Below are 55,055 nucleotides of genomic sequence, written 5' to 3' on the forward strand. Positions count from 1 at the left end.
TGTTCTTCGCCTTCATCGGCTTCGACGCGGTCTCCACCGCCGCGCAGGAGGCGAAATCGCCCCAGCGCGACATGCCGATCGGCATCCTCGGCTCGCTCGCGATCTGCACAGTGCTCTACGTGCTGGTCGCCGCGGTGCTCACCGGCGTGGTGCCCTACAAGGACCTCAACGTCCCCGACCCGATCGCTAAGGGCGTCGACGTGATCGGCATCGCCTGGTTCTCGGCGCTGATCAAGCTCGGGGCGCTCACCGGGCTCACCACCGTGATCCTGGTGCTGCTCTACGGCCAGAGCCGGATCTTCTACACCATGGCCAACGACGGGCTTCTGCCGCGCCTGTTCGCCCACGTGCACCCGACCTACCAGACGCCCTATCGCAGCCAGATCCTGATCGGCGCGGCGGTGGCGATCGTGGCGGCGCTGGTGCCGATCGGGATCCTCGGCGAGATGGTCAGCATCGGCACGCTCGCCGCCTTCATCCTGGTCTGCGGCTCGGTGATCTACCTGCGCCGCTCGGACAAGGAGATGTACCGGCCGTTCCGCGTGCCGGGCGTGCCGACGGTGCCGATCCTCGGCATCCTGTCCTGCCTGTTCCTGATGGCCGGCCTGCCCCTCGACACCTGGCTGCGGCTCGTCGTGTGGATGGCGATCGGCTTCGCGATCTACTTCTTCTACAGCCGCAAGCATTCGGTGCTCCGCCGCCGGGACGGGACCACGGCGTGAGGGGCGGCCGTGCCGCTCCGATCGCGCGATGTCGGACGCCTCGGGGCAAGCGGTTCGCTGAGATCGCATCGATCTGCCGACCGATCGCCGCCGTGCACGGATCGTCGGAGGCGCAAGCGCGGGCAATGAGGCGGGAATTCGATCACTTGTTCGCGACAGGGGCCAGGCGCCGCTTCCGACGAGCTATCCGGTACCGTCAGGCAGAGATGCGTGAGCCTGGCACCCTCGTAGAGGAAGCTTACCCGAACACGTACCCCCCGTTGATCCGCAGGCCGACCTCGCGGCCGGCGGCGTAGCGCTCGCCGTCGGAATCCTCGACGATCAGCAGGCCGCCGTCGGGGCGGCCGACCTCGATGCGCTGGCGGCCCTGGCTGCGGTAGGACGAGCGGACGGTGCCGGTGAGGTGGGCGGTGGCGGGCTCCACCAGCTGGAGCTGCCAGGGCCGCACGAACAGCTTCACCGGGCCGATGAGGCCGGCGGGCGCGGCGACCGGGGTCGGCTTGCCGTCGACGCGGACCCGGCCGCCCTCGGCGATCGCCTCGACCTCGATGGCGTCGCCGAGGAAGCGCAGCACGGTGGCCGAGGCCGGGTTCTCCTGGACCTCGTCCGGGGTGCCGACCTGCTCGAGCCGCCCCTTGTCGAGCACGGCGACGCGGTCGGAGAGCTCCAGCGCCTCGTCCTGGTCGTGGGTGACGAAGATCGTGGTCTGGCCGGTGCGGTCGTGGATCTCGCGCAGCCAGCGGCGCAGGTCCTTGCGGACCTGCGCGTCGAGCGCGCCGAACGGCTCGTCGAGGAGCAGGACGCGCGGCTCGACGGCGAGCGCGCGGGCGAGCGCGATGCGCTGGCGCTGGCCGCCGGAGAGCTGCGAGGGATAGCGGTCGGCGAAGCCCGACAGCCGGATCAGGTCGAGCAGCTCGCCGACGCGGCGCTTGATCTCCGGCGCCGGCGGCCGCTCCGCGCGCTTTCGCGCGTTCAGCCCGTAGGCGATGTTGTCGGCCACGCTCATGTGCTTGAACAGCGCGTAGTGCTGGAACACGAACCCGACCGCGCGCTGCTGCACCGGCAGGAAGGTGGCGTCGTCGCCGCCGAACAGGATGCGGCCGCGGTCCGGCGTGTCGAGCCCGGCGATGATGCGCAGCAGCGTCGTCTTGCCCGAGCCCGAGGGGCCGAGCAGGCCGAGCAGCTCGCCCGCGCGCACGTCGAGGTTGAAGTCGTGCAGCACGGCGGCCGTGTCGAAGGTCTTCGACAGGCCCTCGACGCGGATCGCGGTCGAGTTCGCGTTAATGCCGTGCCCGCGACCCGAGCTCCGCCCCGTAGCGCCATTCGAGGAGGGATTTGAGGGCGAGGGTGACAAGGGCGAGTCCGGCAAGGAGCGAAGCGACGGCGAAGGCGGCGACGAAATTGTACTCATTGTAGAGGATCTCCACGTGGAGCGGGATGGTGTTGGTCAGGCCGCGGATATGCCCGGACACCACCGAGACCGCGCCGAACTCGCCCATGGCGCGGGCGTTGCAGAGAAGCACGCTGTAGAGCAGGCCCCAGCGGATGTTGGGGAGCGTCACCGTGCGGAAGGTGTGGAGGCCGGTGGCGCCGAGCGTCAGCGCCGCCTCCTCCTCGGCGTTGCCCTGCTCCTGCATCAGCGGGATCAGCTCGCGGGCGACGAACGGGAAGGTGACGAACACCGTCGCCAGCACGATGCCGGGCAGCGCGAACAGGATCTGGATGCCGTGGTCCTGCAGCCAGCCGCCGAACAGGCCGCGGCTCCCGAACAGCAGCACGTAGATCAGCCCCGAGACCACCGGCGAGACCGAGAACGGCAGGTCGATCAGCGTGATCAGCAGGCTCTTGCCGGGAAACTCGAACTTGGCGATGGCCCAGGCGGCCGCGACCCCGAAGACGAGGTTGAACGGCACGGCGATCGCCGCCACCGTCAGCGTCAGGCGGATCGCGGTCCAGGCGTCGGGCTCGGAGAAGGCCTCGAGATAGGCGCCCACGCCGCGGGAGAGCGCCTGGGCGAACACCGTGAACAGCGGCAGCACCAGGAACAGCGCCAGGAACACCACCGCGGTGCCGATCAGCAGCCCGCGCACGAGGCGGCCCTCGCTGGCGGCCTCCTCCTGCGCCGGCGCGGCCGTCAGGCTCAGATCAGACATAACCGAACCTCCGGCGGCTCCAGGCCTGGATCAGGTTGATCGCCAGCAGGGTCAGGAACGAGATCCCGAGCATGATCGTGGCGATGGCGGCCGCGCCCCCGTAATCGAACTCCGAGAGCTTGATGACGATCAGCAGCGGCGCGATCTCGGAGACGTAGGGCAGGTTGCCGGCGATGAAGATGATCGAGCCGTACTCGCCGACGCCGCGGGCGAAGGCCAGCGCGAAGCCGGTGAGTACCGCCGGGATCAGCGGCGGCAGCACCACCTTGATCAGCGTCGTCCACCGGGTGGCGCCCAGCGTCGCGGAGGCCTCCTCGACCTCCTTGTCGATCTCGGCGATCAGCGGCTGCACGGTGCGCACGGCGAACGGCAGGCCGATGAACACCATGGCGATGAAGATGCCGACCGGCGTGTAGGCCGCCTGGATGCCGAGCCGCGCCAGCTGCGCGCCGACGAGGCCGTTCGGGGCATAGAGCGAGGCCAGCGCGATGCCCGCCACCGCGGTCGGCAGGGCGAAGGGCAGGTCGACCACGGCGTCGACGAGCTTGCGGCCCGGGAAGCGGTAGCGGGTCAGCACCCAGGCGACGAGGAAGCCGAACACCGAGGCGGTGAGCGCGGCGAGCAGCGACACGCCGAAGCTGATCCTGAGGGCGCTGGCCACGCGCGGGTCGGTGGCGACGTACCAGATCCCCGAGAGGCCGAGGCCCGAGGCCTTGGCGACGAGGGCGGCCAGCGGCAGCAGAACCACCAGCCCGAGGCAGGTCAGCGTGTAGCCGAAGGTGAGCCCGAAGCCGGGGATCACGCTGGCTTGTCGGAAGCGCCGCTTCGGGCGGGGTGGGGCGACCATGGGAAGTCTCTCGAGAAACGTTCGGATCGGTCGACGCGGCCGGCCCGATCGCGGGTCCCTTCTCCCGGCGACCTCGGGCCTGCCCGGGATCGGCTGCCCGGATAGGGAGAGGGGGTCGGTCGGCGCTACCGCCCCTGGCGGCTCAGCTGGTCGAACAGGCCGCCGGTGTCGAAGTTCCGCTTCTGGATCTCGTCCCAGTTGCCCTGGAGATCCTCGATCTTGAACAGCTTGATGTCCGGCAGCTGCTTGAGGTCGGCCTCGGCCGCCGCGGCGGGCTTGAACGGGCGGTAATGGTGCTTGGCGAAGATCGCCTGCGCCTTGTCGGTGTAGAGGAAGGCCAGGTAGGCCTCGGCCTGCTTGCGGGTGCCCTTGCGGTCGACGTTGGCGTCGACCAGCGCCACCGGCGGCTCGGCGTAGATCGAGGTCGGCGGCACGACGATGTCGAACTTGTCGGCGCCGAACTCCTGGAGCACGAGGTAGGCCTCGTTCTCCCAGGTCGGCAGCACGTCGCCCAGGCCCCGCTGGGCGAAGGTGACGGTGGAGCCGCGGGCGCCGGTGTCGAGCACCGGCACGTTCTTGTAGACGGTGCCGACGAAGGCGTCGGCCTTGGCCGCGTCCTTGTCCTGGTTGTAGGCGTAGCCCCAGGCGGCGAGGAAGTTCCAGCGCCCGCCGGCCGAGGTCTTGGGGTTCGGGGTGATGACCTTGATGTCGGGCTTGGCGAGGTCGCCCCAGTCCTTGACGCCCTTCGGGTTGCCCTTGCGCACGAGGAACACCACCGTCGAGGTGTAGGGCAGGCCGGCATTCGGCTGCTTGCCGCGCCAATCCTCGGGGATGCGCTTGGTGAGCTTGGCGATTGCGTCGATGTCGGAGGGGATGCCGAGCGTCACCACGTCGGCGTCGACCCCGTCGATCACCGTGCGGGCCTGCGAGCCCGAGCCGCCATGCGAGGCGCGCACCGTCACGGTCTCGCCGGTCCTGGCCTTCCAGTCCTCGGCGAAGGCCGCGTTGATGTCGCGGTAGAGCTCGCGCGTCGGATCGTATGAGACGTTGAGCAGGGCCGTCTCGGCGTGCGCGCCGACCATCGTGAGCAGGCCGCCGGCCAGGCACAGCCCCGCCAAGGCCGCCCGCCGCCCGATCCGCCCCGTCCGCCGTGTTCCGTGCCGCTCGCTCACGCCGATCCTCCGATCATCACCGCGGGATGCGCGCCGGCCTCGGCCCGTATCCCTTACGAAGAGACCGGGTTTTCGTTCTTTTTACAGAACGTTGTCAACTGGTCGAGCGGCGCCGCACGACCGGAACACGGCGCTTCGACGCGCCATCGCTTGCCGAACCCGCTGGTATTTTACACACGAAAAACCGGATCTTCTCCGAACCGTCGTATCCGAAGAAGATATTTGCGGCGACCAGCCCGTTTCTTAGAACGAACGTTTTAGCGTCTCGGGCCGAACGGTGCCGCGCCTGCGAGGCGATGACGGACAGGCGACGGCGCAGCCGCGATCCCATCCAGGCATGCATGGACGCGGAGGAACCGCGGGGCCGCGGACGCCCTAGCTGTCGAGGTATCCCGCCTCGGCCAGCGCTTCGGCCACGGCCTCGAACCAGGGATCGCCGGGGGCGGGGCCGTCGGCCTGCGGGGCGAAGGCGTCGTCGGCCGCCGGGCGGGCCGCGGGCGCGTCGGCGCGCAGGCGGCCGCCGAGGCCGAAGAAGCTGGACGCCGCCGTCAGGGCCCCGCCGATCGCTGTCATCGTCATGCCGCACCCCGTTCGCGAACCGATCGTTAACGATGGTGTGGGGAAAGCGCTGCACACGCAAGGTGTGCACGTTCGAACGCGCCGTCGGCGCTTGCCTGCGGCTCAGCGGTGACGTGGCCGGCCTGCATCGCCGGCGGGACTTTTCGCGCTTCGCCGGCGGCCCCGCGGACAGCGCCCGGGCGCCCGGGCTATGGACGGCGGCGCGCCGGACCGGCCGCCCCAACCGACAAGATGTCCATGACCGTCATCGCCCTCGTGCTCGTCGCCAACCTGCTGCTCGCCGGGCTGTTCTCCCTCGTCGCCATCGCGGTCGACTGAGGAGGGCCCCGCGCCGGGCGTCAGCGGCCGAGCGGGCGATCGAGGGGGCCGTCCAAGGGGCCGTTCAAGGGGCCGTCGAGCGGATGGAGCCGGTCGGCCGCGACCGGGCCCGCGCCCCGCAGGCGGACGGGGCGCGACAGCCGGCGGGCGAGCGCCCGGAGGTCCGGCGCCGCGGCACCGCCCGGCGCGTAGAGCGCGCGGTCGAGGCCCGCGAGGCCGGCGGTGGTATCGGGGTCGGCGCGCCAGGCCCGGGCGAGATCGGGCTCGGCCGAGAGCGTCGCGGCGCGGAAGGCGGCGGCGTCGTTCGCGGCCGCCGCGCGGCGCAGGGCCGCCCGGGCGCCGCGCCGCAGCCGCAGGCGCCCGGCGCCCGTCCCGAACCCGATCAGCGCCAGCCCGAGGCCGAAGGCGGCGAGCCCGGCGGCGGCCGCGACCCACGGCGCGGTGGCGAGCGGGGGGGCGAGGTCGCCTTCCCGGTCGGGCAGGCCGCCGCCGATCTGGCGGGCGGGGATCTCGGCCTCGCGCATCGTGCGCGACACCGTGTCGAACCACGGGATAACGATCGCGTCGAGGGGGATGATCTCGGGCACGCCGGCCTTCACGTCCCACTGGTAGGTGGCGCGCGCCACCGGGCCGGCGGGGGTGATCAGGGTCTCGCGGGTGACCGGGCCGGCGAAGGTGAGGATGCCGCGGGTGCGCATCACCGGGCGCGGCGGCAGCCCCTCGGCGACCATGCCCTGCGCCTCCACCGTCACGATGCGCCGGGTGGTGTCGCCGAGCTTCACCGTCTCCGGGTCGGGCGACCAGGAATCGGTGATCGTCACGTCCTTGGCCGGCAGCCACCACGGCTCCTTGGCGTCCGGGCCGCCGCCCTCCTTGGTCCAGGTCGCGACCGGCAGCGCGACTGGGCCGGAGCGCACGTCGATCACCCGGCGCTGGCCGTCGTCGTTGATCGTCAGGCGGTGGTCGAACGGCTCGATCGTGAAGTCGCCGGCATGGTGCGGGAACACCGCGATCACCCGGTCGAAGGCGATGGCGCTCTGGCCGTCCTTCAGCTTGGTCCTGCTCCAGCGGTCGCGGCCGAGCTGGCTCCAGCTGAAGTTGGCCAGCGTCGGCTGGATCACCTCCTCGAGCAGGATCTGCTGCTTGTAGACCCCGTGGATGCGCAGCAGCACCATCTCGCGCACGAACGGCGCGGCGTTGCCGTTCAATTCGGGCGTGACCGTGAGGGTGAGGTCGCCCGGCTCGACCTCGGCGCGGGCGGGCTGGGCCAGGAGGAGGGCGGCGAACAGGACGGTCCATCGCATGCGACCCGCCCTTTCCTCCCCCCTTTGCGGGCCACGGTGTTCATGCCTCGCATCGGAGCCGTATCGATCGCGCTTGGATCCGCGCCACCCCGTCATCCCGGGGCTGCGCAGCAGAGCCCGGGATCCAGAGCCGCCGACGGCGCATGACGACCAACGCCCTGCGGTTCTGGATCCCGGGCTCGCCTCCGGCGCCCCGGGATGACGGGGAGGGCCTGAGAACCGCGTTTGCGAAGGCCATGAACCCGAAAGTGTCTGCTCGTGAGGGACGCGGCGCGGCGCATTCCAAAGCCTCACCATGGGTTGCTCCCGGCGGGCATGCTGGTGCCGGCTTCGATGCGGCGGGCCTGCTCGGCCTTGAGGCGGAGCTTGAGGTAGCGGCCGGGGTCGTCCGGCAGGGTCTGGAGCCAGAGGCGGTCGGGGCGGATCTCGTGCGCCTCGAAGCTCTTGGTGACGCGGCGCACCTCCTTCTCGGGGGCCTCGGCCACCATCGCCGAGCCGCCGCCGGTGCGGCCGCGCCCGGCGGCGTCGCCGGCCGAGCCCCGAGCCTCGCCGCGGCCCGATTCTACGGTCTGCTGCTCGGCCTGGCCGCGGCGCGCGACCTTGCTGTTGCCGGGGATCGAGGCCGAGGAGCTCGCCTCCTTGTTGCCCGCCAGGCCCTCGCCGCTGGAATTGGCCTGGAGGGTGTTGTCCTTCTCCTGGTTGGCCGTGTTGTTGTAGCGGGCGCCGTACTGCGCCGAGCCGTTGGCGGTGCCGCCGCCCTTGCGGTCGATCGCCTCGGCGACGAGCTGGGCGATCAGCGAGCGGTTGGCCTGCGCGTCGGCGTCGCGCGGGTTGAACTGCAGCGCCGCGTCGTAGGCCTCGATCGCGCCGGCATAGTCACCCGTCCGGGCGAGCGCGTTGCCGAGGTTGTAGGCGTTGCGCCGGCCGCCGTTGCGGAACACGGCCGCCGCCTCGTCGTAGCGGCCGGCCTCGTACAGGGCCGGCCCGCGCCAGGCCGGATCGTCGAGCACCGCGAGCGCCGCCGAGGGCAGCCCGACCCCGATCAGCAGGCGGCCGAGGCCGGTGCGCGGCTGCGAGACCAGCATCAGCGCGAGGATGCCGGCCCCGGTCGCGGCGAGCCCGAAGGTCCGGGCCCAGCGCCGCCAGCGGCGCAAGAGCGCGGCCGAGACGGCGGGGGAGAGCGGCCGGCGGCCGAGCGCGAAGGCGGCCATCACGCGCTCCTCCGGAACAGGATCAGCGCCGGCCCCAGCGCGAGCAGCAGCAGCCAGCGCCCGAGATCGGCGAAGGCGAGCACGGCGTAGCCGCCCGCCGCCAGGTGCTGCGCGGTGCCGGCGCCGACCGCGTCGAGCACCGGGGCGGGTGCCGACAGGTCGGCCGCGACCCCGCCGCCGGCGGCGGCGAGCCGGTCGAGGGCGGCCCGGTCGGTCTTCGGCGCGCCGGGCGGCAGGGTCTTCTGCGCCGGCACGAACACCCCCTGGAGCCGCCAGCCCTTGGCCCGCATCGCCTCGGCCTCGCGCAGGGCCGCGTCGCCGATGCCGTCGCCGTCGGTGATCAGCACCACGTCGGCGGCGAGCGCGCCGGCCTCCTCCAGGGTGCGGCGGGCCAGCGCCAGCCCGCGCTCGGGGTGGCTGCCGCGGTCGGGCACCGTGTCGGCATCGAGCGCGAACAGGGTGGTGCCGAAGCTGTCGCGGTCGGTGGTCGGCCCGGTCGCGACGTAGGCGTCGCCGGCATAGACCACCAGCGCCACCGCGCGGGTGCCGGCGGCCTCGGCCACGCCCTGCGCGATCTGGCGCAGGTCCTTCAGCCCGCCGCCCTCGGCGACCGAGCGCGACAGGTCGGCGACGATCACCGTCGCGTCGAGGTTGCGGAAGGTCGTCGCGTCCTTGCGCTCGACCGCGGGCCCGGTGAGCGCCAGCGCCACGAAGCCGGCGGCGAGGGCGGCCGCGAGGTTCGCCTGCCGCCGCCCGCCGAGCACCGCCCCGCGCCGGACCATCAGCGCCATCAGCGCCGGATCGACCGCCCGCGCCCAGTCGCCGAGGGGCGCGGCGCGGGCGGCGGCGCGGAAGGCCAGCACGGCGACCAGGGGAATCGCCAGCAGCCACCACGGCCGCAGCAGCGCGTAGGCGTCGAGGACGGTCATCGCGGGATGCCCCGGCAGTGGGGAGGGCCCCCCTCTCCCCGCACGCGGGGAGAGGCCCGGCCGCACCTCGTCGTGCGGCCGGGAAGCGGAGGCGAAGCCGAGGCGGCGGTGAGGGGACGGTGCCCTGGGAGGCTCGCCGGTCGAAGCCCCCTCACCGTCGGCTGCCGCCTCGCCGCGACGACGACGGGGTCGTCGCGGCCCTCTCCCCGCGTGCGGGGAGAGGGGATGCGCGAAACGGTCGGCGGCAAGGCGGGCACGAGCCCGCGCGCTGGCATCATCCCCGCCTCCGGGAAGCCAGGAGCAGCCCGGCGCAGGCGAAGGCGAGCGCCGCCGGCCAGGGCCAGAGGTCGCGGCGCAGGGGCACCGGGGGGGCCTTGGCGCGGCCGCCCTCCAGGGTGTCGATGGCGTCGGCCACCGCGACGAGGTCGTCGGTGGTCCGCACCCGGAACGCCTTGCCGCCGGTGATCTCGGCCATCTCGCGCAGCGTCTCGGTGTCGACCACGTCCTGCTCGCCGTCGGCGTCGGCCATGTCGCGGGGGCCGAGGGCGATGGTGTAGACCTTGATGCCGAGCTCCTTCGCCAGCGCCGCCACGTCCCGCGGCGTGGTCTGGCCGGCGTTGTTGGCGCCGTCGGAGAGCAGGATCACCGCCTTCGAGGACGCGACCGGCTGGCCGTCGATGCCGGAATCCTTCGGATCGAGCCGGCGCAGCGCCAGCCCGAGGCCGTCGCCGATGCCGGTGGAGCGGCCGACGAGGCCGATCGTCGCCTCCTCCAGGGCCCGCGCCACGCTCGCCGTGTCGAAGGTGAGCCCGGCCGCGACGAAGGCCTGGTCGGCGAAGATCACCAGGCCGATGCGGTCGCCGGCGCGGCGGCGGATGAAGTCGGCGCCCACGCGCTTGACCGCGACGAGGCGGTTCACGGTCTCGCCGTCGAGCGAGAAGTCGCGCCGCTCCATCGAGCCGGACAGGTCCATCGCCAGCATGATCTCGCGGCCCGAGGCCGGCAGGGCGGTGGCCGGCAGGACGAGGCGGGGCCCGGCGAGCGCGACGACGAGGGCCGCCCACAAGGTCCAGATCAGCCAGGTCCGGCGGCGGCCGCGGGCGGCGACGTCGGCGCCGGCCTCGGCGCGCGCCACCAGCGAGGCCGGCACGCGGAGCGCACCGCTGCCGCCCGCGGCCTCGGCCGGGACGAAGCGCTGGACCAGCAGCGGCAGCGGCAGCAGCAGCAGCGCCAGCGGTGTCGCCCAATCGAACGCGGAACCGAGCGCCGTGACCCAGGCCGGGAGCAGGCTCATCCGCGCATCCGCCCGATCAGGCGCCCGAGCTCGGCATCGAGGACGGCCGGGTCCGGCCGGTCGCTGCGGCGATAGAGCCCCTCGGCGAGGACGCGCCCGGCGCCTTCGGTGAAGAAGGTGGTGGCGAACAGCCCGTCGAGCCTGTGCGCCCAGGCCGTCCCTTGCGCGCTCGCCGCATCCTCGCCCTGCACGGTGCGGGCGACGCGGCGCAGCAGCCGGGCCTGCGCCACGAGCCGGGCCTCCGGGTCGAGGTTTCGCGCGGCGGCGAGATCGCGCAACGCCGCGCGGCGGACCGTGGCGCGGGCGCGGACCCGGAGATAGCGCACCAGACCGACGAGCAGCGCGGCGGCGAAGCCCGCCAGGATCGCGACCACGACCTCGCCGGAGATCGCCCCCGCCGCCTGGTTCGGCAGGTGCAGCCCGCGCAGGGCCTCGAGGGTGGGAGGAGCGTCGGCGGGGGTCATCGTTTTCCGCCTGCGGGCATACGCACCCCCTCCCCCCGACGGATCTCGGGCAAGCCCGAGATCCGCGCCTCGTGTGCCCAAGTCGGGCAGGCCCGACTTGGGTGCGGGGGAGGGTACCCTGCGGAGCAGGGGGGGAGGGAAACGGCGGCGGCTTCACAACACCGCATCGAGCCGCTCCATCAGCGGGGCGTAGGCCTCCGGGCCGGCCTCGACGTCGAGGCGCAGGCCCGCGATGCCGCGGCGGGCGTAGTCGGCCAGGCGCTCGTCGGCGGCGAGGCGCGCGGGCGCCGGCTCGCGGGCGGGCTGGCGTGCGGATTGGCGGGCGGACTGGACAGTGCCGCGGCGGCCGTCGGGCAGGGCGAAGGGATAGAAGCCCGGCGGCCGGGACCGCTCGAAGGCGTCGCTCACCAGGATCAGGCGGATCGACAGGCTCTCGGCGAGCAGCGTCAGCAGGCGGTCGAAGTCGGGGCCGGGGCTGTCGAGCGCCGAGGCGAGGACGAGGTGGCCGCCGGACGGCAGCAGGCTGCGGGCGAGCGTCAGCAGCGCGTCGAGCGGCGGATCGGCGGCGGCGGGTTGCGCGAGGGCGCGGGCATGGGCCGACGCGAGCGCGCCGGTGACGGCCGTCATCGCGCGCTCGCCGCCGGCCGGGCGCAAAGCCGTCGGCTCGTCCGCGCCCGCGACCACGAGGCCGACGCGGCCGCCGTCGCCGACGACGCGCCAGCCAAGCAGCGCCAGCGCCTCGGCCGCCGCCACCGAGCGCAGCGCCCGGCGGGTGCCGAACAGCATCGAGGGGCGGAAATCGGCGAGCAGCACCACCGCGCGGTCGCGCTCGTCGTGGTGGGTGCGCACGTGCAGGATGCCGGTGCGCGCGGTGGCGTTGCGGTCGATGTGGCGCCGGTCGTCGCCCTCCGACCACAGCCGCACGTCGTCGGGCTCCGAGCCGCGCCCGCGGCGCTTGGTGACGATGCCGCCGGGCAGGCCCGCCAGCGTCCGCGTCGCCGGCGTGACGCCGCGGCGCGCGAGGTGGCGCAGGCCCATCAGCGCCTCGCCGGAAAGGTGGAAGGCCGGGTTCGTCTCGGGGGCGGCGGTGGCGGTCATGCCGGAATCCGGCCAGCGCGGCGCGGCCGCCTCTCCCCATGGGAGAGGGGGCCCGCGCAGGGCGTGGTCGCGCGGGGCCTTCTCGCGGTTGCCGGGACCACCCTCAGAGCGCCCGCACCCGCTGGACCAATCCGCCGACGATGCCGCGGGTGGTGAGCCCTTCCGCGGCCGCGCGCCAGGTCAGGCCGATGCGGTGGGAGAGCGCGTCGGCGGCGAGGTCCGCCACGTCCTCGGGGACGACGTGGTCGCGGCCGTGGAGGTAGGCCCGCGCCTTGCCGGCGACCATCAGCGCCAGCGTGCCGCGCGGCGAGGCCGGATGCTCGATCGCGGCGCGCAGGTCCGGCGCCGCGGAATCGGTGCGGGTCGCGGCGACGATGCGCACGAGATAATCCTTCAGCGCCGGCGAGACGTAGGTCTTCAGCGCGGCCTCGCGCGCGGCCAGCACCTCGGCGACCGAGAGCTTCACCGGCATCGCCTCGCCGTGATGGTTGAGCTCGCCCTCGACGAGGTCGAGGATCTTCCGCTCGGAGGCCTCGTCCGGCATCCCGACCACGACGTGGAGCAGGAAGCGGTCGAGCTGCGCCTCGGGCAGCGGGAAGGTGCCGGCATGCTCGATCGGGTTCTGGGTCGCCACCACCATGAACGGGTCGGCGAGCGGATGGGTCGCGCCGGAGACGGTGATCTGGCCTTCCGCCATCGCCTCGAGCAGGGCCGACTGCACCTTCGGCGGCGCGCGGTTGACCTCGTCGACGAGGATCAGCGAGTGGAACAGCGGGCCGGGCAGGAACTCGAAGGTGCCGGCATCCTGGCGCCACACGGTGGTGCCGGTGAGGTCGGCGGGCATCAGGTCGGGCGTGCACTGGATGCGGGCGAAGGAGCCGTCGAGCCCGTCGGCGAGGCGCTTGACGGCGCGGGTCTTGGCCAGCCCCGGCGCGCCCTCGATCAGCAGGTGGCCGCCGGTGAGCAGCCCGATCATCAGGCGCTCGACCAGGCCCTCGCAGCCGATCAGCCCGTGCTCCAGGCCGGCGCGGAGCTCGAGGATGCGGGCCCGCAACGGATCGGCGGCGGCAGCCGGACGCTCGGCAAGCGCAGCGCCGCTCATGCGCGCGCGGACCCTGCGCGACACGGCCGGGCCGGCTGGAAGGAAGCCTTCATCCTGCACGTCTCCTCGTCGAAACCGGCGGGCTGAACCCGCCGCACTTGGATTCTTGATCGATCCATAGTCGAGCCGGTGTGCCCGCTGCCCGGGGCACCCGTCAATCCCGCTGCGACCTCGGGTTGGGACCGGCTCCCGTCACGGAACCGTCATGCGCGCCCGTCTAGGAGACCGGATGGTCCTTCTACCCACGCCCCTCCCCGAGCCGGTCAATTCGGCGATCAGCCTGATCGTGGCCTTCGTGCTCGGCACCCTGATCGGCGCCGAGCGGCAGTACCGCCAGCGCACCGCCGGCCTGCGCACGGCGGTGCTGGTGGCGGTGGGGGCGGCCGCCTTCGTCGATCTCGGCATGCGGCTGACGGGGGCCGAGGGCGCGACCCGCACCGTCGCCTACGTGATCTCCGGCATCGGCTTCCTCGGCGCCGGCGTGATCATGAAGGAGGGCATGAACGTGCGCGGCCTCAACACGGCTGCGACCCTGTGGTGCTCGGCCGCAGTCGGCGCCTTCGCCGGCGCCGACCTGCCGCTGGAGGCTTTGTTCGTGGCGGTCGCGGTCCTGGCCTGCAACACCCTGCTGCGCCCGCTCGTCAACGCGATCAACCGCGCGCCGATCGACGAGCGCGCGACGGAGGCGACCTACGAGGTCCAGGTCACCACCGCCCCCGGCACCGCGGGCCCCGCCCAGGACATGCTGGTCGAGCGGCTGGAGGCGGCGGGCTACCCGGTCGGCGGCGTCGAGGTCGAGGAGCGCGGCGACGCGGCGGTGGACGTGGTCGCGACCCTCATCGCCAGCGCGGTGGCGGCCAAGGAGCTCGACGCGGTGGTCGCCGCCCTGCAGGCGCAACCGGGCATCCGCCACGCCACCTGGGCGGTGCAGACGGGGGATTGAGGGAACGGGGCAAGGCGCCGAACCCGTACGTTTCGCGCGCAAGGCGCCCACGTCGCCTTCCCCTCCCCCGCACCCAAGTCGGGCCTGCCCGACTTGGGCACACAGCGTGCGGATCGCGGGCAAGCCCGAGATCGTCGGGGGAGGGAAGGGGGGCGTGTCGAAGCTGCGTCCGAGGGTGGAGGTACCGAACGTGCGGCGGCACACCGGGCGATCCCCAACGGCGCTTTCCCGCTATTATGGCGCTGACGCCACAAGCGCTCCGCCCGAACGAAAATGGCCGCCGGGGGCGTTAACCCTCGACGGCCAGGACGGTCACATCGTCGTTTCATTCAACTCGCGGGCGGCTCTCAGTAGAAAGAGAACGAACCCTGCCCGCAGCAGCGGGTATGAGTACGGACGACTTCCTGTCGCCCAAAGCGGATGCGCCGGTACGTCCGAACGCGGTGACAGGCACGGTTGCTCTTGCACTTCGTCATCGGGCTTTCTCCGATGGCCCGTTGAAAGGGCAGCGCGCAGGTGCTATAAAAACTCCGGTTGTTAGGCACCCATACGCCTAGAACCGGACAGCGGGGGGCCACCCGCCGTCCGGCTACCATCCCGAAAGGTCCGTCTCAGGGTTGCACCCCTGATTCGGGCCTTTCCTCGTTCAGGCCCTGCATCGTAACCGCGATCAACCGGATCCACAAGCGCTCCCAAGCCCCAAGGAATGTACTATCGCGTTCCTTGGCAATCCGTGGCAATCTGTTCTCGGATGTTCCCGGGAGGCGACCGTGGCCCAGGATTTGGTGTCGGCGCTTGAGGCCGAAATCGAAAGCTTAGAGGTGGAGCTGCGCGAAGATTTGCGCTTCGTTCGACTGCAAACTCTACGGCATGCGCTCGCTTTGTATACCGATCCCGACAGTGCCATGGGGCAAATCCGCCAGGGCGTGCCAACGATGATGCATTCAGGCAATGTAGTTCGCGGCGGAACTGCTGCACGTCAATTCAAACATGACCTGTCTTCAATCAGCGCCGCGCATCGTGCGGCCGGACGCCGCACGTCTGTTGAAAAGTCACAGGCGCTTGATGCAACCGTTATGTTGCTTAGAAATAGAAATGGTCCAGTCCCCACACGTGAAATCCTAGACCATCTTCTAGATCTTGGTATTGAAATCGGCGGGGCGTCTCCACTCAACAATCTAAGCGCGACTCTGTCGAATTCAGACAGATTTAAATCAATGGGCCGCCTAGGATGGCTGCTTAACGAAGTTGAAGCATCGGCACACTCGGGCGCAAAGGATACAGATCCAAATATTTACAAAAAAATATCTATGGAGTTCATTGATGAGCAAACAGAAGATGGGCTTTCGCAATTAGCAAGCTACGTCGAGTTTAACAGCGATCTTCCCGACAGCGTCAAAGATGAACTGTATGCCCGGTTCAAATGGAAGACTGATTATGATTACGACTCTGGTTCAGGCAAGTTTTATGAGGCATTTATTAGAGAATTACAGGATGCAACCCTAAGGATCTAACGATGCCATGTCCTAGCATAGCTAGAGCCTACAAGATATTATTTAGCTGGCAGCTAGTTCAGAGAGCTTCACTTCGTCAAGCTCAAGTGCAGCTAGACAGGCGAGCATAAAAGTTGCGGCAAAGGTTCCGCATCGCGCGATGAAGCCACCTTCCTCCCAAGAAATCCCGAACCCGGCCTCGCAGGAGACATCCCATGGCAGAACTCGAACATCCGTCGGCCAGGAACGCGCTGATCGTCGGGGCCTCGCGCGGCCTCGGGCTCGGGCTCGTCGAGACCTTCCTGGGGCGCGGCTGGCGCGTCACCGCGACCCAGCGCAAGGCCTCGCCGGGCCTGGCCGCCCTCGAATCCGAGGCGCTGACGATCGAGACCGCCGACATCGACGACGACCAAGCGGTCTCGGCCCTGCACGACCGGCTGGCGTCCCGAACATTCGACCTGGTGTTCGTGGTGGCCGGCGTGGCGACGCAGGCGCACGATCCGCTGCACGCGGTGCCGCGGCCGGTCGCGGCGCAGGTCTACCTCACCAACGCGATCAGCCCGGTCCGCTTCGCCGAAGCCTTCCGCGATCGGCTCGCGCCCGGCGGCAGCCTGGTGTTCATGAGCTCGATCCTCGGCAGCGTCGGGCTCAACACCTCCGGCGGCTGGGAAAACTACCGCGCCAGCAAGGCGGCGCTGAACACCCTGGTCCGCAGCTTCGCGATCCGCCACGCGGCGGAGAACCTGAGCGTGGTGCTGATGCATCCGGGCTGGGTGCGGACCGAGATGGGCGGCGACGGGGCCGACATCGACGTGGCGACCAGCGTCGCCGGCATGGCCGACGTGATCGAGGCCCGGCTCGGCCGGCCCGGCACGGCCTATCTCGACTACCGCGGCGAGACGCTCGCCTGGTAGCGCGGGACCCGAAGGCGGTCCGCGGGCGCCGTCAGCGCCGCGGATCGAGCGGGCGGCCGCGGCGCTCGACGATCACCGGCGGGCGGGTGCGGCGCTCGACGATGACGGTGCGCGGCGCCCGGCTCGGGCCGGCCTGGGCGATGATCCGCTCCGGCACGCGCTCGGGCTTGGCCCGCAGCGCCGCGACGACGTGCGGGCGGACCTCCTCGGCGGGCAGGCCGATCAGCCCGGCGGCGATCTCGATCTGCTGCTCGAGGTCGTCGGACAGGTCCTGCGCGGCGGTCACCGCCTCGACGATCGTCGGCGGCTCGCGGCGGACCCGGATCGGCGGCAGGTCGGCAAAGCTCTTCTTCGACTTCTTCACGGCAGGGCTCGCGCTCGTCATGGCCCACCGTACCCGATTCGCGCCGATTGTGCACCGCATCAAAACGAGGCCGTCGCCGTCCTGCCATGCATGCCCCGGCGTGCCGAAGAGGCAGGCAGAGGTGCGCCGCGATCCTGCGGGCGCGCTGGCGCATTCATGATGCAGTTGCCGTCTCAAGCGGCACGACGATGCGTCGAAATGGCGCGGGGGGAGACGCGCCCCGGGGCGTGGTTCGGTCATCGCGGCCCGCGATCATCACTTCGAGACGCCCGCAGATTCCGAGACAGCCGCAGCCCCGAGCCGTGATGACGAGCCCGCCGACCGCCAACCACGATCCGCGCACCACGCCGGCCCGGCCGGACCTCGCCGACATCCGCCTGCGCGGCACGGTCGAGGCGGCGCGCTTCGTCGCCGGCGAGCCGCGCCGGGTCGTGGTCCCGGCCGCCCCCTTACGCCGGACGCCGCGACCGGAGGCCGGGCTCGAGACCGAGGCGGTGATGGGCGACGCGGTCGCCGTGTACGAGGTCGGCGACGAGTTCGCCTGGGTCCAGCTCGTGCGCGACGGCTATGTCGGCTACCTGCCGGCGGCGAGCCTCGGCCCGGCCGACCCGGCCCCGACCCACCGGGTGACGGCCCTGCGCAGCTTCCTCTACCCCGCCCCCGACATGAAGCGCCCGGCGCTCGGCCATCTCGGGCTCGGGGCGCGGATAACGGTCGCCGACACGGCCGGCGACTTCGTCCGGGTCGGCGACGCCTTCGTCTTCGCGGCCCACTGCGCGCCCCTCGACCGCACGGTGCCGGACTACGCGGCCACCGCCGAGCGGCTGGTCGGGACGCCCTACCTGTGGGGCGGGCGCACCAGCCTCGGGCTCGACTGCTCGGGCCTGGTCCAGCTCTGCCTCGATCTCGCCGGCCTGCCCTGCCCGCGCGACGCCGACCAGCAGGCCGGCGCCGTCGGCCGCGCCCTGCCGATCGGCTTCGACGGCCTGCGCCGCGGCGACTTCGTCGACTGGCGCGGCCATACCGGCCTGATGCTCGACGCCGACACCCTGATCCACGCCAACGGCCATCACATGGCGGTGGCGGTCGAGCCCCTGCGCCGGGCGGCGGAGCGGATCGCCGCCAACAGCTACGGCGCGATCACCGGGATGCGCCGGCTGGAGGCGTGAGGGCGCGACTTCCCCGCCGCAACCGATCGTGTCGACCACCTCGCGCCGAACCGGCCCCCTCTCCCGAACGCGACAGGGGCCCGAGATTTGCCGGCAAAACAGGTGAGCGCGGCAGACCTTCGCGCGGGATGCGCCGCGATCGGTTCGCGCGGCGGGGAAGCGCAGGATCGACCGCGGAGCCTCCCGCGCCGCGTCCCCTACCCCTTCAGCCGCATCTTGATCCGGTAGGTCAGCCCGTCGCGGACGTCGCGGTAGGCGTCCATGCGCTGCTCGCGGGAGGCGTCCTGGAGGATGGTCGGGTCCGCCGTCTGCCAGTACTCGACGTCGGCCGCCAGGGTGTGGGTCATCGCCAGCGCCTTGTGGTGCGCCTCGGGGGCCAGCGTCACGATCAGGTCGAAGTTCAGCCCCTCCCACTCGTCGAGCTCCTCGATGGTGCGGGGCCGGTGCTTCCTGGCGTCGATGCCGATCTCGTCCAGCGCCGCGACCATGAACGGGTCGACCGGCTCGCCCGAGCGCACCCCGGCCGACTGCACGTAGACCGACTTGCCGAAGTAGTGGCGCGCGATCACCTCCGCCGCGGGCGAGCGCACGGCGTTGAAGTTGCACATGAACAGCACCGACTGGACCCGGCGCTTGCGCGGCACGACGAGGTCGCCGGGCGGAGGCGGGACGAGAACGTCCATCGCGCGGGGGCTCTCAGCGTCTGTGCCGGTGCGGGCGTCGGCGGCGCAGGCCCACCTCAGCCCTTCCAGTGCAAGGCGAAGACCAGGGTGAACAGCCGCCGGGCGGTGTCGTGGTCGAGGTCGACCTTGCCGGCCAGGCGCTCCCTCAGGGTCTCGGACGCCTCGTTGTGCAGGCCGCGCCGGCCCATGTCGATCGCCTCGATCTGCGTCGGGGAGGCGGTGCGGATGGCGTTGTAGTAGCTCTCGCAGATCATCTCGTAGTCGCGGATCACCCGGCGGAACGGGGTCAGCGACAGCAGGTGGGTCATCACCGGGTCGCCCGTCGGGGACAGGATCGCGAAGGAAAGCTTGTTCTCGACGAGCCCGAGGTTGAGCGCGTAGGGCCCGGTGCGGCCCGGGATCGCGAAGTGGTTGTCCTCGAGGATGTCGAAGATCGCGATCGCGCGCTCGTGCTCCTGGTCGGGGTTGCCGCGGCCGATCGAGTCCTCGTCGAGCGTGACCCCGATCAGGCGATCCGTGCCCTTCCCGGCCGGCTCGGCCCGCTTCTCGACCCCCGTCCCACCCCCCTTGACCTCCGACATCGTGCGCGTGCCTTCAAAGGTTCAGCCGGATCGCGACGGAGCGGGCGTGCCCCTCGAGGCCCTCCGACCGGCCCAGCGTTATCGCCGCGGGGCCGAGCGCCCGCAAGCTCTCCGGCGTGCAGGCCAGGATCGTGGTGCGCTTCATGAAGTCGAGCACCCCGAGGCCGGACGAGAACCGCGCCGAGCGCGCGGTCGGCAGGACGTGGTTGGGGCCGCCGACGTAGTCGCCGATCGCCTCGGGCGTGTGCGAGCCGAGGAAGATCGCCCCGGCGTTGCGGATTTTTCGCGAGAGCGCCTCGGCGTCCTGCGTCTCGATCTCCAGGTGCTCCGGCGCGAGCCGGTCGACCAGCGGCACCGCCTCGTCGAAGCTGCGGACCCGGACGATCGCGCCGTAGTCGCGCCAGCTCGCCCGCGCGATCTCCTGGCGCGGCAGGGTGGCGAGCGCGCGCTCGACGGCGGATTCCGCGGCCTCGGCCAGCGCGGCGCTGTCGGTGATCAGGATCGACTGGGCGGCGACGTCGTGCTCGGCCTGGGCCAGCAGGTCGGCGGCGATCCAGTCCGGGTTGGCGTGGCCGTCGGCCAGGATCAGCACCTCGGAGGGGCCGGCGATCATGTCGATGCCGACCAGGCCGAACACCCGGCGCTTGGCCGCCGCGACGTAGGCGTTGCCGGGCCCGACGATCTTGGCCACCGGCGCGATCGTCTCGGTGCCGTAGGCCAGCGCCGCCACCGCCTGCGCCCCGCCGACGCGATAGACCTCGTGAACGCCCGACAGATGCGCGGCGGCGAGCACCAGCGGGTTCGACTGCCCGTCGGGCATCGGCACCACCATGACGATCCGCGGCACCCCGGCGACGCGGGCGGGAATCGCGTTCATCAGCACCGAGGACGGGTAGCTCGCCGTGCCGCCGGGCACGTAGAGCCCGACCGATTCGAGCGCGGTCCAGCGCCAGCCCGAGGTGACGCCGAGGGCGTCGGTGGTCCGGCGGTCGCCCGGGACCTGCTCGGCGTGGAACGCCTCGATCCGGGCGGCGGCGAAGCGCAGCGCCTCCAGCGCCTCGGCCGGGCAGGCTTCGAGCGCCGCCGCGATCTCGTCCGCGGTGACGCGCAGGGCGGACGCGCCGAAGCCGTCGCCGAGCCGGTCGAATGTTCGGGTGTAGTCGACCAGCGCCGCGTCGCCGCCCTTCACCACGCCGGCGATGATGGCGCGCACGGTCTCGTCGACGTCCTCCGAGATCTCGCGCTTGACCGTGAGCAGCCGGGCGAAGTCGTCCGCGAAGGTCGGGTCGCTGCTATCGAGGCGGATCATCGGGCACTTCTTCTGGTGAGGGCGTGGGACGCGACGGCTCAGGCCGACGGGCCGGAGGCGGGCGCCGCGTGGCCCGGGCGGCTGTCGGCCTCCCAGACCGGCCCGAGATCCTTCATCCGCGCCTCGATGCACTCGACGTCGAGGCGGATCGCGGCCTGGCCGGAGAACAGCAGCGTGACGATGCCGGACGGCGCCTCGGTCTCCTCGAAGGTGATCGCGAGCAGGCTCAAGCTGGCATCCCCCGGCGTCAGGCCGCGGGTGCGGACCCCGAGCACGCGCTCGAAATGCAGGCCGGCGAGCCGCCGCCGCGGCGTCTCCGGCGCCTGCCAGTCGAACCGGCGCAGCGCCAGCACGAAGCGGTGCTCGGCGGCGAGGAAGGTGAGGTCGGCCACGTTCAGCACCGCATCCTGAAGGTGGGCGGAGATGACGGTGAGGTCCTCGGCGTCGAGGGCCGCGAGCTTGAGGAGCTCCATGTCGGGGGGCCGCTCCGAGGGAGGTTTCACGGGAAACATTTTCGCCCGCGTCAGTAGCGAGGCCGGCCGGTTCCGGCAACCGGAGGCCGTCGTCGCAGGCCGAGGGCGGACGGGGCGGCGGCCGTGCACCATGCCAGACGATTGTGGCGGCCGATGCGCAGTCTGCCGCGTTGAGCGTCGGGGCCGCCGGGCGGACAGCCGTTGCGCCGGCCTCAGCCGACGTTCAGGCAGCCCCGCGTAGAGACCCGGTCGACCCCACGTCGACCTCGGACCGGAGACGGACACACTCTATGACCATAAAGCGCCTCACCCTCGCGGCCATCGCCGCCCTGACCCTCGGGACGACCCTCGGCGCGACCGTGGCGAGCGCCCAGTACTACGATTACGGCGGCCCGCGCCGGTTCGACCGCGGCTACGACGACGATCGCCCGCGCCGCCGCGACTACGACGAGGATCGCTACGACCGTCGCCGCGACGACTTCCGCGGCGGCCGCGGCGGCAGCATCTGCGTCACCGCCCGCGGCAACTGCGTCACCCGCCCGGCGCCGTTCAACTCGTCCTGCGGCTGCGAAGTCCCGGGCTTCGGGTTCAAGCGCGGCGCCATCGGCCGCTGATCGGAAGGCTTCCCATCGGCGAGGGGCCGTCCAGCCATCCGGGCCGGGCGGCCCTTCTCGTTTCGGACGCCCGTCGATCGGGATTCCACCCGCGACTTCGTCCCGAGGCGCGCCCACCAGGCTGACGCCGCGACGGATGCGGGTGCGGGCGGGCGACGGAGCGTCCCCTCCCCCGGCCGCCGATCGGCGCGCCCCGGCGAGGGGGAGCCGGCCCGAGTCCTGAAAGGCGGCCCGCTTCGATCAGGCGGCGCGGACGCCCGCCAGGAAGGTGCCGATCTCGGCGCGCAGCCGTGCCGACTGGTCGGCGAGCTCGTCGGAGGCCAGCAGCACCGCCGCGACCTCGGTGCCGGCGGCGTCCGCCGCGCGGGCGACGGCGGCGATGTCCGCCGTCATGGCGCCGGTGCCGGCCGAGGCCTGGCCCATGTTGCGCACGATCTCCTGGGTCGTCACGCCCTGCTCCTCCACCGCGGCGGCGATGCTGGTCGCCACCTGGTTCATCGCGTCGATTCGCCCGGTGATCGCGTGGATCGCCCCCGAGGCCTCCCCCGCGGCGGCCTGGATCGAGGCGATCTGCTGGCCGATCTCCTCCGTCGCCCGCGCGGTCTGCGCGGCGAGGTCCTTGACCTCGGCCGCCACCACCGCGAAGCCGCGGCCGGCCTCGCCCGCCCGCGCCGCCTCGATCGTGGCGTTCAGGGCCAGCAGGTTGGTCTGCCCGGCGATGGTCGAGACCAGGCCGACGACGTCGCCGATCCGGGTCGCGGCCGCGGCCAGCGCATCCATGGCGGCCTGCGTGCGGGCCGCCTCGCGCACCGCGCCGTCCGACATCTCCGCCGCCTGCTCGACCTGCCGCCCGATCTCCTGGACCGTGGCCCCGAGCTCCTCGGCCGCCGCGGCGACGGTGTTGACGTTGCGGGCGGTCTCGTGGGCGGTGCTCGCGACGCTGCTCGACCGCTGCGAGGTGCCCGCGACCGCGTCGCGCATGCCGCCCGAGGCGACCTGCAGGCCGGCCACCGAGCCGGCGACCCGCGCGACGATGCCGCCGACCGACCGCTCGAAGCGCTCGGCGAGGTCGCCGAGGAGGGCGCGGCGCGCCTGCGCCTCGCGCAGGCGCTCCGCCTCGGTGGTCTTCAATTGCTGCGCGGCTTCCTCGAGGGAGACGTCGCGGATCGTCACCACCGCCCGGGCGATGTCGCCGATCTCGTCGCGCCGGCCGCTGCCGGGCACCTGCTCCAGCGCCTGCCGGGCGGCCAGGGCCTTGAGCGCGGCGGTGAGCGCGCCGAGGGGCCGCGCGATCGACCGGGCCAGCAGCAGGCCGAGGATGGCGGTGCCGGCCAGCACCCCGAGCCCGACCAGCGCCAGCGTCCGCGACAGGGTCGAGACGGCGCCGATCGCCTCGTCGAGGCTCTGCTCCGCGATCACCGTCCAGGGCGCGCCGAGCACCGACACGACCGAGGACGCCGCCAGGTGCCGGCCGTCCGCGCCCGAAAAGTCGAACGGCCGCCCCTCCGCGAGGCGGGCCGGGGCGATCCCGAGCGCATCGAGGGGGCTGCCGGCCTTGGCGTCCGGGTTCAGCGGCGGCCCGGTGCGCAGCAGGCCGTCGGCGCCGGTCGAGAGCGTCTGCCCGGTCTCGCCGAGGCCGGTGCGCTTCGACAGGGTGGGGTCGAACAGGGCCGGCCCGACCCGCATCACGACGTAGCCGATGCGCTCGGCCGCCTGCGCCGTGCCCATGGCGACGTTGGCGCGCTTCGTCACCGCGCGGCCGATGAAGGCGGAGGGCCCGGCATCGACCGGATAGGCCGCGAAATCCTCGAACAGGGCGGCCTCGGGGTCGGCGGCCTTCAGGCGCTCGAACAGCCGCGCCAGCCCGGTTCCCCGCAGCGCCGGATCGGAGACCGGCCGCGCGAAATCCTCGCCCTTGGTGGTGGTGTAGACGATGCGCCCGCCCTCATTGAGCACCATCAGGTCGGCGTAGCCCGCCTGCGCCAGCAGCTTGCGGGCGACCTCCTGCACCTTCGCGTGCCGGCGCCCGTACATCGTGTTGGTCGCCGTGCCGTCGAGCGCGATGCGCGCCGCCGCCGTCTCCGGCGCCCGGAAGGCGGCCAGGAGGCCGGCATAGTCGGGCTTGGACGGGTCGAGGGTCTCGATCAGGTCGGCGACGTTCGACACCACCTGCGGGTGCGCCGCCACCGTGAGGAAGTCGGCCTGCATCCGGTCGGCGACCAGCTCGACCCCGTCGCGCCGCGCGTCGGCGGCAAGCTGCAGCCGCTCGCGCGCCGCCTCCATCAGCCCGGCGCGGGCCTGGTGCCAGCTGAAGCCGCCCATCGCCGTGGCGCTGAGGAGCGCGAGCCCGATGGTCATGGCGGGCAGGCGCGCCTCGAGACGTGAGAATGCCGACATCGATCCGTCTCGAAAATGCTCGGAGAGCTTGAGCCGGTCCTTAGGCGGGCGCGCGTTAAGATTCCCTGCTCGTGCGAGCCGCACGAGACAAGACGACGATCCTATAAAACCGTATCGATTGGGATTATCGGCGGTCTTCGCAGCCGCATCCGCCGGCGCTCGACTGCCCGGGCCCGGCCCGCGCCGCGCGAATGCAGGCGGGCGGTCGATACGGCGGGCGATTCAGGCCCGCACGCGCTCGATCCGCGCGCCGCAGCGGGCGAGCTTGGCCTCCAGCGCCTCGAAGCCGCGGTCGAGGTGGTAGACCCGGTTGATCTGGGTCTCGCCCTCCGCCGCCAGCCCCGCGATCACCAGCGACACCGAGGCACGCAGGTCGGTCGCCATCACGGGCGCGCCCTTGAGGCGGTCGACGCCCTCGACGATGGCGAGGTCGCCCTCGAGGCGGATCCGGGCGCCCAGGCGCGCCAGCTCCTGCACGTGCATGAAGCGGTTCTCGAAGATGGTCTCGCGGATCTGCGACTGGCCGTTGGCCAGGGTCATCAGCGCCATGAACTGCGCCTGCAGGTCGGTGGGGAAGCCCGGGAACGGGTCGGTGGTCACGTCGACCGCCGCGATTCCCGCCCCGTTGCGCCGCACCCGGATGCCGCCGGGAACCTGGGTGATCTCGGCGCCGGTGGTGGAGAGGATGTCGAGGGCCGAATGCAGCAGGTCGGCGCGGGTGTTCTCCAAGACCACGTCGCCGCCGGTCATCGCCACCGCCATGGCGTAGGTGCCGGTCTCGATCCGGTCGGGCAGCACCTCGTGGCGGGCGCCGTTCATGCGGGCGACGCCCTCGATCACGATGCGCGGGGTGCCGGCGCCCTGGATGCGGGCGCCCATCTTGGTGAGGCAGTCGGCGAGATCCACCACCTCCGGCTCGCGGGCGGCGTTGGAGATCACCGTGGTGCCGTAGGCGAGGGAGGCCGCCATCAGCGCCACGTGGGTGCCGCCGACGGTGACCTTCGGGAAGTCGATCTCGGCGCCGCGCAGGCCGTTCTTGGTCTTGGCGACGACGTAGCCGGCATCGATCTCGATCTGCGCGCCGAGCCTCTCCAGCGCCATGATCAGGAGGTCGACCGGCCGGGTGCCGATGGCGCAGCCGCCGGGGAGCGAGACCTTGGCCTCGCCGAAGCGCGCCAGCAGCGGCGCGACCACCCAGAAGCTCGCCCGCATGGTCGAGACCAGCTCGTAGGGCGCCGTGGTGTCGATGACGTTGGAGGCGGTGAGCCGGATGGTCTGGCCGGTCTCGGTGGTCTGCCCCGGACGCTTGCCGACCACCATGTGGTCGACGCCGTGGTTGCCGAGGATCCGCGTCAGCGCGGCGATGTCGGCGAGCCGCGGCACGTTGGCGAGCTCCAGCGTGTCGCCGGTGAGCAGGCTCGCGATCATCAGCGGCAGGGCGGCGTTCTTCGCCCCCGAGATCGGGATCGTGCCGTTGAGCGGCACGCCGCCGGTGATGTGGATGCGGTCCATGGTCTCGTGATCCTCACGCGCCGCGCTTCGTCCCGCGCGCCGCCGGCCCTGCCCCTCGGGCGCTCGCCGCCCATGCTCGAGCGCAGCCTATAGGCGAGTTTTGTCCGAAAGGGGACCGCGCCGGCGCGCCGGGTCTTTGCTCGGTTCGCAGGCCGGCCTCGGAGGCGGGAGCATCGCGGCGCCGATCCGCGCCGCCCCTTCCGCTTCGCCCCGGACGATCCGGGAAGGACCCGGCCCGGCGACGGGACGCAGGCCCCTGCCGAGCCCGGCGAAACGCGTCCCGCCTCATCCAAGAGGCGTCGCGGAAGAGGCGGCTCGACGGGCTCGGCCTGCGGACGCAGCGCCGATGCCTCGCGTGCCGCCTACGACGACGGCGCGTCCGACGGGGCCGGGTCGCGGTCGTCCGGCGGCTCGGCGGCGTCCTCCGCCGCGGCCTGCCCCTCCTCCTGCGCCGCCTCTTGCCCCGCCGGCTCGCCCCGGCCGCGGACCTGGCGCTTGCGCCGCCGCAGGTTCTCGCGCAGGGCCGCCTTGAGGCGGGCGGCCCGGGCCTCGTCGTTCTTCGTCGTCATGCGTCACGCGACCCATCGTCGCCTTCGACTCCTAGATCGTCCGCCGGCACCTCACAATCCATCCGTCGGGGCGATGGCCCCGGCGGCGTTCGAAGGGTCGCTCGAATGCCGGCGGCGGCCCCCCGTCGGCCTGCAAGGCAGGGATGACGCCCCGTCACCTTGAACCGATTCCAGATCCGGCTGTATCTTCCGGTCCGACGGCGCCACGCGACGCCGCCGGATTCCTCTCCACCCGATGCGCGATCGGGCGCGCCGGACCGTACCGGTCCTCGGCCGCGCCTTCCCGCATCCCGAACAGGCCCGGCCGACGACGATCCCGCGCCTCGGCGCATCCGACGCCCGGCCAGCCCCCAAGGACATCCATGCCCGAGACCCGGCCCGCCTCCACACCGGCCCCCACGCACGCGCACGGTTCCGAACGCGGCTCGGGCTCCGTGCAGGGCCAGATCGCGGCGCGGCAGGTGGATTACGAGGCGCATTTCCGCGGCGCGCTGGAGCGCCTGCACGGCGAGCGCCGCTACCGGGTGTTCGCCGACATCGAGCGCATCGCGGGCCGCTTCCCGATCGCGAACTGGCGCCGGCCGGACGGGGCGACCTCGGAGATCACCGTGTGGTGCTCGAACGACTACCTCGGCATGGGGCAGCACCCGGAGGTGGTCTCCGCGCTCACCGACACGGCCAAGCGCTGCGGCGTCGGCGCCGGCGGCACCCGCAACATCGCCGGCAACAACTCGCCGCTGGTCGACCTCGAGCGCGAGCTCGCCGACCTGCACGGCAAGGAGGCGGGCCTGGTCTTCACCTCGGGCTACGTCTCGAACCAGGCCGGCATTTCCACCATCGCCAAGCTGATCCCGGACTGCCTGATCCTGTCGGACGCGTTCAACCACAACTCGATGATCGAGGGCGTGCGCCACGCGGGCTGCGAGAAGCGGATCTTCCGCCACAACGACCTCGCGCACCTGGAAGCGCTGCTGGTCGAGGCGGCCGGCCGCAACGTGCTGATCGCCTTCGAGAGCGTCTACTCGATGGACGGCGACGTGGCGCCGATCGGCGCGATCTGCGACCTCGCCGAGCGGTACGGCGCGATGACCTACCTCGACGAGGTCCACGCGGTCGGCCTCTACGGGCCGCGCGGCGGCGGCATGGCCGAGCGCGAGGGCGTGATGCACCGGGTCGACGTGATCGAGGGCACGCTGGCCAAGGGGTTCGGCTGCGTCGGCGGCTACATCACCGGCTCGGCCGCGCTCTGCGACGCGGTGCGGAGCTTCGCCCCCGGCTTCATCTTCACCACGGCGATCCCGCCGGCGATCGCCGCCGCCGCGCGCGCCTCGGTGCGCTACCTCAAGCGCTCGACGGCCGAGCGCGAGGCGCACCAGCGCCAGGCCGCCGCGACCAAGCGCGCGCTGGAGGAGGCCGGCCTGCCGGTGCTCGCCACCGAGACGCACATCGTGCCGGTGATGGTGGGCGACGCCGAGCTGTGCAAGGCGGCCGCCGACCACCTGCTCGAGCGCCACGCGATCTACATCCAGCCGATCAACTACCCGACGGTGCCGCGCGGCACCGAGCGCCTGCGCATCACCCCCTCGCCGTTCCACGACGCCGCCCGCATCGCCACCCTGACGGCGGCGCTGGTCGAGACCTGGGACACCCTCGACCTGCCGCGCGCCGGCACAGTGTTCGCGCAGGCGGCGGAGTAGGCGGGCGCCGCCGGAAGAGCCGGAGGCTCAGTTCGGCTTCGGCTTGTTCCCGCCCGGCACCCAGCCGTGCGCCTCGGCGGTCGCGGCGAGCTTCGCCTGCATCTCGCCGGCCAGGCTGCCGATCCAGTGCTGCATGCCCGTCAGCTGCGCCTGGGCCAGCTGCGGCTGCGCCTTGGCCATGTTGCGGCCGGCCGGCGTGTCGTAGAACGCGGCGATGGCCTCCAGGTCCGCCTTCGACAGCACGGCCGCGAACGAGATCGCCTGCAGGTTGAGCAGCTCGTCGTAATGCTCGGAGAGGATCGGCATGATCACCTCCTGCACCATGACCTTGGCCCGATCGGGCTGCTTGAGCCCCATCTGCTGGACCATCGCCGTCATCGGCGCGGTCATCGCCTGGAGCGTGGTGTCGCGATCGCCCTGGGCACGGGCGACCACCGCCTTTGCCGCCGCCAGGCGGGCCGGATCGAGGGTGACTTGAGGCGTGACCTGGGAAGGGACTTGGGGAGCGACTTGGGGAGCGACTTGGGGAACCGCCTTCTGCGGCGCCTGGGCGCGAGCGGGTCCCGCCAGCCCGAGGGCGAGGGCCATGAAGGTGAGGCTGGCGATGCGCATCACGCGTCCTCCGGAGACGAAAACCGCGGGCCGCGAATCGGGCCGCGCCGAAGCATAGGCGGTGCCGGCGGATCGGCCTAAAAGCTCGGCCGCGTTGCATCCGCGCGCCGGATGCGCTGTGACTGCGCCCGCACGAATCGAACGGGGAGCGTTGAGCGGATGTCGGGTGGTCACGGAGCGGGCGGGACGTCGAACAAGCGCGTGGCGCTGCTGATCTCGGTGCTGGCGCTGTTCCTCGCCTTCAGCGAGACGCTGGGCAAGGCGGCGCAGACCGACGCGATCGGCGCCAACGTCGAGGCGGCCAACCAGTGGGCGTTCTTCCAGGCGCGCACCATCCGCGCCACGGTGCTCAAGACCGCCGACGAGGCGGTGGCCCTGGTGCCGCCGGGGCCGAACCAGGACGCGATCGCGGCCAAGCGCGCCGAGTGGGCGAAGACGATGGCACGCTGGGATTCCGAGCCCGCCACCGGCGAGGGGCGCAAGGAACTCGCCGAGAAGGCGAAGACCGCGCAGAACAACCGCGACCTCTCGCTGCTGCGCTACCACCATTACGAGCTGGCCTCGGCCGCCTTCCAGATCGGCATCGTGCTGGCCTCGGCCGAGGTGATCACCGGCATCGTCGCCCTGGTCTTCGCCGGCGGCCTGCTCGGCGCGGCCGGCGCGGTGCTGCTCGGCTTCGGCTACCTCGCGCCGCACGCCCTGCCGTTCCTCCACTGAGGGGACGGCCTCACCGGTCGCCGAACCAGTCGTCGAACCCCGGCTCGATGCACCGGTAGCCGACGAAGCAGCTCGGGTCGGTGCGCGTCGGCGCGTAGGCGGATCGCGTCACCTCCGTCGCCTCGCAGAAGCTGCGGTCGCGGACGAAGCGGTCGTAGGTCGGGCCGCCGGAGCCGAGCACGATGCCGCCGGCGCGGGCGACGGCGCCGCGGGCCTGCGCGCAGGTGAGCGTCGTGGTGTCGACGCGCTGCGCCTGAGCCGGGCCGGCGGCGGCCAGCAGGCCTGCGGCGAGCAGCAGGGGGACGGCGAGAAGCAGGGGAGCGGCGATCGGCGGGCGGGTTGCGATCGGGCGACGCACGGGCGGTCTCCTTCGGTGTGCCGGAGGAACGCCGCGTGCCGCCGCGCGGTTCAGGCCGCCCGGCGCGCGGGGTCGGCGAGGCGCGGCTCCGGCGGCCGGCCGGACGGGGCGAGCAGGCGCCGGCGCAGCCGGGCGCAGGGGCGCTCCACCGCGACCTGCATCAGCGCGCAGAGGGCGAGCGTCGGCACCAGGCCGGCGGCGATCAGCACGAGCGGGCCCGAGCCCGGCCGCAGGTGCAGCAGCAGCGCGATCACCGTCGGGTGCACCAGGTAGAAGCTGTAGGAGTACAGCCCGAGCCGGCGCATCGGCGCGAAGCCCAGGGCCCGCACGACCCATCCGCGCCCCTGAAGCGCCGCCGAGAACGGCACGAGCAGCGCCGCGCTCTGCAGGGTGTAGCGCAGGGTCTCGCGGAAGGCGGGGTCGCGCACCGCGAGGGTGGCGAGGATCACGGCGCCCGCCGCCGCCACGTGCCAGGGTTTCGGCCGCCAGGCGCGGTCGGCCGGGATCACCGGGTTGTTCCACAGGCCGAGGCAGCAGCCGAACAGGATCGCGTCGATGCGGGTGTGGGTCCAGGAGTAGTTCAGGCTGTAGTCGGCGAGCCGCCACACGTTGAGGCCGCGGATCGCCAGCACCGCGCCGCACAGCGCCAGGCACGCCACGGCCGCCCGCCGTGGCGACAGGCGCCCGAGCCACGCGAAGTAGGCCAGCGGGAACAGCAGGTAGAAGTGCTCCTCAATGGCGAGGCTCCACAGCGGCACCGGCAGCACCCGCTCGGTGCCGAGAAGGTCGGGATAGTTCGTCAGGAACGTCGCCTGCCCGAGCACCGCCGCCGCGTCGACCGGCATCCAGTCGAGCAGACCGAGCCCGTGGAGCAGGCCGGACAGCGCCAGCGCCAGGTACATCGGCGGCAGGATGCGCAAGCTTCGGCGCAGGTAGAACGCCGGCAGCGAGACCGTCCCGGTCCGCCCCCGCTCGATCCGCAGCAGCGTGGTGATCAGGTAGCCCGACAGGAAGAAGAACACCGTGACGCCGAAGCCGCCGGGCACGACGTGGCTCAGCCCGCAATGGGCGACGTAGACGATGGCGATCGCCAGCGCCCGCACCCCGTCGAGCTGCGGCAGGTAGGGCATCGCGGGCGGGACCGGGGCGGTGGGGCTCGGGATGGCAGGCTCCTCGCGGATCTTTCGACGATCGCCGGACAGGACAAGCAGGAAACCGGAAATTTTCCGTCCGCGCCATCCGCGCCGGCGCCGGAGGCGGGCGCCGCATCGTCCCTCCCCTTTCGTGGGGGAAGGGTGGGCCTCGGCTCACGCCAGGGTCGGGAAAGGAGGGACGAGGCGCGCGAATCTCCGCGAGGCTATCGCACCGTCCGCACGGGGATCGGGCCAATACATCGGCCGGTTCGTGCGCCGCCGCTGCATGCGACACTCGCGCGGTTGCCGTCCCGGTCGGGATGTATACGATTCTGCCATCGCGGCCCCAGTATTCGGCGCTCCGCGCCTGAGAGACGGATGCGCTCCCGCCTTCCACGCGTGGACAGCCAGTGCCCCGCTACTTCTTCGACATCCACGACGGCTTCCACCAGCGCGACGACGTGGGCACCTTGTGCGAGGACGTGCAGGCCGCCGCGCTCCAGGCCAAGCGCCTGCTGTCCGCCATCGCCGTCGACGAGAACCCGGCCGAGGGCGAGCGCCAGACCATCACCGTGGTGGTGACGGACGAGGACGGATACGCCGTCTACTCGGCCGCCCTCGCCTTCGTCGGCACCTGGCTCCTGCGCTGACCTCGGCGCCTGCGCCGAGCAAGGGCCTGCGCGCAGCTTGACCCTGTGAAAGGCCGCGAAGGGCGGTGAACGGAAGCCGGCTTGGCGCTGGAAAGCCGACATTCGATTTCGTCCCTCGCTCGGCTCGCGCCGGCGGGCGCGGGGCAGGTCGCTCACGGCCCGAACCCTCTCGGATGCCCTGCGCCTCGGCCTCGACGAGGGGCATTCGCCCACTTTGAATTTAGAATATTTTCAGATTTGAACCGTTTTAAGTGTGTGATCTATAACACGTTTTCGGCTTGCTCAAGGATCCGTGAAGGACGATCACACGGGTACTGCGCTCGTCCGAGCGCGCGCCAGCGTGATCCATGTCCCACCGCTCCTCGCTCCTCCCCGTCCTTCTCACCACCACAATCCTCGCCGGTCCCGTGGTGGCACAAGATGGCACCGTTCAGCTCAACGAGATCTCGGTCGAGGCGGTGGGGCCCGGCAACCCCGCGCCGGCATCGGCCGGCTCCGGCGGCCTCAACGTCAGCGCCGGCGACGGCGGCACGGCCGCCACCAGCGGCGGCGGTGGCGGCCCCTCCGGGATCACCGGCTACACCGCGCGCGTCGCCACGGCCGCCACCAAAACCAACACCCCGCTGATCGAGGCCCCGCAATCGGTCTCGGTGGTCACCCGAGAGCAGCTGAACGACCGCAACGTCCAGACGTTCACCGATGCGGTCAACTACGTCCCGGGCGCCATTTCCGCCCGGTCGGGCTTCGACCCGCGCTTCGATCAGATCTTCATCCGCGGCTTCGACGTGCTCACCAACCAGGGCATCTATCGTGACGGCCTGCGCGTGATCGGCAGCGGCTTCGCCTTTCCCAAAAGCGAGCCCTACGGCGCCGAGGCGCTGACCATCCTCCGCGGCCCGGCCTCCGGCCTCTACGGCCTCGGATCGCCCGGCGGCATCCTCGATATCACGAGCAAGCGCCCCGTCTTCGTGCCGTTCGGCGAGGTGCAGTTCCAAGCCGGCAGCTTCGGACGCTTCCAGGGCAATTTCGACGTCGGCGGCCCGGTCGAGGGTTCGGACGGCACCATGGCCTACCGCCTCACCGGCGTACGCCGCGAGGCCGGCACCTTCATCGGCCTCGGCACGAACGACGACCAGCTCAACATCGCGCCCGCCTTCACCTGGAAGCCGTCGGCCGACACGACGTTCACGTTCCTGAGCGAGTTCCAGGTCACCAACACGCCGGCGGCGACGTTCTTCTACAACGACCCGGGCTTCCGGGTATCCAACTTCTACCAGGGCGATCCGCGCTTCATCGGCCTCGACCAGACTCAGTATCGGGTCGGCTACGCCTTCGAGCATTTCTTCACGCCGGACCTGGTTTTCCGCCAGAACTTCCGGCATTACGGGCTGTTCCTCAGCGCGAAGTACGTCGACATCAACAACGTCAACGACGCGCGCACGATCGGCACCCGCGACACCGGCTATATCCGCGAGGGCCTGGTGCAGCAGACGTTGGACAACCAGCTGGAGGCGCGCTTCGCCACCGGCCCGGTCGCCCACACCGTGGTCGGCGGCGTCGACTACGCCCGGTACAGCCTGAGCGCGCGCTTCGGCTTCGGCCTCGCCCCGGACCTGAACCTCACCACCCGGAACTACGGCCAGCAGTTCATCGCGACGCCGCCTCTTGGGTCCGCCTCGCGCCAGACCCAGGATCAGGTCGGCGTCTACCTGCAGGATCAGGCCAAGTTCGGCGACTTCATCCTGACCGTGAACGGGCGCCACGATTGGGTCTTCCAGGACAACTACGCCACGCCCGACAGCGCGGTCTCGCGCCAGGACAACAGCGCCTTCACCGGCCGGGTCGGCCTGGGCTACGTTCTGGCGCCAGGGCTGGTTCCGTACGCGAGCTATGCCACGACCTTCACCCCGCAGGTCGGCCAGGACCGAAACGGACAGGCGTTCAAGCCGGCCACGGGCGACCAGATCGAGGCGGGGGTGAAGTACCTGATTCCCGGGACCAACATCCAGACGGCGTTTGCCGGCTTCGACATCAACCAGTCGAGCATCCTGATCCCCGACGCGAGCAACATCGCGTTCCAGACCGCTGGCGGTGCCGTACGCTCGAAGGGCTTCGAGGCCGAGGCGACCGCCAACCTCGCGCCGGGCACGAACCTGACCATCGCCTACACGCATGTCGACATCCGGTTCGTGAACTCGACCTCGTTTGCCGGCGAGTCCCTCAACGGGAACCGCGTCTCCGGCATCCCCAGCGACACCTACGCGTCGTTCCTGACTTATGCCTTCCCGCCCGCCTCGGCCTTGCGCGGGCTGCAGATCGGCGGCGGCATCCGCTACATCGGCTCAAGCTACGCGGATGATCAGAACACCGTGCGCAATACCGCCGTGACGCTCTACGACGCCCTCGTTGCCTACGACTTCGCCGCGCTCGACCCGAAGTACAAAGGCTTCCGCGCGCAGATCAACGGCTACAACATCTTCAACCGAAACTACACGACCTGTTCGTTCGGTTTCTGCAACTTCAACCAGCCGGCAACGGTCATCGGCAGCCTGATCTATCGGTGGTGAGAAGGCTCGCCTCCGGCGGTCGGGGATCGAGACGCCGCGCGCAGCGCCGACACGCCGACCGAAGTCCGCATGGTGGCCTGCACTCGAAACGACGTGTGGGCGAGGCCGTGACGCGCCCGAGATCGGCCTGACCCCGAGCCACCACGACCCCTTTGCCTCGCTCGACTCCCGAAGCGCGCAGCGTCTCGGCCTGAAACCGTCGCGGTCGCGTCGGCATCGGCCGTATGTCCGCAACCGTGGCGGCCTGATCCTTCCCGGTCGCCAGGACCTCGTTCGCCAGGACCTCGTTCGCCAGGACCTGGGTCGCTAGGACGAAGTGCTCGCTTGGGACGGCGACAGCCTCGATCTCGCTCCTGTCGAGCGACTTCAGCCCGTCATGGCCGATCGGCACGCTTCGATGCCGCGAACGATGGAACGTATGAGCGGTGGAGAGAGGGTCGCATCGGGCGCCGACCATACGGGCGGTCGGCAGATCTTCCGCGGATCTGAAACGCATCGAACGTGACCCTCGCGCGGCCAAGCCGATGGCGGCCGAACCCTCGGGCGGCCACAAGGGATCGGTAACCATCGGGCCGGCATGATCCGGCTCGGAACCGCCCGGTCGCGGGACCGAGATCGGGGTTGCGTGATGTTCTCTGCCGCCTTCCTGCGCGCGGGCCTGTCGCCGCTGGCGCTCGCCGCCGCGCTGAGCGCCGCGGCCGCGCAAGGCGCGCCGCCGCCCGCCGCGATGCCCGCGCCGGCGCAGCCCGCGCCCGCCCTGCCCGCCGTGCCGCCATCCGCGCCGCAGGGCGTGCCGGCGCCGGCACCGCTCGCGGCCGCCGCCCCGGAGGCGGCGCCCCGCGAGGCGGGGAAGCGCAAGCCCGAGCCGGAGCTGGTCTACGCCACCGTCTCGGCGGACCCGCGCCCGACGCTGACGCAGAAGACCTTCACCGACACCCTGCGCGCGGCCGACCTGTACCAGGCCTTCGCCGATGCCGGCGGCTGGGCGCCGGTGCCCGAGAGCACGGTGTTCAAGCCGGGCGCGTCGAACCCGGCGATCCCGGCGCTGCGCCACCACCTCACGCTCACCGGCGACCTGCCCGCCGACGCGCCCCCGAGCGACCAGCTCGATCCGCCGCTGATCGCGGCGGTGACGGCGTTCCAGGCCCGCCACGGCCTGCCGGAATCCGGGCTGATCGGCCGGCTGACGATCGCCGCGCTCAACGTGCCGGCCTCCGTCCGCCAGCGCCAGCTCGCGGCCTCGGCGGCGCGGCTGATGGGCTCGAAGTTCCCGTTCGGCGAGCGCTACGTCGTCGTCAACATCCCGGCGGCCACCGTCGAGGCGGTGGAGAACGGCCAGGTCGCGCGCCGCTACGTCGCCGTGGTCGGCAAGCCCGACAAGGCGACCCCCAGCGTCGAGACCCGGATCACCGACATCAACTTCAACCCGACCTGGACGGTGCCGGTCTCGGTGGTGAAGAACGAGATCATCCCGCGGATGCGCAAGGAGCCGGGCTATCTCGCCAAGAACCACATCCGCATCCTCGGCCCCGGCGGCGTCGAGGTCGACCCGACGGCGGTGAACTGGAACACCGAGAAGGCGGTCGCCTACACGCTGCGCCAGGATTCCGGCTTCGACAACTCGCTCGGCCAGGTGCGGATCGACATGCCGAACCGCTTCGCGGTCTACATGCACGACACGCCCTCGAAATCGCTGTTTTCGCGCAACGTCCGCTTCCACAGCCACGGCTGCGTCCGCGTCGGCGGGGTCAAGGAGCTGGTCGGCTGGCTGCTCCAGGGCGTCGAGGGGCCGAACGGGCCGGGCTCGGCCTGGGGCCCGATCGAGATCGAGACCGGCATCGCCGACGGCGAGCGCCGCGACCTCAAGCTGGTCAAGCCCGTCCCCGTCACCTTCGTCTACCTCACCGGCTACGCCACGCCGGACGGCCGCGTCCATTTCCGCGACGACATCTACGGGTTGGATACGCCGGGCGGGCCGGTGCCCTCGGCGGCGACCGAGCCGGCCGCCACCGGCGCGATCGCGCCGCGCGCCACGATCCGCCCGGCCAAGCCCGACCAGCGCCCGCCGGTGGCCGCCGACCTCAAGCCGGCGGTCGCGCCCCGGGCTGCCGTGCCCGCGCCCGCGCGGCCGGCGCCGCGGCCGCAGGCGACGCAGCTCGGCGACGGGCCGGCCCCGCGGCCGCCGGGCGCGATCCCGAACTGAGCGGACCCGTGCCGCCGCCTGGAATGGTTCCAGCCTGTGCACCGGCGGCACCCCTGCCCCGCGCCGCGGACCGGCCCTGGAACAATCGCCGCCACCGCTCATTCTGCCGGGTGAGGGATGCCGGGGCCGTCGCGGCGGCCGCCCGGCGTCCGCCCCCGACAGACCCAAACGGAGCGACCACCATGGCGAAGGCCAAGCCCATCACCCGCATCGAGAGCGATCGCCTCAACACCCCGACCGACCTCGACCCGGCCGACACCAAGAAGATCGCCGAGGGCCTCGCGGTCCTGACCTCGGACCTGTTCGCGCTCTACATCAAGACCAAGAACTTCCACTGGCACATGAGCGGCCCGAACTTCCGCGACTACCACCTGCTGCTCGACGAGCAGGGCGAGCAGATCTTCGCGATCATCGACGACGTGGCCGAGCGCGCCCGCAAGATCGGCGGCACCGCGCTGAAGTCGCTGGGCCAGGCGAAGTCGCTGACCCGCGTCGCCGACAACGACGCGGAGTACGTCTCGCCGCTCGACATGCTGCGCGAACTGCGCGACGACAACAAGACGCTCACCGCCAACATGCGCGAGCTGCACGAGGTCACCGACGAGGCCAACGACGTCTCGACCACCTCGCTGCTCGAGGAGTGGATCGACCAGTCCGAGGAGCGCACCTGGTTCCTCTACGAGTCGACCCGCAACGCCACCGAGGGCGGCCACTGAGCCGTATCGCGTGACGCGAGACGCGGCCCCGCTTCCGATGAGGAGGCGGGGCTTTTTTCATGGCGCCCGCGGCGTCCCGAGCACCCGCAGCGCATGGGCGGGATCTGCGGCCACCAGGGCCAGCAGCGTGCGCGCCGCGGGATCGGGCGGCGTGCGGCCCTGTTCCCAGTTCCGCACCGTCCCGATCGGAACCCGGAGCAGGGCGGCGAAAGCGGCCTGCGTCAGGCCCAGGGTCCGCCGCAGGTCGTGGGGAGGCGGAACCAGCCGGTAGCCCTCGGCCTCCGCATCGGGGTCGTCGCCGTCGGCGACGGCCTGCGCGCAGATCTCCGCTTCCGTCGTCGCCAGGATGCGCGCGCGGTCGATGTCCGGCGGCGACGCGAGGAGGTCCGTCAGCGATGTCCGAGCCGATGTGCGAGCCGATGTGCGAGTCATGGCCGTCTCCCCTCACCCCCGCAACCCCAGCCGCACCTTCACCACCCCGACGTCGTCCGGGTCGCGGCTCTGCGCGAAGCCGAGGCGGCGGCACACGGCGAGCATCGCGCGGTTCTCGGCGAGCACCGTGCCCTCGACGGTGCCGATGCCCTCCGAGCGCGCCCAGTCGAGCATGAGCCGCATGAGGGCGAGCGCGAGGCCGGTGCCGCGGGCCTCGGAGCGGACGAGGATCGCGTACTCGCCGCTGGTGCCGTCGGCGTTGGCGTGCAGGCGCACCGCCCCGAGCATGCGCTTCGCCCCCTCGCCGGCGCCCGCCTCGGTCTCGTCGAGGGCGACGAAGGCGATGGCGCGGGCGTAGTCGAGCTGGGTCAGGCGGGCGAGGAAGGCGTGGCTGAAGTCGCGCACCGGGGCGAAGAAGCGCAGCCGCACGTCCTCCGGGTCGATCGTGGCGAAGAAGGCCCGGAACAGCGGCTCGTCCTCGGGCCGCACCGGGCGCACGGCGATCGCCCGGCCCTTCAGCGTCAGCGCCCGCACCCATTCGGCGGGATAGGGCCGGATCGCGAAGCGCGGATGGCCGCCGGCCCGGCGCGGGCTGGCGCGCAGGCGCACCCGGGCGTCGAGGGCGACGACGCCGTCGGCGTCGGCGAGCAGCGGGTTGATGTCGAGCTCGCGCACGTCCGGCAGGTCGGCGGCGAGCTGGGCGAGCTTCACCAGCGTCAGCGCGATCGCGCCGCGGTCGACCGCCGGCACGTCGCGATAGGCGGCGAGCCGCCGGGCGACTCGGGTGCGGCCGATGAGGTCGTCGGCGAGCGCGAGGTCGAGGGGCGGCAGGCCGAGGGCCCGGTCGTCGATCACCTCCACCGCCGTGCCGCCGCGGCCGAACACCACCACGGGCCCGAAGACCGGATCCTCGGCGAGCCCCGCGATCAGCTCGCGGCGCTGGCCCTTGCGCACCATCGGCTGCACGGCGAACCCCGTGACCCGGGCATCGGGCCGCTCGCGCCGGGCGCGCACCAGGATCTTCCGCGCGGCGTCGCGGACGTCCTGCTCGCTGGTGAGGTCGAGGTGGACGCCGCCGATGTCGGACTTGTGCACCACGTCGGGCGAGACGACCTTCAGCGCCACCGTGCCGCCGGCGGCGATGATCGTCCAGGCGGCCGCCGCCGCCGCGTCGATGTCGGGGGCGAGCGTCAGCGGCACGGTCTCGATGCCGTAGGCCGCGAGCAGGCCGGCGACCGCGACCGGATCGAGCCACGCCGCCCCCTGCCGCAGGGCGGCGGCGACGATCGCCTCGGCGGCCGCGGTGTCGGGCGAGAAGTCGCGCGGCAGCGAATCCGGCGTGCGCATCAGGTCGTCCTGCGCCTCGCGGTAGCGCACCAGGTGCAGGAAGCCCTCGATCGCCTCGGAATCGGTGGCGAAGTGGGGGATGCCGGCGCCGGCCAGGATCGCCGCGGCCGCCTCGCCGTGGGACACCGCGAAGACCGGCTTCTTGCGCGCCTGCCCGCGCCGCGCGCGCGTCACCGTGTCGGCGACGGCCTGCGCCACCGCGGCCGCGTCCGAGCGGGCGGTGGGGACGTGGACGGTCAGCACCGCGTCGCCGGCATGGTCGGCCAGCATCGGCGCGAGGGCGGCGGCGTAGGCCGGCCCGTCGGCGGTGATGCCGAGATCGACCACCGGCCCGTCCGCCGGGACGCCGCCGCGGTCGGCGAGCCGGTCGGCGGCGAGCAGGCCGATGCCGCGGCCGTTGGTGAGGATCGCGAGGCGCTTGCCCGCGAACGGGCGCTGGTGCGACAGGGTCTCGGCGGCCGAGAACATCGCGTCGAGATCCTCGACCGCGAGCAGGCCCGCCCGGCGGAACGCGGCGGCGTAGACCGCGTCGGGCCGGGCCAGGGCGCCGGTATGGGTCTCGGGGTTCCGCCCGTCGCGGGCATGGCGGCCGGCGCGCAGGATCACCACCGGCTTGGTGCGCGCGGCGGCGCGGGCGGCGGACATGAAGCGGCGGGCGTCCGACACCCCGTCGAGGCACAGCAGGATCGCCCGGGTGCGCAGGCAGTTGGCGAAGTGGTCGAGGCAGTCGGCGATGTCGACGTCGCAGGCGCTGCCGAGCGCCATCACCGCCGAGAACCCGGCCCCGTGCCGGGCGCCCCACTCGACGATCGCCCCGGCGACCGTGCCCGATTGCGAGACCAGGGCGAGGTCGCCCGCCCGCGGCGCGCGGGCGAGCAGGCTGGCGTCGAGCCGGTGGCCCGGCACCGCGAGGCCGGCGCTGTCGGGCCCGAGCAGGCGCAGGCCGTGCTCCCGCGCGATCCGCGCCGCGCGCGGGCCGGGATCGTCCGGCTCGGTGCCGAGGCCGGCGGTGAGCAGGATCGCGGCGCGCACGCCCGCCCGCCCGGCCTCCGCGACGATCCCGGGGATGCTCTCGGGCGGGCTCGCCACCACGGCGAGGTCGGGCACCGCCGGCAGGTCGGCGATCCGCGCCACGCAGGGCACGCCGTCGGCCTCGGCATCCTGCGGGTGGACCGGGTGGACCGACCCGGGAAAGCCGCCCGCGCGGATCTTGTCGAACACCGCGCGCCCGAGCGAGCCGGCGCGGGCGCCGGCGCCGACCACGGCGACCGAGCGCGGGGTGAGCAGGGCCTCGAAGCGGTAGGTGCTCACGCGGGGCCTCCGAGCGGGGGGCCGGCCGCCCGGCGGAAGGCGGTCACGGCCGGTCCATCGGCATCATGCGATCCTTCTCGTCTGCCCGCCCGGTCGCGAATCGACGGGGGCGGGCCGATCGTCCGGTGCGCCCGCCTCTTCAACAGAGCAACCCGCGCCAGGGCAAGTCCTCATGTCGGCGCGCGCGGCGGCACGACCGGTCGCGCGGGTGCGGCCGCGCGGACCGGCGGCTCGGGAGCACCGGCAGGCCCTGGCCGCTCCGCCGCGGCCCGCGCAGGATCGCTCGCGATCTCGTTGCGGACACAACGAAGTTTTCAAGCCCGAGGCGGGAATCGAACGAGGGTATTGGCGCGCCGGGACGGAAAAGCAGGCGACTAATACCAAATCCGCGAAGGCTCCGGCCGTCTCGACGACCGGCTCCGCCATTGGACACCAGCGCCGCAGGGGGTCGGACTGGACTCCGGGTGCGGCGCTACACTCGTTTTTTTGTGTTGGAAGCCTTTCCATCAAGTTTAATCGAACGGAAACAGACCTTGCGCATTGCGTTGAGATGTTAGACATCATAGCCGCCTTGCCTGAACAAGCTGGCGTCAGCTGAAAATTTCCCAACCCTTGGGCTGCGTTGACGTCGGACGTGTCGAGGGAAGTCGGACCGGGGAACGATCGATGATGAACGACAACGGCATGGAACCGGATTACATCGCTCTGGCGGCAGAGATCGTGTCGGCCTTCGTGAGCAAGAATTCCGTTCCGGTCCCGGAATTGAACGGGCTCATCGTCTCGGTGCACACGACGCTGGCCCAGCTGGGGAACGGCGCCGCCGCCGAGAAGGTCGAGCCGCCGACGCCCGCGGTCTCGATCAAGCGCTCGGTCACGCCGGACTTCATCATCTGCCTGGAGGACGGGAAGAAGTTCAAGTCGCTGAAGCGCCACCTGCGCACGCGCTACGACATGACCCCCGACGCGTATCGCACCAAGTGGAACTTGGCGGCCGACTACCCGATGGTCGCGCCGAACTACGCCGCCGCCCGCTCCGAGCTCGCCAAGACGATGGGCCTCGGCCAGCAGCGTCGCAAGACCCGCGGCAAGGCCGCGCCCGAGGCGGCCGCCGCTTCGGCCCCGCGCCGCAGCCGAGGCCGCAGCGCCGCCGAGGGCTGATCGCCGGGTTCTCCCGGTCGGGCCCGGCAGAACCCGCGTCCCGTCCCCCGTGGGAGACGGGCGGGTTGCGGGGCACGACCCGTCCGGGTGGGTCATGCCCCTCGCCCCGGCCCTCTCCCCCGCGAGGGGGAGCCGGACAAAGCGACGCGATCCGCTCGCGGGCGCCCGCCCCCGGGAAATCCACAGCTTTCCGCGGCGCTCGCCGGGCCGATTCAGGGATCGGGCATCGCCGGGTGCGATGGCTGTCGGCGAGGAGCCGGCCGGTGGGGCCGGCCGCGTGAGGCGTCGTTCATGCCCGGCCAGCCCAGCCTCGTCGCCCGCCTGTTCTGGATCGCGGTGGTCGGCGGCGGCCTGTCGCTCCGGTACGGGCGCGGCGGCCTCCTGCTCTCGGGCGCGGCGCTCGGCCTCGTCCTGCTGCGCCATCTCGGGCGGCCCCGGCGCTTCCGCGCCCGGGTGCGCAAGCTCGCCCGCCGCCACGCCCGGACGCTCGCCCTGCGCCGCCGGCAGGAAAGCTTCGTCGACGCCTACGGCAACCGCATCGTCGACGGCTGGCTGCGCGAGCGCGACTACTTCGTCGCGCGCACCGTGGTGCCGGACCTGACCGCGCGCGGCTTCGCGGACCTGTGCGCGGCGCGGGCGGACACGATCCTGTCCATCGTCGAGGCGGTGGCCGAGGCGGTGGACCTGCCCGAGGACGACGCGGCGCCCGAGGAGGGCGTGCCCTACGAGCGGTTCTGCGCCGCGCGGCTCGAGCGCGCCGGCTGGCGCACGCACCCGACCCCGGCGAGCGGCGACCAGGGCGCCGACATCGTCGCCGAGCAGGGCCGCACCCGCCTCGTCGTGCAGTGCAAGCGCTACGGCCGCCCGGTCGGCAACGCCGCGGTGCAGGAGGCGGCCGCCGCCGCCCGCTACTGGTCCGGCGACATGGCCGCCGTGGTCACGAATGCCGGCTTCACCCCCGCCGCCCGCAAGCTCGCCGCCGCCACCGACGTGCTGCTGCTGCACCACGACGATCTCGACGACCTGCGCCCGATGCGGACCGTCCTGGCCGCGCGGGGCTGACGGCTCTTCTCCTCTTCCCTCCCCCGACGGATCTCGGGCTTGCCCGAGGTCCGCACCCCGTGTGCCCAAGTCGGGCAGGCCCGACTTGGGTGCGGGGGAGGGAAAGGCGCGTCGCGTGCGCCCCTAGAACAGCCCGTCGATCTGGCCGTTCGCGTCGAGGCGGATCGTGTCGGCGGCCGGCACCCGCGGCAGGCCCGGCATGGTCATGATCTCTCCGCAGATCACCACGACGAAGCCGGCCCCGGCCGAGAGGCGCACGTCGCGCACCGCGACCACGTGGCCCTCGGGGGCGCCGATCAGGGTCGGGTCGGTCGAGAACGAGTATTGGGTCTTGGCCATGCAGACCGGCAGGTGGCCGTAGCCGTCCTTCTCGAAGGTGGCGAGCTTGCCCGCCGCCTTGGACTCGATCTGGATGTCGGCGGCGCCGTAGAGCTTGGTCGCGATCGCCTTGACCTTGTCCGACAGCTTGGCCTCGGCCTCGTAGGTGTAGGCGATCGGCTTCGGCGCGCCCTGGGAGAGCGCCACCACCGCATGGGCCAGGGCCTCGGCGCCGGCGCCGCCCTCCGCCCAGTGCTTGCAGGTGATCGCCTCGACGTCGAGGCGTTCGCGACAGAGGTCGCGCAGCTTGGCGTGCTCGGCATCGGTGTCGGCGTGGAAGTGGTTGACCGCCACCACCACCGGCAGGCCGAAGCCACGCACGTTGGCGACGTGGCGCGCCAGGTTGGCGAACCCCTTCTCGAGGGCGTCGACGTTCTCGGCCCCGAGGTCCTTCTTGTTGACCCCGCCGTGCATCTTCAGCGCCCGCACCGTGGCGACGATGACCACCGCGGACGGCGACAGGCCGGCCTGCCGGCACTTGATGTCCAGGAACTTCTCCGCGCCGAGGTCGGCGCCGAAGCCGGCTTCCGTTACGGTGTAGTCGGCGAGCCTGAGGCCGGCGCGGGTGGCGATCACCGAGTTGCAGCCGTGGGCGATGTTGGCGAAGGGGCCGCCGTGGATCAGCGCCGGGTTGCCCTCCAGCGTCTGCACCAGGTTCGGCTGCAGCGCGTCCTTCAGCAGCACCGTCATCGCGCCGGTGGCCTTGACGTCCTTCAGGGTCACGAGCTTGCGGTCGCGGGTCTCGGCGACGACGATGCGGCCGAGGCGCTCCTCGAGGTCGGCGAGGTCCTTGGCGAGGCAGAACACCGCCATGACCTCGGAGGCCACGGTGATGTCGAAGCCGTCTTCCCGCGGAAACCCGTTGGCGACGCCGCCGAGCGACTGGGTGATCGCGCGCAAAGCCCGGTCGTTCATGTCGACGACCCGGCGCCAGTGGATGCGGCGCACGTCGATGTTGAGCTCGTTGGCCCAGTAGACGTGGTTGTCGATCAGCGCCGCGGCGAGCGCGTGCGCCGAGGTGATGGCGTGGAAGTCGCCGGTGAAGTGCAGGTTGATCTGCTCCATCGGCACGACCTGGGCCTTGCCGCCGCCGGCCGCGCCGCCCTTCATGCCGAAGCAGGGCCCGAGCGAGGGCTCGCGCAGGCAGATCATGGTCTTCCGGCCGATGCGGTTCAGCGCGTCGCCGAGGCCGACCGTCGTCGTGGTCTTGCCCTCGCCCGCCGGGGTCGGCGAGATCGCGGTGACGAGGATCAGCTTGCCCTCGGGCTTGCCCTCGAGCCCGCCGATGAAGCCGTGATCGAGCTTGGCGATGTGCTTGCCGTAATTGTGCAGGGCGTCGTCGGGGATGCCGAGCTTCTCGGCGACCTGCGCGATCGGCTGCAACGTCGCCGCGCGGGCGATCTCGATGTCGGAGGGCATGGTTTCCTCAACCTTTGGCACGAGGGCGTCGTGTGGCGTCCGGTTTTGTCCGCGACGTCCGTTCAAGCCGGCGTTGTGCCGTGCGACGGGCGCAAGACCAAGCGCAACGCCCGGCCGATTCCGACATTTTGCGTCAGCTCCGGTCGAAAAGCGCGTCGAAATTATTCGCTGCGCCGACAAATTCGATTTGGCGCGCCTTCAGCCGGTCATCGCGGTGGCGGTGTAGCCGGCCTTGGTCAGCGCCTCGGCCAGCACGAGGCTCTGGGCCGAGGTCCGGATCGCGACGCGCTCGTGCGCCCGGTCGACCGCAACCTCCGCCGCCGGATCGATCCGCTGGACGATGCGGCGCACCGACGCCTCGCACCCGCCGCAGGTCATGCCCTCGACCCGCATCAGAAGTTCGCCCTGCGCGTCCATGCCGTCGCTCCGTCGATCGATCGCCTGCCACCGATCTCGGGCGCCGGGCCGGGCGCGGCAAGGGCGGAGCAGGGCGAGGATTGGGCGCGCGAAGCCGCAAGCGGGCGAAGAAACTTCCGGATGTCACACTCGCGGAAAACCGCCGCGCCGGCTCACCTGCGCGCTTGCGGCCCCGCGGGCCCTCGGCGACAAAAGGGCTCCGCGGCCCCGATCAGGCAGGCCCGGGCTCCCCCCCGAATCCAGGCAAGAAGGCACCCGTGGCGAACCGACCCACAGCCCGGAGGATCGGCCGGCATGCGGGCCTGTGGTCGATGGGTCTGCTCGGCCTCGTTGCGCTCGCGCCGCTCGCCGCCCTGATGCCCACGGTCGGCGCGCTCGCGCTCGGGGGGCTCGCCGCGTTCGGCGCGCTCGCGGCCCATGCCCGTGCGAGCGGGCTGAAGGCGCGCTGCGACAAGCTCTCGGCCGAGCTCGACACCCTGTCGAAGCGCCTGCTCAAGGCCGAGGCGGCCGGCCGGGCCGATCCGGCGCAGGCCGGGCTGCCGCGCGACGTCGAGGAGCTGACCGTCGAGATCGGCCTGCTCAGCGGCATCGTGCGCGACCTCGCGGCCGTGGTCGGCACGCAGGACGGCGAGGTCGCGCGGCTGAAGCAGCAGGCCGCCGACCTGGCCGCCTCGAAGCCGGCGCCCGCCCCGGAACCGCCGCCGGCCCCAACCTTCGCGCCGGCCCAAGTCTTCGCATCGGCCCCAGCCTACGCGCCGGCCCCCGCCTCGGTTCAGCCGCCGGTCTACGTGCCGCCCGCGGCGCCGGAGCCCGAGCCGGCGCCGATGCCGGTGCCGCGCCTCTTCCCGCCGCGCGCCCTGCCCCGGGCGGACGCGGCCGCCCGGGGCTCGACCGAGGACGAGGCGGTGATCGCGGCCTTCGACGGCGACGGCCTCGAGGTCCACCTCCAGCCGCTGGTGACGCTGCCGCAGCGCAAGGTCGCGTCCTACGAGGCCCTGGCCCGCCTGAGGCTCGCCGGCGCGGTGCTGACGCCGGAGGCGTTCCTGCCGGTGCTGGAGCGGCACGGCCGCTCGACCGAGCTCGACCGGCGCATGCTGCAGCGGGTCGCCACCATCGCCCGCCACCTCGTCGGCCGCGGCAGCGAGGCGGCGGTGGCCTACGGCCTGTCGCCGCTCTCGCTCTACGAGCCCGGGTTCCTGCGCGGGATCGCGCGGCTGGTCGCGGCCGAGCCGGCCCTGGCCGGCCGCCTCGTCGTCGCCCTGCCGCAGGCGAGCTGGCGCAACCTCGACGCCGAGCAGGCCGGCGCCGTCGCCGCGCTCAAGGGCCGGGTCGGCTTCACCCTCGACCGGCCGGCGGACCTGCGCTTCGACGCCGCGGCGCTGGCGGGCTACGGCGTCGGCCAGGTCAAGGTCCCCGCCGGCCTGCTGCTGCGCCCCGGCCCGGCCCGGCGCAGCCTGTCGGACATCGCGATCGAGGACCTCGTCACCGCGCTCGCGCGGGCCGGCATCCGCCTGGTCGCGACCGACGTCGCGGCCGAATCCGACGTGCCCGATCTGATCGACCTCGACGTGCCGTTCGCGCAAGGGGCGGTCTTCGCCCCGCCGCGCCCGGTGCGGGCCGACGTGCTCGCCGCGCAGGCCCCGCCGGTCCCCTCCGCCCCCCCGACCCCGGACGACCCGCCCGAGCCGACGCCGGAGCGCCGCCCGTTCCGGGCCTTCCTGCGCCGGGCGAGCTAGAGGGGTCGTACCCGATCCGGAGGGTCCCTTCGGGATGGCAGATCGGGGGGAAGCCGTGCCAGGGGCGAGGATGCCGGGCGAGCAGGGCCTCGAACAGCGCCGGGCGGCAGCGGAAATTGGTCGCCCGGAGCCGTGAGACGGCGTCGTGCACATCGAGGAGGCCGCGCCGCACGGCGAGGTCGACGATGCCGAGCGTGCCCGTGACGGCGCCCCCCCTGGCCCGGGCGGCGGCGACGCCGGCACGGCCATCCATGAGGATCAGGTCCGCCCCGAGCGCCGTCGCCAGCCGGATGGCTTCCCGTTCCCCGGCATCCAGTGGCCCGAGCGACGGGTCCGACCCGACCGGATCGGGCTCGACCGCGAGCCAGGCCGGCGGCGCCGACATCCAGCGTCGCACGGCCGCGGGAGCTTCGGGATGGCGCAACTCCCGGCATACCGTATCGGGGATCGCGACCCCGGCCAGCAGCGTCGGCAGCACCGCGATCCGGTCGATCAGCACGAGATGATGGATCGGCCCGGCATCGGCGACGGCACGCAACGGATCACAGGCCGAGGCGGTCGAGATCGCGGCGGTCGTCGTCCAGGTCGGTGAGGTCGTAGTCGACGAAGACGTTGCGGGCCTTGAGGAAGGCGTCGAGCGCCGCACGGGTGCCGAACCCGAGCAGCGTGCGCAACTCGGGGGGCGTCAGCCGCCCGGCGCGAAACTCCTCGACCGCGAAGGCCTCCAGCGCGCGGCGCGCGAGGTCGCCGCCATCCGCGGCGAGGCGGCGGGCGAGGTCGTCGGGAATCGGGACCGTCACGTTCATGCCGCGAGGCTACGCCGGGTCGCCCGATCCCGCAAAGCCCCGCGCGATTGCCAACCCCGGCCGGCGCGCCTAACCCGGCCGGCGCCTTCCCCGACAGATCTGCCCGAGACCGCCGATGCCCGATCCGATCCCGACGCTGCCCGGCCTGTCCGGCATCGCGGATGCCTACGACCTGATCCTGTGCGACGTCTGGGGCGTGCTGCACGACGGCACCCGCGCCCACACCGCCGCCGGCGCAGCGCTGATCGCCTTCCGCGAGCGGCCCGGCCCGCGCCCGCGCCGGGTGGTGCTGGTCTCGAACGCGCCCCGCCCCTGGGCCGGCGTGCAGCGCATCCTCGACGGCTACGGCGTGCCGCGCGCCGCCTACGATGCGATCCTGACCTCGGGCGACCTCACCCGCGAGCTGATCGCCCGGCGGCCGGGCGCGCGGATCCACCATCTCGGCCCGGAGCGCGACGGCCCGATCTTCGAGGGGCTCGACCTCACGCTGGTGCCGGCCGACGCCTGCGATCTCGTGGTCAACACCGGCCTGTTCGACGACGCCACGGAGACGGCCGAGGATTACCGGGCGACGCTGGCCGCGCTGAGGGCCCGCGACGTGCCGATGATCTGCGCCAACCCCGACCTCGTGGTCGAGCGCGACGGCCTGCTCATCCCCTGCGCCGGCCTGCTGGCCGAGGCCTATGCCGCGATCGGCGGCGCGGTGACCTATGCCGGCAAGCCGCACCGGCCGGTCTACGAGGCCGCGCTCGCGCTCGCCGCCGGCCTCGACGCGGGCGCCGCGCCCGATCCCGCCCGCGTCCTGGCGGTGGGCGACGCGATCCGCACCGACATCGCCGGCGCGCGCGGGTTCGGCATCGCCAGCCTGCTCGTCGCCCGCGGCATCCACGCCGAGGAGCTCGGCGTCTCGGCCGCCCACCACACCCTCGGCGACGTCGCCGCCTGGCTCGCGCGCCAGCCGGTGCAGCCCGACGCGGTGATCGAGCGGCTCGTCTGGTAGCCCGCCGGCCGCGGCACGGCCCGCGCACGGCGGTGCGCGGTTTCGGGGCGGTCGATCGCCCCGGCGGCACAGCCGATCCCCACTTCGAGTTGCCCGACGATGCGCCGCCCCGCTTCCACGCCGCCCCGATCGGTCAGGCCCCTCGGATGAGCGGTCTCGCCCAGCGCGATCCGGCGGCCTGGCGCTCCCAGGACCGCATCGTCGCGCGCATCGGCTCGCTGCGGCAGCTCCAGCTGTTCAACGATCGCGGCGGCATCGCCGTCAACTTCGACATCCTGCGCTCGGCGGCGCCCGACATCCGCATCGCCGGCAGCCAGAGCGAGACCTTCAGCCTGTGGGAGACCACCTCGGCGAGCGGATTCGTCACCAAGCCGAAATTCGACGCCGACCTCGTCACCATCCGCTTCGTCACGAGCGGCAGCATCGCCTACCGCTACCGGGCCGGCGAGGCCATCGGCCTGCCCTCCCACGCCACGCTGGTCGGCTTCGAGGACCTGCGCGAGGTCCAGGCCTCGAGCGGGTTCGGCGCCATCGGCGGGACGATCCCGGTCGCGGCCCTGACGGCCGCCGACGCGGCGCTGACGGGCGGCGGCGACCGCGGCTTCGCGCCGCTCGCGCCGATCGCCGCGATGACGACCCCCGGCGTGCAGATGCTGTTCTGCACCCTGCGGCAGATCCATGCGCACAGCCACGGACCGAGCCGGCGCGGGAACCTGATCGTCCCGTTGATCCAGGAGATCCTGAGCTACCAGCTGCTCTCGGTCTGGCCGAAGCGGGACATGCCGGCGCCGCAGGAGAGCCAGGACGTGCCGCTCCGGTGCATCCGCGCCGCCCTCGACTACATCGAGGCGCACCTGTCCGACCCGCTGACGCTGGCCGACATCGCGGCCACGGCCGGGATCAGCGTCCGCTCGCTGCAGGACAGGTTCCGGCAGGCGATCGGGCAGACGCCGGTGCAGTTCATCATCGATCGCCGCCTGCGGAAGGTCCACCACGACCTGACCGCGCGCGGCGGCGCGACGCTCTCGATCGCCGAGGTCGCGGCGCGGTGGGGGTTCGTCCACATGAGCGATTTCGGGCAGCGCTACCGGCGGCTGTACGGCTGCGCGCCGTCCGAGACGCGGCGCGACGCCGGCCGGCCGCGCTGAATGCGCCCCGGGCGGTGAGGGGCCCGCGGCGCTTCGGGGCCGCGGGCCCGGATGCGGAGGCCTGCCGGCCGAGCGCCGGGGCCCTATCAGGGCTGGCTATCAATATAGCGCAAGACAGTATAAATATCGCGCGAATTTGACACTTATAGTTTAAAATCGGATACCAACGTATGTGAGTGCAACTTCGATCCCATTTTGGATTCGATATCCGGTCTCTCATCGATCGGCGGTCTCGAGGGCAGGTCCAAATCCTGCATCGTCGCCGGATCGGAGCTGCCGAATATATAGCGAACGGTCTTTGTAAGGTATTTATTCAAAATAGACTGTAATTCATAGATCTATTATCCTACGCACCTCGAGCGCGTCGCACGGGAACCCGCATGCTGGATCTTGCGAACAACGATGCCTGCACCCGCAAGACGATCCCGGCTCGTCCGCCGGCGGATCGCGATGCGGCCGTGACGACGCCCGGTCCGACCGCAGGCGCCGCCATGGCCCCCCGCGGCCGGCGCACGATGCAACCCGCGCACCGGCCGGGTCGCCCGCGCGCGGGCCGGCGCCCGACCCGGCCTGCCGCATGCCGGCCTTCCGCGCCGTCCCACGCACGCCGGGCCGCGTGATGCCGATGCCCCATCGAGATCGACGCATGACAGAACTCCTGCCGTCGGAGCGGACCGCTCAGACGCTGAAGCGCATCGCCACGGCCCTGGGCTGCACCGTCGAGGAGCTGGTGAGCACCCGGGAAGGCGGCTGCCCGGCCCAGGAAACCCGGGAGCTGCTGACGCTATGGGACGCGATCCGCAGCGACGCGGACCGCCGGATCGTGCTCGACACCGCCCGCGAGGTCGTGCGGGCGCAGGAGGCCTCCGCCGCGCCCTGAGGCCGGCGGCGGCTCCCGCGGCCAAGCCGTCACCTTATGATCGAGCGGCCGACTCGGGGCCAAGCGGCCAGGTTACGGCCAAGCTGCCATCTTGCGGCCCAGCCCGCCCCGGATGCTGTCGCCGACGGTCGCCGTCCGGACGAGGGCGGGACCACGAGGGGGCATCCCGATGACCGAATCCGTGCCGGCCCGCGCCGTGAAGGCCCACGACGAGCAGCGCCTGGAGCGCTCCGTCGCCGCGACGCTGCGGGTGATCGCCGCCGCCCATGCCGAGCGCGAGGCGCCCCCCGTCCACGCCGCCCGCCGGCGCCTCGGCGAGGTCTACGGCGCGACCCGCCTCGCCCGCCGGCTGGAGCGGGCGCAGCGCGCCTGACGGGAGGTTGCCGGGTCGGCGCCGCGGCGCTAACCCGATCCGCGATGCGGTATTATCTCGGCCTCGCCACCACCTTCCACGACCCGGCGCTCGCGCTGATCGGGCCCGACGGCACGGTCCTGTTCGCCGAGGGCGCCGAGCGCTTCCTGCAATACAAGCGCGCCCCGAACTGCGAGCCGGACCCGGCCACCCGCATGGTCGGGCTGCTCGCCGAGCTCGTGCCGGAAGGCTCCGAGCTCGTCGTCGCCTCGACCTGGGGCCAGCAATTCACCGAGTTCCTCGAGGGGCAGGGGCGCACCGGCGCCTTCACCCTCGAGGCCCTGGGCCGGCACGCGCCGGTGCTCAACCGCTCGTTCGTGCCCGAGCGCGCCGAGCGCATCTTCGTGGCCGAGATGGCGATCGCCCAGGCGCGCGCCGGCTACGGCACGCTGCTGGCCCTCGACCAGGAGACGCGGGGCCGCGGCGGCGCGGCGCGCGCGCGGATCGTGCGGCAGGACCGCTTCCCCCACCACCTCACCCACGCCGCCTACGCCCTGTGGGGCAGCCCGTTCTCGGACGCGACCGCGGTGATCGTCGACGGCATGGGCGAGACCGGCGCGGCCGCGCTCTACCGGATGGAGGCGGGCCGCATCGCCGAGGTGCGGCGCCACCGCGGCCGCGGCTCGGTCGGCTTCCTCTACGGGCTCGTCACGGACCTCGCCGGCTTCGACCAGCTCAAGGGCGAGGAATGGAAGATCATGGGGCTCGCGCCCTACGGCCGCTCCGATCCCGCGCTCGTCGCGCAGCTGCGCCGCCTGTACACGGCGGAGGGCGGCCGCCTGAAGTTCACCGACGACGCCACCGTGCGCGACGTGGTCGCGACGATCCTGAGCCGCCGCCCGGCCGATCTCGGCGAGGCCGGCTGGGCCGATCTCGCCAGGAGCGGCCAGGAGGTGTTTTCGGAGTTGATGGACATCCTCGTCGCCGAGGCCTGGGCGCTCAGCCCGCACGAGAACCTGGTGATCGCCGGTGGCTGCGGCCTCAACTCCTCCTACAACGGGCGGGTGCTCGAGCGCTCGAGCTTTTCCCGCCTGCACGTGCCGTCCGCGCCGGGCGACGACGGCAACGCCGTCGGCGCGGCCTGGCTCGCCTACGCCGCCGACAACCCGGGCTGGACCGGGCCGGCGCCGGAGGCGCGCCCGCTCACCCCCTATCTCGGCTCGCGCGTCTCGACCGCGCCGATGGAGCGGCTGGCCGAGTGGGAGCCGCGCGCGCGCAAGGTCGGCCATGCGGCGGCGACCCGGGAGGCGGCGCGGATCCTCGCGGCCGGCGGCCTCGTCGGCTGGGTCCAGGGCCGGGCCGAGTTCGGCCCGCGCTCGCTCGGCAACCGCTCGATCCTCGCCGACCCGCGGCCGGCGGGCGCGAAGGACGCGCTCAACGCCAAGGTGAAGTACCGCGAGGCCTTCCGGCCCTTCGCCCCCTCGATCCTAGCCGAGGCCGGCCCCGACTGGTTCGAGGCCTACGCCGACAGCCCGTACATGGAGCGCACCCTGGTCTGGCGCGAATCCAAGCGCGACCAGGTCCCGGCGGTGGTGCACGCCGACGGCACCGGCCGGCTCCAGAGCGTGACGCCGGCGCGCAACCCGGCCTACGCCGCGCTGATCGCCGCCTTCGCCGAGATCACCGGCGTGCCGATCCTGCTCAACACCAGCTTCAACGTGATGGGCAAGCCGATCCTCCACACGGCGGAGGACGCGATCCTGATGTTCACCACCACCGGCCTCGACGCCCTGGTGGTGGAGGACTGGATCGTGGTGAAGTGAGGGGTCGGTCGACGCGCGGGAGCCTTACAGGACCATGGCGGTGCGCCCCGCGCGCATCCCCTCGCCCCGCACGCGGGGAGAGGGCCGCGACGACCCTGTCGTCGGCGCGGCGAGGCGGCAGCCGACGGTGAGGGGGCTTCGACGGCGGAGCCTCGTCCGGTGCCTTCCCCTCACCGCCGCTTCGGCTTCGCCTGCGCTTCCCGGCTGCACGACGAGGTGCGGCCGGGCCTCTCCCCGCGTGCGGGGAGAGGGGAACCCGCACCCCATGCGATCCAGGTGAGATGGGGGAGCCGACGCCCCGCCTCAGAACAAGCCCGCGAGATCCGACAGCACCGCCACCGGCGCGAGGTCGGCGTACTCGTCCGGCTTCCCCGTGCGGTTGATCCAGGCGCAGGCGAAGCCGAAGGCGGTGGCGCCGGCGATGTCCCAGCGGTTCGAGGAGCAGAACAGCACCGCCTCGGCGGGCACGCCGAGGGTGTCGAGCGCCACGGCGTAGGCGCGCGGATGGGTCTTGAAGACGCCGGCCGCGTCGGCCGAGAGCACCGCGTCGAGGCGGGACGCGAGGCCGGCCGAGGCGACCGAGCGGCCGAGCATGGCGTCGTCGCCGTTGGAGAGGATGGCGGTGGACAGGCCGCGCGCGCGCAGACGCTCCAGCACGCCCGGCACCTCCCCGTAGGCGTCGAGGTCGCGATAGGCGTCGAGCAGCCGGTCGCGCAGGCCCGCGTCGACGTCCGGGTGGCTCGCCAGGGCGAAGTCCAGGGCCCGCTCGGTGAGCTGCCAGAACGGGGCGGTGCGGCCGATCAGCGACAGGGTCCAGCTGTATTCGAGCTGCTTCACCCGCCACAGCTCCGACAGCCGCGCCGCCGCCGGCCCGACCGCGTCGGCATGGCGCTGCACCGCCGAATGCACGTCGAACAGGGTGCCGTAGGCGTCGAACACCACGGCGCGGCGGCCGGCGAGAAGCGGTCTTTCCGACATCGCGGGCGCTACTTCTTCTCGAGCACCTCGATCGGGTTGGTGCGCTGGCTCGCGGCCGGCTCGCGCGTGAGGTTCTGGCTTCCCGCTTCCTGCGGGGCCGCCTTGCCGCCCGGCGCGCCGGGACCGCCGGTGGCGGTGCCGCCGGAATTCGGCTGGGTCGGCACCGTGCCGCTGGCGAGCTCGAGGCAGGTCACCATCTCGACGTAGGACGGGTAGCCGCCGGCCTTGTACTGGTCCTCGCACTGGCGCTTGGCCGAGGGCGTGTAGTCGCCCCAGCGGCGCTCGGCCTCCTTCTTCGCGTCCCGCTCGGAGCGCAGGCAGCCCTCGATGTTGGCGTTGTCGCTGACGCTGACGTTGGCCCGGCTCGCCGACTGGCAGGTCTTCTTGATGTCGAGGTTCGGGACCGTGTCGGCCCGCGCGGCGGTGGAGGCCGCCGGTGCGGCGAGGAGGGCGAGCGCCAGGGCCCCGGTGAGCGCGGCGCCGGCAAGGATGCGTGTCGTCATGGTCCGCTCGTCGTCTCTCGGCGTGGGATGCTCGGAAGCTGTGAGGCACAACGCGCGGCACGCCGGAGGGTCCCGCCCGCGGGACAGGAATCCGAGCCCGCCGCGCTCAGGGGCCCGCGTGGGCGGCCCGGAGCGCCGCGTCGAGGTCGGCGAACAGGTCGTCGGGGTCCTCGAGCCCGGTCGAGAGGCGCAGCAGGTCGGGCGGGCACGGCGTGCCCGGTCCCTCGACCGAGGCGCGGTGCTCGATCAGGCTCTCGACGCCGCCGAGCGAGGTCGCGCGCTTCCACAGGCGCACGCGCGCGGCGGTGGCGATCGCCGCGGCCTCGCCCCCGGCCACCCGGATCGACAGCATCGCCCCGAACCCCTGGTCCATCTGCCGCGCGGCGACCGCGTGGCCCGGATCCTCGGGGAGCCCCGGATAGAGCACCCGGGCGACGTGGGCGTGCCGGGCGAGGCGGCCCGCGAGGTCGAGGGCGCCGGCCGATTGCGCGGCGGCGCGCAGGGGGAAGGTGCGCAGGCTCCGCATCAAGAGGTAGGCCTCGAACGGCCCGAGGATCGCGCCGCCGCTCGCGCGGATCGCGCCGATCCGGGTCCAGGCGGCGTCGCGGGCGGCGGTGGCGAGCACGCCGGCGATCACGTCGGAATGGCCGTTCAGGATCTTGGTGCCGGAATGCATGACAAGGTCGGCGCCGAGCCGCAGCGGCCGGGTGTGGAACGGCGAGGCGACGGTGGAGTCGACCGCCAGCCGCGCCCCGGCCGCATGGGCGATCTCGGCCGCGGCGGCGATGTCGGTGACCGTCCAGAGCGGGTTGCCGGGAGTCTCGATCCAGACGAGCTTGGTCCGGCCCGGCCGCATCGCGGCGCGCAGGGCGTCGAGGTCGTCCATCGCCACGAAATCGAGGTCGAGCCGGCGCCGCGGCGCCTCCTCGCGCAGCCAGCGCTTGAGGGCCCAGTACATCACCGCCGGCGCGACCACGTGGTCGCCGGGCTCCAGCGCGCCGAACACCGCCGTCGCCGCCGCCATGCCGGAGCCGAACAGCATCGCGGCCGGCGCCTCCTCCAGCATCGCCAGCACGGTTTCCGCCTCGCGCACCGTCGCGTTGTCGGGCCGCGCGTAGGAGAAGCCGGAGGAATAGCCGTTGTCGGGGTCGCGGATGAAGGTGGTCGAGACGTGCAGCGGCGCCACCACCGCGCGGGTCACCGGCTCGACATGCCCCATCGCCTGGGCGGCGAGCGTCCGCTTCGACCATCCGGCGGCGCGAGGGTCGGCGTCGTCCGTCGGGTTGCGTGAGGTCATGGCCGCGTCCGATGTTGCGTGGCGGGAGATCGTTCGACGGTCCGGATGCGGCTCGCGCCGCGTCCCTTCCCTTCATCGTCCCTTCCCCGCACGAGGGGAGGAAGACGCGCGGGTTTCCTATAGCCTCCGAACGCCGCGGCT

At 72.6% G+C, this 55,055-nt stretch carries 52 protein-coding genes and 1 pseudogene; 21 read left to right on the forward strand and 32 right to left on the reverse strand.

Features of this window, described 5'->3' with window-relative positions:
* On the forward strand, positions 1-722 hold a 722-nt coding region (locus tag MKK64_RS26870; RefSeq protein WP_243938771.1), incomplete at its 5' end, for an APC family permease.
* 238 nt (positions 723-960) lie between these two features.
* Here the strand turns inward: MKK64_RS26870 and MKK64_RS26875 are convergent.
* The 5 genes from MKK64_RS26875 to MKK64_RS26895 form a co-directional block, all read right to left on the reverse strand.
* Positions 961-1,944: a sulfate/molybdate ABC transporter ATP-binding protein gene (locus MKK64_RS26875; RefSeq protein ID WP_243938825.1), complete on the reverse strand. Its 984-nt coding sequence runs from the start codon at positions 1,942-1,944 to the stop codon at positions 961-963.
* Positions 1,945-2,002: 58 nt separating this feature from the next.
* Positions 2,003-2,875 (reverse strand): sulfate ABC transporter permease subunit CysW, encoded by an 873-nt coding sequence (gene cysW / locus MKK64_RS26880; RefSeq protein WP_147727627.1) that lies wholly within the window; start codon positions 2,873-2,875, stop codon positions 2,003-2,005.
* Positions 2,868-3,722 carry a sulfate ABC transporter permease subunit CysT gene (gene cysT, locus MKK64_RS26885; RefSeq protein WP_147727628.1) on the reverse strand — a complete coding sequence of 285 codons (855 nt, stop codon included), beginning with the start codon at positions 3,720-3,722 and terminating at the stop codon, positions 2,868-2,870. Before cysT ends, cysW begins: the two co-directional genes overlap by 8 nt.
* 125 nt (positions 3,723-3,847) lie before the next feature.
* On the reverse strand, positions 3,848-4,804 hold the full coding sequence (locus MKK64_RS26890; protein WP_147843730.1) for a sulfate ABC transporter substrate-binding protein: 957 nt from the start codon (positions 4,802-4,804) through the stop codon (positions 3,848-3,850).
* Positions 4,805-5,269: 465 nt separating this feature from the next.
* Complete coding sequence (locus tag MKK64_RS26895) at positions 5,270-5,473, reverse strand: hypothetical protein (RefSeq protein ID WP_243938773.1); 204 nt, start codon at positions 5,471-5,473, stop codon at positions 5,270-5,272.
* A gap of 108 nt (positions 5,474-5,581) precedes the next feature.
* Here MKK64_RS26895 and MKK64_RS26900 point away from each other — a divergent pair, with 108 nt between their 5' ends.
* Complete coding sequence (locus MKK64_RS26900) at positions 5,582-5,791, forward strand: hypothetical protein (protein WP_147844814.1); 210 nt, start codon at positions 5,582-5,584, stop codon at positions 5,789-5,791.
* A gap of 20 nt (positions 5,792-5,811) precedes the next feature.
* Here MKK64_RS26900 and MKK64_RS26905 read toward each other — a convergent pair whose 3' ends face one another.
* The 7 genes from MKK64_RS26905 to MKK64_RS26935 form a co-directional block, all read right to left on the reverse strand.
* Positions 5,812-7,095, reverse strand: coding sequence for a hypothetical protein (locus tag MKK64_RS26905; RefSeq protein ID WP_243938774.1), 1,284 nt, complete (start codon positions 7,093-7,095; stop codon positions 5,812-5,814).
* A gap of 290 nt (positions 7,096-7,385) precedes the next feature.
* On the reverse strand, positions 7,386-8,306 hold the full coding sequence (locus tag MKK64_RS26910; protein WP_243938776.1) for a tetratricopeptide repeat protein: 921 nt from the start codon (positions 8,304-8,306) through the stop codon (positions 7,386-7,388).
* Entirely contained in the window at positions 8,306-9,235 is a 930-nt protein-coding gene (locus MKK64_RS26915) for a vWA domain-containing protein (protein ID WP_147860389.1), read from the reverse strand. The genes MKK64_RS26910 and MKK64_RS26915 overlap by 1 nt, the downstream gene beginning before the upstream one ends.
* Before the next feature lie 274 nt (positions 9,236-9,509).
* Positions 9,510-10,529, reverse strand: a complete 1,020-nt coding sequence (locus MKK64_RS26920) for a VWA domain-containing protein (protein ID WP_243938778.1) — start codon at positions 10,527-10,529, stop codon at positions 9,510-9,512.
* Complete coding sequence (locus MKK64_RS26925; protein WP_147844791.1) at positions 10,526-10,993, reverse strand: DUF4381 family protein; 468 nt, start codon at positions 10,991-10,993, stop codon at positions 10,526-10,528. The genes MKK64_RS26920 and MKK64_RS26925 overlap by 4 nt, the downstream gene beginning before the upstream one ends.
* Before the next feature lie 153 nt (positions 10,994-11,146).
* The gene (locus MKK64_RS26930; protein ID WP_243938780.1) at positions 11,147-12,091 is read right to left on the reverse strand and encodes a DUF58 domain-containing protein; all 945 of its coding nucleotides are present in this window, start codon (positions 12,089-12,091) and stop codon (positions 11,147-11,149) included.
* 103 nt (positions 12,092-12,194) lie between these two features.
* A complete protein-coding gene (locus tag MKK64_RS26935; RefSeq protein WP_243938762.1) occupies positions 12,195-13,193 on the reverse strand; it encodes an AAA family ATPase in 999 nt (332 codons plus the stop codon).
* A 229-nt stretch (positions 13,194-13,422) separates the two neighbouring features.
* On the opposite strand from MKK64_RS26935, the gene MKK64_RS26940 reads away from it, so the two are divergent.
* The 3 genes from MKK64_RS26940 to MKK64_RS26950 all read left to right on the forward strand — a co-directional run bounded on the left by MKK64_RS26940 (position 13,423) and on the right by MKK64_RS26950 (position 16,543).
* A complete protein-coding gene (locus tag MKK64_RS26940; RefSeq protein WP_243938782.1) occupies positions 13,423-14,136 on the forward strand; it encodes an MgtC/SapB family protein in 714 nt (237 codons plus the stop codon).
* Between the two features lie 770 nt (positions 14,137-14,906).
* Positions 14,907-15,650, forward strand: a complete 744-nt coding sequence (locus MKK64_RS26945) for a hypothetical protein (RefSeq protein ID WP_243938784.1) — start codon at positions 14,907-14,909, stop codon at positions 15,648-15,650.
* Between the two features lie 194 nt (positions 15,651-15,844).
* On the forward strand, positions 15,845-16,543 hold the full coding sequence (locus MKK64_RS26950) for an SDR family oxidoreductase (protein WP_147843314.1): 699 nt from the start codon (positions 15,845-15,847) through the stop codon (positions 16,541-16,543).
* A gap of 31 nt (positions 16,544-16,574) precedes the next feature.
* Here the strand turns inward: MKK64_RS26950 and MKK64_RS26955 are convergent, their stop codons facing one another.
* Positions 16,575-16,928 carry a hypothetical protein gene (locus MKK64_RS26955; protein ID WP_147727385.1) on the reverse strand — a complete coding sequence of 118 codons (354 nt, stop codon included), beginning with the start codon at positions 16,926-16,928 and terminating at the stop codon, positions 16,575-16,577.
* 284 nt (positions 16,929-17,212) lie between these two features.
* Here MKK64_RS26955 and MKK64_RS26960 point away from each other — a divergent pair, with 284 nt between their 5' ends.
* Positions 17,213-18,076: a C40 family peptidase gene (locus MKK64_RS26960; RefSeq protein ID WP_243938786.1), complete on the forward strand. Its 864-nt coding sequence runs from the start codon at positions 17,213-17,215 to the stop codon at positions 18,074-18,076.
* Positions 18,077-18,273: 197 nt separating this feature from the next.
* Here MKK64_RS26960 and MKK64_RS26965 read toward each other — a convergent pair whose 3' ends face one another.
* From MKK64_RS26965 to MKK64_RS26980, 4 genes are read right to left on the reverse strand one after another with little or no spacing between them, the layout of a single operon-like run.
* Positions 18,274-18,759: a low molecular weight phosphatase family protein gene (locus MKK64_RS26965; RefSeq protein ID WP_147727383.1), complete on the reverse strand. Its 486-nt coding sequence runs from the start codon at positions 18,757-18,759 to the stop codon at positions 18,274-18,276.
* Positions 18,760-18,815: 56 nt separating this feature from the next.
* Positions 18,816-19,340 (reverse strand): UPF0262 family protein, encoded by a 525-nt coding sequence (locus tag MKK64_RS26970; protein WP_243938788.1) that lies wholly within the window; start codon positions 19,338-19,340, stop codon positions 18,816-18,818.
* A gap of 13 nt (positions 19,341-19,353) precedes the next feature.
* The gene (gene hisD, locus MKK64_RS26975; protein WP_243938790.1) at positions 19,354-20,649 is read right to left on the reverse strand and encodes a histidinol dehydrogenase; all 1,296 of its coding nucleotides are present in this window, start codon (positions 20,647-20,649) and stop codon (positions 19,354-19,356) included.
* 38 nt (positions 20,650-20,687) lie between these two features.
* Positions 20,688-21,122 (reverse strand): DUF2948 family protein, encoded by a 435-nt coding sequence (locus MKK64_RS26980; protein ID WP_147843311.1) that lies wholly within the window; start codon positions 21,120-21,122, stop codon positions 20,688-20,690.
* 290 nt (positions 21,123-21,412) lie between these two features.
* Here MKK64_RS26980 and MKK64_RS26985 point away from each other — a divergent pair, with 290 nt between their 5' ends.
* Entirely contained in the window at positions 21,413-21,736 is a 324-nt protein-coding gene (locus tag MKK64_RS26985; protein ID WP_243938772.1) for a hypothetical protein, read from the forward strand.
* A 240-nt stretch (positions 21,737-21,976) separates the two neighbouring features.
* Here the strand turns inward: MKK64_RS26985 and MKK64_RS26990 are convergent, their stop codons facing one another.
* From MKK64_RS26990 to MKK64_RS27000, 3 genes are all read right to left on the reverse strand, one after another.
* Positions 21,977-24,133: a methyl-accepting chemotaxis protein gene (locus tag MKK64_RS26990; protein WP_243938793.1), complete on the reverse strand. Its 2,157-nt coding sequence runs from the start codon at positions 24,131-24,133 to the stop codon at positions 21,977-21,979.
* A 222-nt stretch (positions 24,134-24,355) separates the two neighbouring features.
* The gene (murA, locus tag MKK64_RS26995) at positions 24,356-25,645 is read right to left on the reverse strand and encodes a UDP-N-acetylglucosamine 1-carboxyvinyltransferase (protein ID WP_147843963.1); all 1,290 of its coding nucleotides are present in this window, start codon (positions 25,643-25,645) and stop codon (positions 24,356-24,358) included.
* Between the two features lie 362 nt (positions 25,646-26,007).
* Positions 26,008-26,214 carry a hypothetical protein gene (locus tag MKK64_RS27000; protein ID WP_147843962.1) on the reverse strand — a complete coding sequence of 69 codons (207 nt, stop codon included), beginning with the start codon at positions 26,212-26,214 and terminating at the stop codon, positions 26,008-26,010.
* A 362-nt stretch (positions 26,215-26,576) separates the two neighbouring features.
* Here MKK64_RS27000 and hemA point away from each other — a divergent pair, with 362 nt between their 5' ends.
* Entirely contained in the window at positions 26,577-27,911 is a 1,335-nt protein-coding gene (gene hemA / locus MKK64_RS27005; protein ID WP_243938795.1) for a 5-aminolevulinate synthase, read from the forward strand.
* A 27-nt stretch (positions 27,912-27,938) separates the two neighbouring features.
* Here hemA and MKK64_RS27010 read toward each other — a convergent pair whose 3' ends face one another.
* Positions 27,939-28,523, reverse strand: a complete 585-nt coding sequence (locus MKK64_RS27010) for a DUF2059 domain-containing protein (protein WP_243938797.1) — start codon at positions 28,521-28,523, stop codon at positions 27,939-27,941.
* 159 nt (positions 28,524-28,682) lie between these two features.
* On the opposite strand from MKK64_RS27010, the gene MKK64_RS27015 reads away from it, so the two are divergent.
* Positions 28,683-29,240 (forward strand): DUF4337 domain-containing protein, encoded by a 558-nt coding sequence (locus MKK64_RS27015; protein WP_147729230.1) that lies wholly within the window; start codon positions 28,683-28,685, stop codon positions 29,238-29,240.
* 10 nt (positions 29,241-29,250) lie between these two features.
* Here MKK64_RS27015 and MKK64_RS27020 read toward each other — a convergent pair whose 3' ends face one another.
* Both MKK64_RS27020 and MKK64_RS27025 read right to left on the reverse strand, forming a co-directional pair.
* Complete coding sequence (locus MKK64_RS27020; RefSeq protein ID WP_243938827.1) at positions 29,251-29,556, reverse strand: hypothetical protein; 306 nt, start codon at positions 29,554-29,556, stop codon at positions 29,251-29,253.
* Positions 29,557-29,648: 92 nt separating this feature from the next.
* On the reverse strand, positions 29,649-30,728 hold the full coding sequence (locus tag MKK64_RS27025) for an acyltransferase family protein (protein ID WP_243938799.1): 1,080 nt from the start codon (positions 30,726-30,728) through the stop codon (positions 29,649-29,651).
* Positions 30,729-31,141: 413 nt separating this feature from the next.
* Here MKK64_RS27025 and MKK64_RS27030 point away from each other — a divergent pair, with 413 nt between their 5' ends.
* The 4 genes from MKK64_RS27030 (at position 31,142) to MKK64_RS27045 (ending at position 36,867) form a co-directional block, all read left to right on the forward strand.
* On the forward strand, positions 31,142-31,381 hold the full coding sequence (locus MKK64_RS27030) for a DUF6894 family protein (RefSeq protein WP_243938801.1): 240 nt from the start codon (positions 31,142-31,144) through the stop codon (positions 31,379-31,381).
* Positions 31,382-31,728: 347 nt separating this feature from the next.
* Positions 31,729-33,948, forward strand: coding sequence for a TonB-dependent siderophore receptor (locus MKK64_RS27035; RefSeq protein ID WP_243938803.1), 2,220 nt, complete (start codon positions 31,729-31,731; stop codon positions 33,946-33,948).
* A gap of 628 nt (positions 33,949-34,576) precedes the next feature.
* Positions 34,577-36,151: a murein L,D-transpeptidase gene (locus tag MKK64_RS27040; protein ID WP_243938829.1), complete on the forward strand. Its 1,575-nt coding sequence runs from the start codon at positions 34,577-34,579 to the stop codon at positions 36,149-36,151.
* Between the two features lie 182 nt (positions 36,152-36,333).
* A complete protein-coding gene (locus MKK64_RS27045; RefSeq protein ID WP_147729700.1) occupies positions 36,334-36,867 on the forward strand; it encodes a Dps family protein in 534 nt (177 codons plus the stop codon).
* Between the two features lie 57 nt (positions 36,868-36,924).
* Here MKK64_RS27045 and MKK64_RS27050 read toward each other — a convergent pair whose 3' ends face one another.
* Positions 36,925-37,299, reverse strand: coding sequence for a helix-turn-helix domain-containing protein (locus MKK64_RS27050; RefSeq protein ID WP_243938805.1), 375 nt, complete (start codon positions 37,297-37,299; stop codon positions 36,925-36,927).
* 12 nt (positions 37,300-37,311) lie between these two features.
* Positions 37,312-39,957: a bifunctional acetate--CoA ligase family protein/GNAT family N-acetyltransferase gene (locus MKK64_RS27055; RefSeq protein ID WP_243938808.1), complete on the reverse strand. Its 2,646-nt coding sequence runs from the start codon at positions 39,955-39,957 to the stop codon at positions 37,312-37,314.
* Positions 39,958-40,623: 666 nt separating this feature from the next.
* On the opposite strand from MKK64_RS27055, the gene MKK64_RS27060 reads away from it, so the two are divergent.
* Positions 40,624-41,115, forward strand: a complete 492-nt coding sequence (locus MKK64_RS27060) for a MucR family transcriptional regulator (RefSeq protein ID WP_279593397.1) — start codon at positions 40,624-40,626, stop codon at positions 41,113-41,115.
* A 291-nt stretch (positions 41,116-41,406) separates the two neighbouring features.
* On the forward strand, positions 41,407-42,177 hold the full coding sequence (locus MKK64_RS27065) for a restriction endonuclease (protein WP_147860280.1): 771 nt from the start codon (positions 41,407-41,409) through the stop codon (positions 42,175-42,177).
* A gap of 123 nt (positions 42,178-42,300) precedes the next feature.
* Here the strand turns inward: MKK64_RS27065 and MKK64_RS27070 are convergent, their stop codons facing one another.
* Entirely contained in the window at positions 42,301-43,974 is a 1,674-nt protein-coding gene (locus tag MKK64_RS27070) for a formate--tetrahydrofolate ligase (RefSeq protein WP_147729048.1), read from the reverse strand.
* A 198-nt stretch (positions 43,975-44,172) separates the two neighbouring features.
* A complete protein-coding gene (locus MKK64_RS27075; protein ID WP_147729049.1) occupies positions 44,173-44,391 on the reverse strand; it encodes a heavy-metal-associated domain-containing protein in 219 nt (72 codons plus the stop codon).
* A 311-nt stretch (positions 44,392-44,702) separates the two neighbouring features.
* On the opposite strand from MKK64_RS27075, the gene MKK64_RS27080 reads away from it, so the two are divergent.
* Complete coding sequence (locus tag MKK64_RS27080; RefSeq protein ID WP_243938833.1) at positions 44,703-46,127, forward strand: EAL domain-containing protein; 1,425 nt, start codon at positions 44,703-44,705, stop codon at positions 46,125-46,127.
* 88 nt (positions 46,128-46,215) lie between these two features.
* Here the strand turns inward: MKK64_RS27080 and MKK64_RS28305 are convergent.
* A pseudogene (locus tag MKK64_RS28305) lies at positions 46,216-46,512 on the reverse strand (DUF3368 domain-containing protein); the annotation flags it as partial.
* Positions 46,513-46,669: 157 nt separating this feature from the next.
* Positions 46,670-46,933 carry a UPF0175 family protein gene (locus MKK64_RS27090; protein ID WP_243938809.1) on the reverse strand — a complete coding sequence of 88 codons (264 nt, stop codon included), beginning with the start codon at positions 46,931-46,933 and terminating at the stop codon, positions 46,670-46,672.
* A gap of 115 nt (positions 46,934-47,048) precedes the next feature.
* Here MKK64_RS27090 and MKK64_RS27095 point away from each other — a divergent pair, with 115 nt between their 5' ends.
* The 5 genes from MKK64_RS27095 to MKK64_RS27115 all read left to right on the forward strand — a co-directional run bounded on the left by MKK64_RS27095 (position 47,049) and on the right by MKK64_RS27115 (position 52,136).
* Positions 47,049-47,933 (forward strand): TIGR01459 family HAD-type hydrolase, encoded by an 885-nt coding sequence (locus tag MKK64_RS27095; RefSeq protein WP_243938811.1) that lies wholly within the window; start codon positions 47,049-47,051, stop codon positions 47,931-47,933.
* A 146-nt stretch (positions 47,934-48,079) separates the two neighbouring features.
* A complete protein-coding gene (locus MKK64_RS27100) occupies positions 48,080-49,081 on the forward strand; it encodes a helix-turn-helix domain-containing protein (protein ID WP_243938813.1) in 1,002 nt (333 codons plus the stop codon).
* Positions 49,082-49,727: 646 nt separating this feature from the next.
* A complete protein-coding gene (locus MKK64_RS27105) occupies positions 49,728-49,961 on the forward strand; it encodes a hypothetical protein (protein WP_147730013.1) in 234 nt (77 codons plus the stop codon).
* A 169-nt stretch (positions 49,962-50,130) separates the two neighbouring features.
* Positions 50,131-50,334, forward strand: coding sequence for a hypothetical protein (locus MKK64_RS27110; RefSeq protein WP_147844666.1), 204 nt, complete (start codon positions 50,131-50,133; stop codon positions 50,332-50,334).
* Between the two features lie 44 nt (positions 50,335-50,378).
* Entirely contained in the window at positions 50,379-52,136 is a 1,758-nt protein-coding gene (locus MKK64_RS27115; protein WP_147860266.1) for a carbamoyltransferase, read from the forward strand.
* 303 nt (positions 52,137-52,439) lie between these two features.
* Here the strand turns inward: MKK64_RS27115 and MKK64_RS27120 are convergent, their stop codons facing one another.
* The 3 genes from MKK64_RS27120 to MKK64_RS27130 all read right to left on the reverse strand — a co-directional run bounded on the left by MKK64_RS27120 (position 52,440) and on the right by MKK64_RS27130 (position 54,914).
* Complete coding sequence (locus MKK64_RS27120; RefSeq protein ID WP_243938815.1) at positions 52,440-53,114, reverse strand: haloacid dehalogenase type II; 675 nt, start codon at positions 53,112-53,114, stop codon at positions 52,440-52,442.
* A gap of 8 nt (positions 53,115-53,122) precedes the next feature.
* Positions 53,123-53,617, reverse strand: coding sequence for a hypothetical protein (locus tag MKK64_RS27125; protein ID WP_147844330.1), 495 nt, complete (start codon positions 53,615-53,617; stop codon positions 53,123-53,125).
* 106 nt (positions 53,618-53,723) lie between these two features.
* Complete coding sequence (locus tag MKK64_RS27130; protein ID WP_243938817.1) at positions 53,724-54,914, reverse strand: trans-sulfuration enzyme family protein; 1,191 nt, start codon at positions 54,912-54,914, stop codon at positions 53,724-53,726.
* Positions 54,915-55,055 lie beyond the last annotated feature (141 nt).

It is taken from the genome of Methylobacterium sp. E-025, assembly GCF_022829705.1.
Classification (GTDB): domain Bacteria; phylum Pseudomonadota; class Alphaproteobacteria; order Rhizobiales; family Beijerinckiaceae; genus Methylobacterium.

What these genes read in the sequence shown, in the direction of transcription:
- cysW (WP_147727627.1), bottom strand. Translation starts at nt 2,875, where the DNA reads ATGTCTGATCTGAGCCTGACGGCCGCGCCGGCGCAGGAGGAGGCCGCC.
- cysT (WP_147727628.1), bottom strand. Translation starts at nt 3,722, where the DNA reads ATGGTCGCCCCACCCCGCCCGAAGCGGCGCTTCCGACAAGCCAGCGTG.
- MKK64_RS26890 (WP_147843730.1), bottom strand. Translation starts at nt 4,804, where the DNA reads ATGGTCGGCGCGCACGCCGAGACGGCCCTGCTCAACGTCTCATACGAT.
- MKK64_RS26895 (WP_243938773.1), bottom strand. Translation starts at nt 5,473, where the DNA reads ATGACGATGACAGCGATCGGCGGGGCCCTGACGGCGGCGTCCAGCTTC.
- MKK64_RS26905 (WP_243938774.1), bottom strand. Translation starts at nt 7,095, where the DNA reads ATGCGATGGACCGTCCTGTTCGCCGCCCTCCTCCTGGCCCAGCCCGCC.
- MKK64_RS26910 (WP_243938776.1), bottom strand. Translation starts at nt 8,306, where the DNA reads ATGGCCGCCTTCGCGCTCGGCCGCCGGCCGCTCTCCCCCGCCGTCTCG.
- MKK64_RS26915 (WP_147860389.1), bottom strand. Translation starts at nt 9,235, where the DNA reads ATGACCGTCCTCGACGCCTACGCGCTGCTGCGGCCGTGGTGGCTGCTG.
- MKK64_RS26920 (WP_243938778.1), bottom strand. Translation starts at nt 10,529, where the DNA reads ATGAGCCTGCTCCCGGCCTGGGTCACGGCGCTCGGTTCCGCGTTCGAT.
- MKK64_RS26925 (WP_147844791.1), bottom strand. Translation starts at nt 10,993, where the DNA reads ATGACCCCCGCCGACGCTCCTCCCACCCTCGAGGCCCTGCGCGGGCTG.
- MKK64_RS26930 (WP_243938780.1), bottom strand. Translation starts at nt 12,091, where the DNA reads ATGACCGCCACCGCCGCCCCCGAGACGAACCCGGCCTTCCACCTTTCC.
- MKK64_RS26935 (WP_243938762.1), bottom strand. Translation starts at nt 13,193, where the DNA reads ATGAGCGGCGCTGCGCTTGCCGAGCGTCCGGCTGCCGCCGCCGATCCG.
- MKK64_RS26940 (WP_243938782.1), top strand. Translation starts at nt 13,423, where the DNA reads ATGGTCCTTCTACCCACGCCCCTCCCCGAGCCGGTCAATTCGGCGATC.
- MKK64_RS26950 (WP_147843314.1), top strand. Translation starts at nt 15,845, where the DNA reads ATGGCAGAACTCGAACATCCGTCGGCCAGGAACGCGCTGATCGTCGGG.
- MKK64_RS26955 (WP_147727385.1), bottom strand. Translation starts at nt 16,928, where the DNA reads ATGACGAGCGCGAGCCCTGCCGTGAAGAAGTCGAAGAAGAGCTTTGCC.
- MKK64_RS26960 (WP_243938786.1), top strand. Translation starts at nt 17,213, where the DNA reads ATGACGAGCCCGCCGACCGCCAACCACGATCCGCGCACCACGCCGGCC.
- MKK64_RS26965 (WP_147727383.1), bottom strand. Translation starts at nt 18,759, where the DNA reads ATGGACGTTCTCGTCCCGCCTCCGCCCGGCGACCTCGTCGTGCCGCGC.
- MKK64_RS26970 (WP_243938788.1), bottom strand. Translation starts at nt 19,340, where the DNA reads ATGTCGGAGGTCAAGGGGGGTGGGACGGGGGTCGAGAAGCGGGCCGAG.
- hisD (WP_243938790.1), bottom strand. Translation starts at nt 20,649, where the DNA reads ATGATCCGCCTCGATAGCAGCGACCCGACCTTCGCGGACGACTTCGCC.
- MKK64_RS26980 (WP_147843311.1), bottom strand. Translation starts at nt 21,122, where the DNA reads ATGGAGCTCCTCAAGCTCGCGGCCCTCGACGCCGAGGACCTCACCGTC.
- MKK64_RS26985 (WP_243938772.1), top strand. Translation starts at nt 21,413, where the DNA reads ATGACCATAAAGCGCCTCACCCTCGCGGCCATCGCCGCCCTGACCCTC.
- MKK64_RS26990 (WP_243938793.1), bottom strand. Translation starts at nt 24,133, where the DNA reads ATGTCGGCATTCTCACGTCTCGAGGCGCGCCTGCCCGCCATGACCATC.
- murA (WP_147843963.1), bottom strand. Translation starts at nt 25,645, where the DNA reads ATGGACCGCATCCACATCACCGGCGGCGTGCCGCTCAACGGCACGATC.
- MKK64_RS27000 (WP_147843962.1), bottom strand. Translation starts at nt 26,214, where the DNA reads ATGACGACGAAGAACGACGAGGCCCGGGCCGCCCGCCTCAAGGCGGCC.
- hemA (WP_243938795.1), top strand. Translation starts at nt 26,577, where the DNA reads ATGCCCGAGACCCGGCCCGCCTCCACACCGGCCCCCACGCACGCGCAC.
- MKK64_RS27010 (WP_243938797.1), bottom strand. Translation starts at nt 28,523, where the DNA reads ATGCGCATCGCCAGCCTCACCTTCATGGCCCTCGCCCTCGGGCTGGCG.
- MKK64_RS27015 (WP_147729230.1), top strand. Translation starts at nt 28,683, where the DNA reads ATGTCGGGTGGTCACGGAGCGGGCGGGACGTCGAACAAGCGCGTGGCG.
- MKK64_RS27025 (WP_243938799.1), bottom strand. Translation starts at nt 30,728, where the DNA reads ATGCCCTACCTGCCGCAGCTCGACGGGGTGCGGGCGCTGGCGATCGCC.
- MKK64_RS27035 (WP_243938803.1), top strand. Translation starts at nt 31,729, where the DNA reads ATGTCCCACCGCTCCTCGCTCCTCCCCGTCCTTCTCACCACCACAATC.
- MKK64_RS27040 (WP_243938829.1), top strand. Translation starts at nt 34,577, where the DNA reads ATGTTCTCTGCCGCCTTCCTGCGCGCGGGCCTGTCGCCGCTGGCGCTC.
- MKK64_RS27045 (WP_147729700.1), top strand. Translation starts at nt 36,334, where the DNA reads ATGGCGAAGGCCAAGCCCATCACCCGCATCGAGAGCGATCGCCTCAAC.
- MKK64_RS27050 (WP_243938805.1), bottom strand. Translation starts at nt 37,299, where the DNA reads ATGACTCGCACATCGGCTCGCACATCGGCTCGGACATCGCTGACGGAC.
- MKK64_RS27060 (WP_279593397.1), top strand. Translation starts at nt 40,624, where the DNA reads ATGATGAACGACAACGGCATGGAACCGGATTACATCGCTCTGGCGGCA.
- MKK64_RS27065 (WP_147860280.1), top strand. Translation starts at nt 41,407, where the DNA reads ATGCCCGGCCAGCCCAGCCTCGTCGCCCGCCTGTTCTGGATCGCGGTG.
- MKK64_RS27070 (WP_147729048.1), bottom strand. Translation starts at nt 43,974, where the DNA reads ATGCCCTCCGACATCGAGATCGCCCGCGCGGCGACGTTGCAGCCGATC.
- MKK64_RS27075 (WP_147729049.1), bottom strand. Translation starts at nt 44,391, where the DNA reads ATGGACGCGCAGGGCGAACTTCTGATGCGGGTCGAGGGCATGACCTGC.
- MKK64_RS27080 (WP_243938833.1), top strand. Translation starts at nt 44,703, where the DNA reads ATGGGTCTGCTCGGCCTCGTTGCGCTCGCGCCGCTCGCCGCCCTGATG.
- MKK64_RS27090 (WP_243938809.1), bottom strand. Translation starts at nt 46,933, where the DNA reads ATGAACGTGACGGTCCCGATTCCCGACGACCTCGCCCGCCGCCTCGCC.
- MKK64_RS27095 (WP_243938811.1), top strand. Translation starts at nt 47,049, where the DNA reads ATGCCCGATCCGATCCCGACGCTGCCCGGCCTGTCCGGCATCGCGGAT.
- MKK64_RS27100 (WP_243938813.1), top strand. Translation starts at nt 48,080, where the DNA reads ATGAGCGGTCTCGCCCAGCGCGATCCGGCGGCCTGGCGCTCCCAGGAC.
- MKK64_RS27105 (WP_147730013.1), top strand. Translation starts at nt 49,728, where the DNA reads ATGACAGAACTCCTGCCGTCGGAGCGGACCGCTCAGACGCTGAAGCGC.
- MKK64_RS27110 (WP_147844666.1), top strand. Translation starts at nt 50,131, where the DNA reads ATGACCGAATCCGTGCCGGCCCGCGCCGTGAAGGCCCACGACGAGCAG.
- MKK64_RS27115 (WP_147860266.1), top strand. Translation starts at nt 50,379, where the DNA reads ATGCGGTATTATCTCGGCCTCGCCACCACCTTCCACGACCCGGCGCTC.
- MKK64_RS27120 (WP_243938815.1), bottom strand. Translation starts at nt 53,114, where the DNA reads ATGTCGGAAAGACCGCTTCTCGCCGGCCGCCGCGCCGTGGTGTTCGAC.
- MKK64_RS27125 (WP_147844330.1), bottom strand. Translation starts at nt 53,617, where the DNA reads ATGACGACACGCATCCTTGCCGGCGCCGCGCTCACCGGGGCCCTGGCG.
- MKK64_RS27130 (WP_243938817.1), bottom strand. Translation starts at nt 54,914, where the DNA reads ATGACCTCACGCAACCCGACGGACGACGCCGACCCTCGCGCCGCCGGA.